Origin of the sequence: Pseudonocardia sp. 73-21 (genome assembly GCF_001899645.1) — a bacterium.
GTDB lineage: Bacteria > Actinomycetota > Actinomycetes > Mycobacteriales > Pseudonocardiaceae > Pseudonocardia.
The window spans coordinates 1-57,042 of the sequence record NZ_MKVV01000029.1 but is presented as its reverse complement, the minus strand read 5'-3'; the positions used below and the strand labels follow the sequence as shown (position 1 = coordinate 57,042).

Below are 57,042 nucleotides of genomic sequence, written 5' to 3'. Positions count from 1 at the left end.
TCCAGAGCGGGATCCGGCTGCCGCTGGTGCCGCTCGACGAGGCCTACCACGAGGACGTCCGGGCGTCGCTGCGCTCAGCGGGCCTGCTCTGATCGCGGCTGCGCCACCCGTGCGCGGATATCAGTGCTGTAGCACCGATATCCGCGCACGACCGGCCGTCAGGCCGGCGCCGTCGTCCGGGCGGCCGTCCGGCTGATCGCGTCGATGAGCTGCGGCCACACCCATCGCGGCAGGTCGTGGCCCATCCCCGGCACCTCCACCAGCTCCGCGCCCGGGATCGCCGCGGCCGTGGCCCGGCCACCCGAGGGCTGGATGACGCGGTCGCGCAGGCCGTGGAAGGCCAGCGCCGGCACCGTGAGCCGGCCCAGGTCGGCCGTGCGGTCCCGTTCCCCGACGCAGGCGGCGAGCTGACGGGCGCCGCCGTTGCCGTCCCCGACGATCTCCCGGCGCGCCGACCGGCGCATCGTCACGCGCACGTCGTCGTCGTCCTCGGCGGTGCGGCGCTCGGAGCCGATCCGGTGGAAGCTGCGCACCATGCCCTCGACCGGATCGGCCGACGGCGGCCGGAGGAACTCCGGGACCATCCGCAGGGCGACCTTGCCGGTGCGGCCGTCCCCGGGCCGCCCCATGACGGAGACGAGCGAGCGGGTGCGGGCGGGGTGCCGGATGGCCACCTCCTGGGCCACCATCGATCCCAGCGACGCCCCGGCGACGTGTGCGCCGTCGGGGGCCACGTGCGCGATGAGTCCGGCGGCGTCGTCGGCCATGTCGCCGAGCGTGTAGACGGGCTTCGCGCGGCGGCGGACGAACTGCAGCCCCGAGATGCCCGGGCCGGACAGGTGGGTGGAGCGTCCGACGTCGCGGTTGTCGAACCGCACGACGTGGAAGCCGCGGGCGGCGAGATCGGCGCAGAAGCCGTCGCGCCACCAGTCCAGCGACAGGCCCAGGCCCATGATCAGCAGGACGGTGGGCCGCCGTGGGTCGCCGATCGACTCGTAGCACAGCTCGACGGGGCCGACGCGGCAGAAGGACTCGTTCATCGCTGCGACGTTCGGTCGTCGCGGGTGCCCGGTTCGGTCGCATCCCCGGGTGGGCAGGCCGGCCCCCCGGGCCGGGGCTACCCTGGATCGTCGTGACAGCCTCCGTGTTCCCCGCTCTGGAAGCCCTGCTCCCGCGCGTCTCCAAGCCGGTGCAGTACGTCGGCGGCGAGCTGAACGCGCAGACCAAGGACTGGGACGCCGCCGACGTCCGCTGGGCGCTGATGTACCCCGACGCGTACGAGGTCGGCCTGCCCAACCAGGGCGTCCAGATCCTCTACGAGGTCCTCAACGAGCGCGCCGACGCGCTGGCCGAGCGCTGCTACGCCGTGTGGCCCGACCTCGAGGCCCTGATGCGCGAGCACGGGGTGCCCGCGTTCACCGTCGACACCCACCGCCCGCTCGGCGCGTTCGACGTGCTGGGCGTCAGCTTCTCCACGGAGCTCGGCTACACGAACCTGCTCACGGCGCTCGACCTCGCGGGCATCCCGCTGCACGCCGTGGACCGCACGCAGGACCATCCGGTGGTCGTCGCCGGTGGGCACGCCGCGTTCAACCCGGAGCCCATCGCGCGTTTCGTCGACGTCGCGGCGATCGGCGACGGCGAGGAGGTGGTCGGCGACATCACCGACGTCGTGCGCGGGTGGAAGGCGGAGGGCCGCCCCGGAGGGCGCCACGAGCTGCTGCTGCGCCTCGCCGCCACGGACGGCTGCTACGTGCCCGCGCTCTACACCGTCACCTACGCCGACGACGGCCACATCGCGTCGGTGACGCCGTCCGAGGACCGCGTGCCGCGCACCGTCACCAAGCGCACCACCACCGAGCTCGACGAGTGGCCCTACCCGAAGGCGCCGCTCGTGCCGCTGGCCGAGACCGTGCACGAGCGGGCGTCGGTGGAGATCTTCCGCGGCTGCACCCGCGGCTGCCGCTTCTGCCAGGCCGGCATGATCACCCGTCCGGTCCGGGAGCGGTCGCTGGAGGGCATCGGCAAGATGGTGGACGCGAGCGTGCGCGCCACCGGGTTCGACGAGGTGGGGCTGCTGTCGCTGAGCTCCGCCGATCACTCGGAGATCGCCGAGATCACCAAGGGCCTGGCCGACCGGTACGAGGGCACCAACACCTCCCTGTCGCTGCCATCCACCCGCGTCGACGCGTTCAACATCGACCTCGCCAACGAGATCAGCCGCAACGGTCGCCGCTCCGGGCTGACCTTCGCCCCCGAGGGCGGCTCCGAGCGCATCCGTCGCGTGATCAACAAGATGGTGTCGGAGGAGGACCTCATCCGCACCGTCTCGGAGGCGTTCGCGCAGGGCTGGCGGCAGGTGAAGCTGTACTTCATGTGCGGGCTGCCCACCGAGGAGGACGAGGACGTCCTGGAGATCGCGGGCATGGCCCACCGCGTGATCAAGGCGGGCCGCATCGCGTCGGGCCGCAACGACGTGCGCTGCACCATCTCCATCGGCGGGTTCGTGCCCAAGCCGCACACCCCGTTCCAGTGGGCGGCGCAGTGCCACCCCGACGTCGTCGACGACCGGCTGCGCAAGTTGCGCGCCGCCGTCAACACCGACCGCAAGCTGGGGCGCAACATCGGCATGCGCTACCACGACGGGCAGCCGTCGCTGATCGAGGGACTGCTGGCCCGCGGCGACCGCCGCGTCGGAGCCGTCATCGAGCGAGTGTGGCGCGAGGGCGGCCGCTTCGATGGCTGGAGCGAGCACTTCTCCTACGAGCGCTGGACGTCGGCGGCCGCGGCGGAGCTGGAGCCGCTGGGCGTCTCGTTGGCGTGGTTCACCACCCGCGAGCGCGGTCAGGACGAGATCCTGCCCTGGGACCACCTCGACTCCGGCCTGGAGCGCGACTGGCTCTGGGACGACTGGCAGGACGCCCTGGCGGGCCGCGAGCAGGACGACTGCCGCTGGACGCCGTGCTTCGACTGCGGCGTGTGCCCGTCCACCGGCACCGACATCGAGGTGGGGCCCAGCGGGACCACGCTGCTGCCCCTGACCGTGGTGAACCCGCTCACCGGTGGCTGACAGCGACTTCACGATCCGGGTGGCGGACGAGCGCGACATGGCCGCGCTCGCCGCGCTGCGCCGGTCCTGGCTGGAGGAGCGCAGCGGCCGGTCGGTCGACGATCCGGGGTTCGAGGCCGCGTTCGGGCAGTGGTGGCGGATGGAGCTGCCTCGGCGCACGTTCTGGCTGGCCGAGGTGGGCACCCCGCGGCAGGGGTTCACCGCGATCGGCTCGATCAACGTGGTCGAGATCGTCCACATGCCGCGGCCCGGTTCGCGCGGAGGTCGGATCGGGCACGTCGGCAACGCGTTCGTGCTCGCGTCGTTCGCCGACCGCGGCGTGCCCGGCGCGCTGCTGAACGCAGCGGTCGAGCACGCCCGCGAGCGTCGCTACCGGCGCCTGCTGCTCGCCCCGACGGCCGGCAGCGCCGCGTTCTACCGCCGCGCCGGGTTCGTCTCGGCGGGGGAGTCGCTGCTGTCGCTGGACCCGTCGGCCTCCTGAGCCACCCAGAAGTGGCTTTCCCGGCGAAAGCGGACGAAACTGGCGCCATGCCCGAAGTGGACGAGGACGTCGCGCTGCCGGTCCGGGTGCTGGGCCGGTTCGGGCTCGTCGCGTACGGCGTGGTGCACGTGCTGATCGCGGCGCTCGTCGTGCAGATCGCCTTCGGCGACCGGGAGCGCGCGGACAAGAAGGGCGCGCTGGCCGAGATCGGGTCCACGGCGGCCGGGGTGGTGCTGCTCTGGGTGATCACGGTGGGCCTCGCCGCGCTGGTCGTGTGGCAGCTCGGGGAGGCGGTGCTCGGTCACCGCGGCGTCCCGCCGGGGCAGCGGGCGCTGCGCATCGCGATCAACCTGGGCGAGGCCGTGATCTTCGGGGTGCTCGCGTACTCGGCGGCCTCGGTGGCGGCAGCCGGGGGAGAGGCCACCCCGAAGCCGTCGTTCGCGCAGGTGGTGCTGGCGCTGCCCGGCGGATCCTGGCTCGTCGGGCTGGCCGGTGCCGGGCTGGTCGTCGGCGGCGGGTACGCCGTGTGGCGCGGCGTCACCCACGGGTTCCTGCGCGAGCTCGACCTGCGCGGCGTGGGCCTCAACCGGTCGCGGCTGGTGACCCGGGTCGGGCAGGTGGGCTGGGTCGCCCTCGGTGCGGTCTACGGCATCCCGGGCGTGCTGCTGGTGGTGGCGGCCGTGCAGCACGACCCGGCCCAGCCCGTGGGTCTGGACTCCGGACTCAAGGCGCTGGCCGGACAACCGGTCGGGCCGTTCCTGCTGCTGGTCCTCGCGGCGGGGCTGGTGGCCTTCGGCGTGCACTGCCTCTTCGACGCGCGCTACCGCCGCGGCTAGTCACCGCCGCGCATCACCCGGGACAGCCGCACGCCCTACTGGGAGGGCGAACGACTCGACCCCGACCCGATCCTCGACCGTCTCCTGCCCCGCTTCCGGTCGGCCGCGGCCTGAGGAAGGATCGCGTTCCGCGGAACGCGGTCGCCGGCTAGCGAATCGGGCGCGGCGGACGATACCCACTCAGACGAAGGCTCCCAGGAGGTCTGCAGTGCTCGTGCGCGAGATCATGACGCCCTATCCGGCATACATCAGGATGGGGGCCGACATCCGCCGGGCCGCCGAGATCATCAGCGTCTCCGAGGTCAGCCACCTCATGGTGCTCGACCACGACGACACGTTCGTCGGTGCGCTGTCGGAGGACGACCTGGTGCGCGCGATGCTGCCGCGGTTCGACGACGTCATGGGCGGCGGGGGCACGATGGGCGACGCGTTCCGGATCTTCCTGGAGAAGGGCCGCGAGATGGCCGGCCGCTCCATCGACACCCTGGTGGAGCGGGACGCGATCACCGTCGCGTCCAGCGAGCAGGTCGCGCGGGCGGCCGTCGTGATGACGGAGCAGCGGCTGCGCCGCCTGCCGGTCGTCGACGCCGGGAAGCTGGCCGGCACGCTCTCGCGCTCCGACATCTGCCGGGCGGTGATCTACCATTCGTGACCAGCCGATCCGCCTCGTCGTCACCGTCCGCGACACGGGTGAGCGCACCGAGCACCTCTGCCCGTTGCCGGTCGTGCTGGGCCGGGCGGCCGAACCCGACATGGTCGTGCTGGCCGACCGCGCCGTCTCCCGCCGGCACGCGCGGCTGGAGCGGGCCGGCGGCCACCTGGTCGTCACCGACCTGGGCAGCGCCAACGGCAGCTACGTCGACGGGGAGCCGGTCACCACCCGTCCCCTCGCGATCCGCGACGTGCTGCGGATCGGCCCCTACGACATCACCTGGTCCTTCCACGTCGTCGACCCCGACGCGACGAACCTCGTGCCGCCGTCGGAGATGCGCGCGCTGCGCCGGTCGACCGACACCCCCGCGGCCCCGGCCCGCAAGGTCGTGCTGGCGGCCGAGGCCCACAACCGCTCGGCCGGTCACGAGCTCGACGGCTTCCTGTCGATCGAGCACGGGTTCCTGCCCGTCGAGCCCCCCTTGCGGGCGCTGCCGGCGTCGCACCGGGCGTGGGACGAGATGGTCGGGCACCTGCCGGAGCTGTTCCGGCGCACCACGTTGCGCTCCGCGTTCGACCGGCTCCCCGTGCTGGACGCCGGGGCCGGGGCGCTGCCCGACCGCTACCTGCTGCGCGCATCGGCGATGCTCGGGGCGTTCGCGCACGCCTACCAGTACGTCACCACCGCGCCGCCCGCGGCACTGCCCGAGGCGGTGCTGCGCCCGTGGACCGAGGTGTCGCGGCGGCTCGGCAAGCCCGTTCCCGCGGTGTCCTACACCGACCTGTTCCTCTACAACTGGCGGCTGCGCGACCCGTCGGGGCCGCGGCGTCTCGACAACATGGACCTGCTCGTCCCGGCCTGGGACAACGCGGCCGAGCGCGTGTTCTACCTGGTCACCACCGAGTTCGCGATGGCCCTGACCCCGGTGCTGGAGGCGATGCTGCGTGCCCAGGAGGCGGTGCTGGCCGACGACCCCGCCGCGTGCGAGTCGGCGCTGCTGGACATCCACGACCAGCTGAACCACGCCACCCAGGTGATCTACCCGCAGATCGACCCCAACCCGCGCGGTGCGAACTTCCTCGACCAGGTGCTCTGGGCGAAGACGGTCGGCACGGCCGGCGTCCCGATCTTCGACGGCGCCCCGAGCCCGGCCGGCACCGCGCAGCCCCAGATCCACGCCATCGACGCGTTCCTGGAGCGGCGGTCCTACCGCTCGCTCGTGGGGCAGCAGAGCGGGCTGATGGCGGGGCACTTCCCGCGGCACTGGGTGGAGCTGGTGGCGGCGCTGCGCGAGGTGTCGGTACGGCAGTACGTGACCGACAGCGGCCGGCCCGCGCTGCGCGGCGTCTACAACGCGGTGCTCGACGCCTACGCCGGCGACCGGGGCTGGATGGGCCTGCACCGGATCAAGGCCTACGGATTCCTGGAGGTGGCGTTCAAGGTCGGCCGCGAGGTCACGACCGGGGCGAAGTTCACCGGCCTGTTCAAGGACCGCACCTGGGACCACATCGACGACGAGCTCGCCGTGGTCCGCGACGAACGGCGGCCCTCGGTCGGCCCGCCCGTGGCGTTCGGCCGCCCGCGCAGCGGCCGCGTCGTCGAGACCCGTGACGGCTGGACGTGCCACGTCGATCTCGACGTCGCCGGGCAGGGCGTGCACCACCAGCCGGGCGACCGGGTCGGCGTGCTGGCGGAGAACGACGACGACCTGGTCCGCCGCACGCTGCGGGCGCTGCAGGCCACGGGGGACGAGATCGTCGCGCTGACCCCGAACTGGCAGAGCGCGGTCCGCCTGCGCGCCGGCTACACCCACGACACCGAGGTGCTGCCGCTGCGCACCGTGCTGACGTTCGCCCGCATACGCCCGGTCACCCGCGAGGTCGCGAAGCGCCTGCTCGCGCTGTCGCCCACCGGGTCGCTCAAGCGGATCGTCGACTCCCGCATGGAGGACCAGTGGGAGCTCTGGGACGTACTCAACCTGCTGCACTCCGCGGGCTACGACGTCACCCGCCTGTGGAAGGCCGACGCGGGTGAGCCGGAGGCGCTGTGCGCCGTCGTGCCGCCCGAGGACTTCCGGCTGTACTCCATCGCCTCGGCCACGGACGAGGGTGCGCCCGCCGAGACGCTGCGGCTGGTGGTCGGCGGGCTGCGCTACACCTCGGCGCGCACCCCGTACTCGTACGCGCGGGAGCGGCTCGGCAGCGCGTCGAACTTCCTGCGCCGCATGGCCACCGAGCCCCGCCACCGCGACCGGCAGCTCTCGTTGAAGATCGTGCCGACGCCCCGGTTCCGGCTGCCCGTCGACCCGTCCGCGCCCGTCGTGATGTTCGCGGCCGGATCGGGCATCGCGCCGTTCCACGGCTTCGTGCGCGCCCGCGCCGGCGCTCCCGGGGAGAACCTGCTGTTCTACGGCGCCCGCACCGCGGGGGAGTTCACCCACCACGACGACCTCGCCGACGCCGCCGCGGGGGGCCGGCTGGAGGTGCACACCGCGTTCTCCCGGGAGGACGTGGTCACCCGGTTCGACGCGGCGACGGGCCGGTTCGTGACCGAGCCCGGGGCCCGGCGCCGGCTCGCCGCCCTGATCACCGGGGACGAGCACGCCGAGCGGCTCTGGGCGCTGCTGCGCGACGGCTCCGACGGAGGGCGCGGGGCGCACGTCTACATCTGCGGCAGCGCCGGGTTCGCCGTCTCGGTGCTCGACGCGCTGCTGGCCGTGGTGCGCCGCCACGTCGCGTCGGAGGAGGAAGCCCGGGACGTCGTGCGGGAGCTGGCGGCGCGCGGCCGGCTCAGCCAGGACGTCTTCACCACCTACAGCGGCCACGCACAGCTCGGCACGACCTACGACGTGTCGGACCTGGTGCTCCACAACTCGCCCGGCGAGGGCCTGTGGATGGCGGTCAGCGGCGGCGTCTACGACGTCACCGAGTTCGCCCACCTGCACGTCGGCGGCGCGCACATCGTCCGCAACCACACCGGTCTCGACGCCACCGCCGCCTACCGCAAGGTGCTGCACCACGTGCACTCCGAGGTGGACGCGCTGCTGGGCATGTACGCGATCGGGTCGATGCGGCGGCTGCGGTTCGGCAGCCGGTGGGGCGTCGTGCTGACCCCGGACGGGCTGCGCCACATGGCCCTGGAGCAGCTCTGGACGGCCTGGGTCCGCTACCTCTACCTCGTCGTCGCCATGGAGAACGCGCTGGCGGGCGACCACGGGTTCGTGCACTCCACCGCCACCCGCGGCGAGGACCCGCGCGAGCTCACCCCGTTCAAGGCGCAGTACGTCGTCGAGGGCCACCGGCGGTTCCTCGTCAGTTTCCTCGACGGCCTCGTCGACGACGACCTGCACGAGGTCTGGACGGCCACCGTCGGGTTCTGCGCCGACGACGTCGACCTCCGGACGCTGGGCGCGGCCGTCGCGGCGCTGCGGGCGCGGCCGGAGTACCTGCTGGTCCGCAACTCCGTGGCCCACGTCCGCGGCCTCGTGCTCGCGGCCGACCCGCGGACCGACGGGCTGTGCCGCGTCTACGCCCGGGAGGACGCGCGGGTGCTGCGGGAGATGAAGCTCGCGCTGGGCGAGGGCGTTCTCGCGTTCGAGGAGCACGAGTCGGACGTCGTCGCGCGCGGCGGTGACCGGCTGCTGGCGTCCCTGCAGAAGGTGCTCGAGACGGTCGGTGACTACTACCGGAGGGTGGCGGCGGGCACGGCGGCGCTGGGGATCACGGCCGACCTGTTGCCGGCGGAGGTCGTCGACGAACCGGTCCCCGACGACCCCGGGCTACCCGGGCACGGCAGCCGGATCTAGGCTTTCTGTCTACCGTGCGCCCCATTCCAAGGGCGACGTGTGGTCGGACCGCGGGGCTGGACATGCCGGCTGTCTACCGTGCGCCCCATTCCGAGGGCGAGGTGTACTGAACAATATTGAACAGCCGCTTCTGCACCGTCGCGATCTCGCGCACCGACTGGGCCACCAGGCTGCGGTCCAGCGGCGCGAGCCGCCGCATCCACACCATGTCGGTCACCGGTTCGCCGCGCTCGAACTGCGCCAGCTGCTGGCGCAGCCGCACCCGCTGCAACACCTCGAACACCTCGATCAGGGTCTTCGCCTGTTCGGCGGGCAGCAGCATCGAACCGGACGCGGCCGCCAGCCGGGCCCGGGTCGACAGCTCCGACGAGCGCACCGACAACGCGGCCCAGCGGGCGATCTCGACGATCGGGCGCAGGGCGTGGCCCTTGAGGTCGAACGTGCCGCCGCGGCCGACCAGCACGTCGCGGACCGACCGGACCTGGGCGCGGTGCGACAACGACTCCCGCACCAGCAGCTTCATCGTGCCGGGGTGGTCCCGGACGTCGGCGAACACCTCGTTGACCACCGGCTGGGCCGGGTCGCCCTGGATCGGCCGCCCGTCGAGCAGCAGCGACGCCATGAGCATGCCCTGGTTGTCGAGCGGGCTGTCGAGCCACAGGTGGGCGGCGGCGCGCCACTGCGACCGGGTGCGGGAGAACGTGGGCGAGCTCGGGGTGGCGCCGTGGCTGTCGACGCGCAGCCCGGCGCGGCGCAGCACGTCGGCGACCTCGGCGAACGCCGCGCGGTAGGCGGTGGCGCGGGCGGGGCTGTCCACCGACTCGGCGAACACCACGGCGGAGTCGATGTCGGAGCCCAGTGTCGGCTCGCGGCGGGCGTTGCTGCCCAGCAGCATCCAGGTGACCTCGGCCTCGTCGAGCGCCGCGCGCCCGGCCAGCACGAGCGACAGCACGCGCCGCTGCACCGCGTCCACCACCGTCGAGTACACCGCCGTGGTCTCCGACGCCTCGCGCCGCTGCCGGACGAGGTCGCCCAGCAGCACGGGCAGCTGCCGCCCCAGCGCCACGACCTGGTCGATCGACTCCGCCCGCCGGACGTTCTCGCGCAGCATCATCCCGGCGCCCGACGGCGAGGTCAGGAAGTCGGCGGGGTCGACGGCCCCGCGCAGCGCGCCCGACACGTCGACCACCAACAACTGGTCGAGGCGGTCCTCGGCGAACCGGTGCAGCACGTCGGCGGTGGGCGTACCGGTGCGGGCGGTGGCCGCGCGCGGGATCATGACGTCCTGCACCGGGGTGTCGGCCGACCGGCCGGCGGCCAGCACGTGCTCGCGCAGCACTCCGTCGGTGACCAGGCCGAACTCGCCGTTCCCGCGGGGGACGGCCAGGTAGCGGCTGGACCGCTCGGTCATCACGCGCGCCGCGTCGGCGACGGTCATGCCGGCGTGCCCGAGCACCGGCGCGGAGACCACCAGGTCGTCGACGGTGCGGAACCGGGCGGGGGCCGCCGCGCGGACGCGGTCCTCGGCGAGGTCCTGGGCCAGGAAGCGGACGCCCTCGGGCGAGGAGAACGCCGCCGCCACGGCCGCGCGGGGGATCTCGACGAGCCGCACCGGCCCGAGGGCCACCGCGCGCGGGCCGATGGGGGCACCCGTCAGCGCGGTGGTGTGCCCGAAGACGCAGCCCCGGCCGACGATCTCGTCGGCGGGCTCGTCGGCGCCGCCGTCGGTGGTCCAGAGCTCGACCTGCCCGGCCATGACGACGAACAGGTCGTCGCCGGCCGAGGCGAAGGCGTCGACGATGAGCGCGCCGGCCGGGTGGTCCACCACCCGGGCCGCCGCGGTCACCTTCTCGAGATCGGGGTCGGCCAGTGAGCAGAACGGCGGGTTCGACCCCAGGAACCTCGCCAGACCGTCCACTCAGCCGACCCCCTCGTTCCGTATCAGGCCTTCGGCGCCCTGGGTCAGGCCTTCGGCTCCGACGGGTACGTCGGGCCGGTGTCCGACCACACCGCCCCGATCCTGCCACCCGTGTTGGCGACGACCTTGTCCCTGACGAGGAACCACCCGCCCGTCAGCAGCGCCGCGATGATCGGGATCCCGAAGACGACCACGAGGAAGTTGGTCTTGTGCCAGAACTCGTCGGAGCTCTGCCAGCCGGAGATGCCCATGCCGACGATGATCAGGGCCAGGAACGCCAGCCCGACGTAGCTGGTCCACGGCGAGCCCGGCATCTGGAACGTGCTGGCCGGCACGACCCCCTTGCCGACCAGCTGCCGCAACCGGATCTGGCACAGGAAGATCGACGACCAGGTGAACACGACCCCGATGGAGGCGGCCTCCAGCGCGGTCTCGAACGCGTCGGGGTCGATGGCGTTGAGGATCGCGCCGAACACGTAGATGACCGAGGTCAGGACGATACCGGCCCACGGCACGCCCTGGGGGCTCATCCTGAGGGTGAACTGCGGCGCCTCCTTGCTCATCCCGAGGCTGCGCAGCACGCGCCCGGTGGTGTAGAGCCCGGAGTTGAGGCTGGACATGGCCGCGACGATGAGGATCGCCTGGATCACGTCGCCCATCCAGCCCAGACCCAGCCGGCCGAACACGGTGACGAACGGGCTGGTGCCGCTGGTGTACTCCGAGGTGGGCAGCATGCAGACGAGCAGCAGGATCGGGCCGCAGTAGAAGACACCGATCCGGAAGATCACGGCGTTGACGGCCTTGGGCACCTCGGTCTTGGCGTCGGCCATCTCGCCCGCCGCGACGCCGACCATCTCGATGGCGGCGTAGGCGAACACGACGCCCGACATCACGAGGATGGGGCCGTACCACGCGAAGTCGCCGGATGCGGGCCAGAAGCCGCCCGGGTTCTCGTAGAGGTTCTGCACGCCGGCCTGGTGGCCGCCGATGTCGAACTGCCCGATCACCACGACGAGGCCGATGACGAGGAAGACCACGATCGCGCCGACCTTGAGCACCGAGGCCCAGAACTCGAACTCGCCGAACGCCTTCGCCGAGAGCAGGTTGACCACCAGCACCACCGCGAGCGCGATGAGCACCGTGGCCCAGCTCGGCATGTCCGGTAGCCAGTGCTTGACGTAGACGGCGACGGCCGAGAGTTCGGCGATGCCGGTCAGGGCCCAGTTGAGCCAGTACATCCAGCCGGTGACGAACGCGGCCTTCTCCCCGAAGAACTCGCGCATCCACGACACGAACGCGCCGGAGGTGGCGCGGTGCAGCACCAGCTCGCCGAGGGCCCGCATGAGCAGGTAGGCGATGACGCCGACGAACGCGTAGCTGAGCACCAGCGCCGGGCCGGTGCTGTGCAGCCGGGACGCGGAGCCGAGGAACAGGCCGGTGCCGATCGCCCCGCCGATGGCGATCATCTGGACCTGGCGCCGGCCCAGGGACTGCTTGTACCCCTCCTGTTCCGCATTGAGGCTGTCGCTGTGGCTACTGCTGACGGTTTCCGTCATCCGTGTCCCCGATCACCCGCTGTGATGTGCGCGACGTCTGCTGCGCGGCGTGAGGGGAGGTTAGGCGGCGGCAAGGCCGCAGGCCCGCCGGATGGGGAAGACTTGAGGTTGAGCGCTTTGCCGAGACCGATATGTCCGAAATAACCTGTCCCCGGGAAAGGTAGGGGTTCCGGTGGGTAATGAATCCCTCACATACTCGTGGCATGCGCTCGATGCGGAGGTCGCGGTTCGTCGTGCTGGTGGCCGCGAGCCTGGTGACCACCGCCTGCGCCACCACGCCCGATCCGGCGGTGGACCCGTCGTCGTGCCGCGGTGACTCCGGCCCGCTCACCATCGCCACCGGCAACGCCACCGGCGTGTACGCGGCGCTCGGCAGCGCGCTCGCCAAGGCCGTCTCCGCGGGCAGCCCGATCCAGGCCACCGCCGTGGAGACCGGCTCCACCCTGCGCAACGTGCAGCAGCTCAGCACCGGCGAGTACGACATCGCCTTCGCCCAGGCCGACAGCGCCGCCGACGCCGTCCGCGGGCAGGGCGTGTTCGCCGAGCCGCAGAAGATCCAGGCCCTGGCGCGCATCTACTCCGACTACACCCAGGTCGTCGTCTCCACGGGCTCCGGTATCACCACGATGGCCGACTTCAAGGGCCGGCGGATCTCCACCGGCTCCCCGGCGTCGGGCACGGAGCTGATCGCGGACCGGCTGCTGGTGGCGGCGGGGTTGGACCCGAAGAAGGACGTGCAGCCCCAGAGCCTGGACCTCGCCGCCTCGGTGGCGGCGATCAAGAGTGGTTCGATCGACGGATTCGTGTGGCCGGGCGGGCTGCCGACGCAGGGCATCGGCGATCTGTTCGCCTCCGACGGGTCGACGGTGAAGCTCCTCGACGTCAGCGGCCTGCTCCCGGCGATGCGGAAGTCCGACGACGTCTACGCGGCCGGCACCATCCCCGCCGCCACCTACAAGACCTCCGGCGACGTCGCGACGATCTCGCTGCCGAACCTGCTGGTCGTGCGCGACGACTTCTCGCAGGCCGACGCGTGCGCCGTCACCCGGATCCTGTTCCAGCAGAAGGCGGCGCTCGCGGCCGCCGTCCCCGCGGCGTCGGGGCTCGACCCGAAGACCGCCACCGACACCGGCCCGATCCAGCTCAACGCGGGGGCCCGCGCGGCGCTCGCGCAGCTCACCGGCTGAGCTGCCCCGCCCATCAGAAGTGGGCATCAGAAGTACGTCCGGACCAGGTCGACGACCACCGGATCGGGCGACGACCAGTCGGCCACCATCGGGATCCACCGCCACTTGTCGAAGGCGGTGCACGGATGCGACAGGCCCAGCCGCACCACCTCGCCCACCCGCAAGGGCGCGGTGGTCCGCAGGAACGCGTGCTGGTCGTTGACGGCGGTGATCTCGCCCGCGAGCGGACGGGTCGGGCCGCCGAGGTGGTCGGCCACGAGCTGCGGTTCGGGCAGCCCGTCGTCGTAGGGGACGTCGCGCTTGCCCGCGTCGAGCAGGGCCAGGCCCGGCTCGGGCTGCGACACCACGCGGCACCAGGCGTGCATGGCCGACCGGAACGGGGCCCCGCCGTCGCGGGCGAAGGGGGAGATGCCGCGGTAGAAGCCGTCGTCGTGGACGAGGTAGGCGCCCGAGCGCAGCAGGACGTGGCCCGAGGTGCCCGCCCGGAGGATGTCGACGACGTCGTCGAAGTAGGCGCTCCCGCCCGCGGTGACGACCGACCCGCTCCCGAGGCCGAGATCCCGGTGCAACCCGGCGAGGTCGCGCAGGTAGCCGCGCACCGCGTCGAGCGCGGCGGGGAAGGCGTCATGGGCCAGCGCGCCCTCGTACCCGGCGACCCCGCCCAGCTGCACGTACGGGCTCGCCCGCACCGCCTCCCCGACCGCGACGGCGGTGCGCCGGTCACGGGCGCCGGTGCGCCGGCCCGGGGCGCCCAGCTCCACCAGCACCGTGAGCGCACGGCGCGGCGCGAGCGAGTCGAGCACCGCGTTCATCACGGTGACCGTGGACGGGGAGTCCGCCCAGCTCAGCACCTCCAGGTCGGGGTCGGCGTCGAGCGCCCGGCTGACGTCGGCGATCCCGACGGGGTCGACGAGCGCGTTCGCCAGCTGGATCCGCCGCACCCCCGCGGCCAGGGCCACCCGGAGCTGGCCCGGTGTGGCCACCGTGATGCCCCAGGCTCCCGCGCGCAGCTGCCGGTCCCACAGGGACGGCGCCATCGTGGTCTTGCCGTGCGGTGCGAGCCCGACGCCGCGCTCGGCGCACCACGCGGCCATCCGGGCGATGTTCGCGTCGAGGGTCGCCGAGGCCAGCACGAGCAGGGGGGTGGCGAACGACGACAGGCGCGGACGGGTCGCCAGGAACGCGGCGGCGGTCAGGCCGTCGGCCGCGGCGGGCAGCGACTTGTCCAGTGCGCTGAGTGGAGCGTCGGTGAGCATCGGGATCCTCCTGTGAGCCTCGTTCCCGGCACCACCGTGCGCCGGCCGCGCTCACCGTGCCCGCTGCGGGGCGGGCCCGGCGTGAACACCGACCGGCCGGTGCCGGCCTACGTCCCGGGTGAGCACTTCCCGTTCCGGGACGCCTAGGCTGCGCCCATGGCCCGACCTCGTCCCGGCGAAGCCGCGAACCCCGCTCCACCCACGGTGCAGCGCGTGCGGCTGCGGTTCGCCAAGCGGGGGCGGCTTCGGTTCCTGTCCCACCGGGACGTGGCACGCAGCTTCGAACGTGCCGTGCGCCGCGCCGGCGTGCCGGTGTCGCACTCCCACGGGTTCAGCCCCCACCCGCGCCTGTCCTGGGTGGGGGCCGCCCCCACCGGATCGGCCAGCGAGGCCGAGTACCTGGAGATGGGTCTGACGCGCGAGGTCGACCTCGCGGAGCTGGTCACGGCCCTCGACGCCGCCCTGCCCGCCGGCATCGACATCGTCGACGCCGCGATCGCCGACGGCGCGTCCCTGCCCGACCGGATCGACGCCAGCCGCTGGACCATCGAGCTGCCCGGCGTCACCCCCGACGCCCTGCGTGCCGCCCTCGAGGTGCTGCTCGCGCGGGAGTCGGTGGTGGTCGAGCGGGTCACGCCGTCGGGCCGCCGGCAGATCGACGTGCGGGCCGCGATCGCCTCGGCCGTGGTCGAGGCGAGCCCCCCCGACTCCGACGCGCCGTCGGCCTCCTCACGTCCGAGGGACGCCGGGTCGGGCGAAGTCTGTGCGATAATGACGGCGGTCGTGCGGCAGACGACACCCGCCGTTCGACCCGATGACGTGTTGGGTGCACTCGACGTTGTCGCAGGCCTCACGCTTCCGGCGCCCCCCAAGGCCACCCGGACGGCCCAGGGCCTGCTCGACCACCGAGGCGACCTGGCCGACCCACTCGGATCCGCACGGGTCACCACCCGGGCGTGATCCGGAGGTCGGTTCTCACACGGCTGGAGCGGGACAAGGATTGCTCGCCGCGTACCGCGCGGTGAGAGAACTGCACGTGCCCCTGCGCGGCCGCCTTCCTCGAGGGCGCCCGGGGGCGGAGGAGCTGGATGTCGAATATGGAAACGCCCGCCGGCAATCCCGGCGGGCCGGTCACCGTACCTGCCCTGGACGAGCTGCCCGAGAAGATGCGGGTGCACGCGCTGGCCAAGCTGCTGGGCCTGACGAGTCGCGAGGTCCTCGCGGCGCTCGGCGGTCTCGGCATCGAGGTCAAGGGGGCCCAGTCGAGCATCGACCGCAAGATGGCCGAGCAGGTCGTCACCGCGCTCGTGCCCGGCGGGGACGCCTCCGCTCCGGAGGCGCCACCCGAGTCCGAGGTCCTGCACTTCGATCCCGATCCCGTCGTCGACGCGCCGAAGGTCGCCGCCGCGCTCGCCCCGGTGTTCGCGCCCCCCGCACCGCTGTTCCAGGCCCCCACCCGGCCCAGCCGCAGCCGGCGCGCCGAGGCCGAGCCGGTGTCCGAGGAGCCCGAGGCCACCGCCGACGAGCCGGAGGAGAAGGCCGCGCCCACGCGGCGCACGCGCTCGCGCCGGTCGGCCGAGCCCGTCGCCGAGGACTCCGCCGAGGAGACCGCCACCGAGGAGGCGGAGGGGTCCGCCGCCGACGATGACACCGACGACACCGACGACACCGACGACACCGACGACACCGACGACACCGACGAGGACGGCGCCCGCCGCCGCCGTCGCCGGGGACGCCGGGGCCGTGGTCGCGGCCGCGGTACCGACGACGAGGGCAACGAGGAGACCGACGACTCCGGCGCGTCCGACGACGCGTCGTCCGAGTCGTCCGAGTCCTCGGAGTCGTCCGACTCCGAGGACAACGAGGAGGGCGACGACACCGACGACGAGGGTGCCGCCTCCGGCACCTCGCGTCGCCGTCGCCGGCGCCGCCGTCGCGGGTCGGGCGAGGACGCCGCCTCCGACGACGACCCTCCCGGCACCGTCACCCGGGTCCGCCAGCCCCGCGAGCGCAGCGCCGCCACCAGCGAGGACGGCGACGGCGTGCAGAGCGTCCGCGGGTCCACGCGCCTGGAGGCCAAGCGCCAGCGCCGCCGCGACGGCCGCGACGCCGGTCGTCGCCGCGTGCCGATCCTGTCCGAGGCCGAGTTCCTGGCCCGCCGCGAGTCCGTCGACCGCACGATGGTCGTGCGCGAGCGCGGCGACCGCATGGAGATCGCCGTCCTCGAGGACGAGATCCTCGTCGAGCACTTCGTCGCGGATCGAGGCTCGGCCGGGTCGTCCATGGTCGGCAACATCTACCTGGGCCGCGTCCAGAACGTGCTGCCCAGCATGGAGGCCGCCTTCGTCGACATCGGGCGCGGCCGCAACGCCGTGCTCTACGCCGGCGAGGTCGACTGGGACGCCGCCGGGCTCGGCGGCAAGGCCCGGCGCATCGAGCAGGCCCTCTCCAGCGGCGATCCCATCCTCGTGCAGGTCACGAAGGACCCGGTCGGCCACAAGGGTGCCCGGCTCACCACGCAGATCAGCCTGGCCGGCCGCTTCCTCGTCTACGTGCCCTCGGGCGGCGCCGCGGGCATCAGCCGCAAGCTGCCCGACGTCGAGCGCAAGCGCCTCAAGGACATGCTCCGCGAGATCGTCCCCAGTGAGGCCGGGGTGATCATCCGCACCGCCTCCGAGGGCGTGAGCCACGAGGCGCTGGAGCGCGACGTCCGCCGCCTGCAGGCGCAGTGGGAGGTCGTCAAGGAGAAGTCCGAGAAGACCGGCCCGAACAAGCCCAAGGCCCCGGTGCTGCTCTACGAGGAGCCCGACCTGCTGGTCAAGGTCGTGCGCGACCAGTTCAACGAGGACTTCTCACGGCTCGTCGTCCAGGGCGACGACGCGTGGGACACGCTCAACAACTACCTCGGGCACGTCGCCCCGGAGCTCGCCGAGCGCATCCACCGCCACGTCGGCACCACCGACGTGTTCGCGGAGCACCGCATCGACGAGCAGCTGCTCAAGGCGCTGGACCGCAAGGTCTGGCTGCCCTCGGGCGGCACGCTGGTGATCGACCGCACCGAGGCCATGACGGTCATCGACGTCAACACCGGCAAGTACACCGGTTCCGGGGGCAACCTCGAGGAGACCGTCACCCGCAACAACCTGGAGTCGGCCGAGGAGATCGTCCGCCAGCTGCGGCTGCGCGACATCGGCGGCATCATCGTCATCGACTTCATCGACATGGTGCTGGAGGCCAACCGCGATCTCGTGCTGCGGCGCCTCACCGAGTGCCTGGCGCGCGACCGCACCCGCCACCAGGTCGCCGAGGTCACCTCGCTCGGCCTGGTGCAGATGACGCGCAAGCGCGTCGGCGGCGGGCTCCTGGAGCACTTCTCCACGCCGTGCGAGCACTGCCGCGGTCGCGGTGTGCTGGTCAGCGCCGAGCCGGTCACGCCGAAGGCCGACGTCTCGTCCGAGCAGCGGTCCCCGGCGCCCGAGGGCAACGGGCGCCGGTCCCGTGGCGGACGCGGCGTGCGTCGCGGCGAGGGTGACGTGCGCCGGGTCGAGGCTCCCGCGGGCGGGGTCCGCAACGGTCTGGCCGACGTCGTGGCGGCCACGCTCGACGCGGGCGCGCCCGCGGTGGAACCGGCCCCCGCGTCCGGGATCCCCGCGTCCGGGATCGAGGTGTCGCCCGCCGGATCGTCGGTGGACGTCGCCGCCGAGGCCGCCGAGGCCGTCGAGGAGGTCGTCGCGGAGAAGGCGGTCGCCGTCGAGCCGCTGGTGCCCGTCGACGCCCCCCGCACGCAGGAGGAGGTGGCCGACGCCGAGCCGCCCAACGGGCGTCCGGCGCGCCGCCGCGGGCGGGTCACCCGCACCGCGGGGGCCCCGGCCGCCACGGACGGCGACGCCCCGGCGGTCACGGTCGTCACGGTGGCCAAGCCGGCCGAGGACTCCGCAGCTCCCGAGGCCCCGCAGCCGGAGCCGGTCGCGGTCGTCTCCACCCCCCGCCGGGCCCGTCGCACGGCAACGCGACCTGCGGGTCCGCCCGTGGCCGAGGCAGGTGGCGACCCGGTTTGACCCTCCCCATCGGCGTTGTCGTACCCTAGGAACCCTGCGCCGCGCTCTGTAGTCCTGAGCCGCGGCCCGCGTGGGACCACCACCAACGAGGCGATCCCACGCTTCGTCCCTCGAGCTTTGGAGCAGTGCGTCGATGTACGCAGTCGTCAAGACCGGCGGTAAGCAGTACAAGGTGGCCGTCGACGACGTGCTCACCGTTGAGAAGATCAAGGGTGAGCCGGGCGCCAGCATCACGCTGCCCGCGCTGATGCTGGTCGACGGCGACAACGTCGTCACCGACGCCGCGGCGCTGGCCGGCGCGTCCGTCACCGCCACGGTCGTCGAGCACACCAAGGGCCCGAAGATCCGCATTCACAAGTTCAAGAACAAGACCGGGTACCACAAGCGTCAGGGGCACCGTCAGCCGCTGACGAAGGTCCAGGTCACCGGCATCGCGAAGTAAGAGGAGACGCAGCCATGGCACACAAGAAGGGTGCGTCCAGCTCCCGCAACGGTCGCGACTCCAACGCCCAGCGCCTCGGCGTCAAGCGCTTCGGTGGTCAGGTCGTCAACGCCGGTGAGATCATCATCCGCCAGCGCGGCACCAAGTTCCACCCCGGCGTCAACGTCGGCCGTGGTGGCGACGACACGCTGTTCGCCCTCGCGCCCGGCGCGGTGGAGTTCGGCTACTCGCGCGGTCGCAAGGTCATCAACATCGTTCCGGTCGAGGTTCCTGCGGAGCCGGTCTCCGTCTGAACGACGCTTTCCCGGACGGCGGGCCGCCCCTCGTGGGTGGTCCGCCGTTCGTCATGTAACCCAGGAGTAGTTGATGTCGAAGTTCGTGGACCGCGTGGTGGTGCACGCCACAGCGGGGGCGGGCGGCAACGGCTGCGCCTCGATCCATCGTGAGAAGTTCAAGCCCCTCGGTGGCCCCGACGGCGGCAACGGCGGCAAGGGCGGCAGCGTCGTCTTCGTCGTCGACGCCGGCGTGCACACGCTGCTGGACTTCCACCACCGCCCGCACGCCCTCGGGCGCAACGGCAAGCAGGGCCAGGGCGGCTGGAAGATGGGCGCCAACGCCGAGGACATCGAGATGCTCGTCCCCGACGGCACCGTGGTGTTCTCCACCGACGGCGAGATCATCGCCGACCTGACCGGCCCGGGCACCCGCTTCGTCGCCGCCGAGGGCGGCCGGGGCGGGCTGGGCAACGCGTCGCTCGCGTCCCAGTCGCGCAAGGCGCCCGGGTTCGCGCTGCTCGGCGAGCCGGGGGAGAGCCGCGACCTCGTGCTGGAGCTGCGCTCCATGGCCGACGTCGGGCTCGTCGGGTTCCCGTCGGCGGGCAAGTCCTCGCTGGTCGCGGCGCTGTCCGCGGCCCGACCGAAGATCGCCGACTACCCGTTCACCACGCTCGTCCCGCAGCTCGGCGTGGTCACCGCGGGCGCCGACGTCTTCACCGTCGCCGACGTGCCCGGGCTGATCCCCGGCGCGTCCGAGGGCCGTGGCCTGGGCCTGGACTTCCTGCGCCACATCGAGCGCTGCTCGGTGCTCGTGCACGTCGTCGACTGCGCGACGTTCGAGCCGGGCCGCGATCCGGTCGCCGACATCGTCGCCCTGGAGGACGAGCTCGCCCGCTACACCCCGGCGCTCGGCGGCGAGCTGTCCGAGCGGCCCCGCATCGTCGCGCTCAACAAGATCGACGTGCCCGACGCGCGCGACATGGCCGAGCTCGTGGCCGCCGACGTGAAGGAGCGCTTCGGCTGGCCCGTGTTCGCGATCTCCACCGCCAGCCACGCCGGCCTGCGCGAGCTGACGTTCGCGATGGCGCAGGAGGTGCGCGAGTACCGCGCCGCCCAACCCGTCGTCGAGGCCACGCGCGTCGTGCTGCGGCCCACCGCCGTCGACGACGAGGGCTTCACCGTCGAGGCCGACCCGGAGCTCGACGGCGGCTTCATCGTCCGCGGTGCGCGCCCCGAGCGCTGGATCCGCCAGACGGCCTTCGACAACGACGAGGCCGTCGGCTACCTGGGCGACCGGCTCGCCCGCGCCGGCGTCGAGGACGCGCTGGCCAAGGCCGGGGCCCGCCCGCACTGCCCGGTCACGATCGGCGACGTCACGTTCGAGTGGGAGCCCAGCACCCCCGCCGGCATCGCCGCGATGATGACCGGCCGCGGCACCGACATCCGGCTGGAGCAGAGCGACCGCGTGCCCGCCCACGAGCGCAAGGCCGCCCGCAACGCCCGCCGGATCCCGCGCACCGACGCCGAGCTCGCCATCGCGCAGATGCAGGCGTCGGAGTCCCCTTGGGCTGAGCCGTTCGCTGAGCCGTTCGCTGAGCCGTTCTCGGATGGGACAGAGGAGGGCTAGACACACGTGGACGCCCGGCTCCAGCTCGCCGCGGCCCGGCGCGTCGTCGTCAAGGTCGGGTCGTCGTCGCTCACCAGCCTCGACGGTGGGCTCGACCCCGTCCGCCTCGACGCGCTGGTCGACGCGCTGGCCAAGCGGCGGGCGGCCGGCAGCCAGGTGGTGCTCGTCTCGTCGGGGGCGATCGCGGCCGGGCTGGCCCCGTTGGGGCTCACCAAACGCCCCCGCGACCTCGCCACCCAGCAGGCCGCGGCATCGGTCGGGCAGCTGCAGCTCGCCCAGGCCTACGGCGCGTCGTTCGGCCGCCACGGCCAGGCCATCGGCCAGGTCCTGCTCACCGCCGACGACATGATCCGCCGCGCTCACTACCGCAACGCCCAGCGCACCCTGGAACGGCTGCTCGGCCTCGGGGTGCTGCCGGTGGTCAACGAGAACGACACGGTGGCCACCGACGAGATCCGGGTCGGCGACAACGACCGCCTCGCCGCGCTGGTGGCCCACATCGTCGGTGCCGACGGGCTCGTGCTGCTCTCCGACGTCGACGGCCTCTACGACGGCGACCCCCGCAAGCCCGGCTCCCGGTTGCTCCGCGACGTCGACGCACCCTCCGACCTCGACGCCGTGCAGATCGCGCGTCCGGGCCAGGGCAGCCTCGGGACCGGCGGCATGGCCACCAAGATCACCGCGGCGGCGATGGCCACCGCCGCTGGCATCCCGGTGCTGCTCGCGGCGGCGGCCGACATCGACGGCGCCCTCGACACCTCCGCCGACGGCCCGGCGGTGGGCACCGCGTTCCGCACGTCGGGGCGGCGGATGTCGGCGCGCAGGTTCTGGCTCCGGCACGCCGCTGACGTCCGCGGCCGCCTCGACCTGGACGCCGGTGCGGTGGCGGCGGTGATCGAACGCCGCCGCTCCCTGCTGGCCGCCGGCATCCACGGCATCTCCGGCGAGTTCGTGGCCGGTGACGTGGTGGACCTGGTCGGCCCGCACGGTGTGGTCGTCGCCCGCGGCGTGGTGGGCTTCGACGCCGCGGAGCTCCCGGGCCTGATCGGCCGGAGAAGCCGGGACCTGCCGACGGAGCACCGCCGCGAGGTGGTCCACGCCGACGACCTGGTCGCTCTCTGAACCGACGAACGGCACTCTCGTCGGAACCGGCAGGCGGCGCGCCGGTGACGACGATGGTCGGGGAACGTGGCTCTGATGTTGTCGGGCACCCCGGTCGCGGCCACACTCAGGCCGATGACCAGCGCCCATCTCCTCCGATCCGGGATGGTCGACGCCCTGGTCACCGGCGGTCGGGTGCTCAGCCCGGCCGTCGAGGACGCGTTACGGGCCGTGCCGCGGCACCTGTTCCTGCCCGGCGTCGACGTCGCGGACGCCTACGCCGACGGGGCCGTGCCCGTCCAGCACGTGGACGGGGCGGCCACCAGCTCGGCGTCGCAGCCGTCGATGGTGGCGATCATGCTGGAGCAGCTCGCGCTGCGGCCGGGCCTGCGCGTCCTGGAGATCGGGGCCGGCACCGGCTGGAACGCCGCGCTCATGGCGCGGATGGTGGGACCGGCCGGCCACGTCACGTCGGTGGACATCGACCCCGGCCTGGTCGCCTCCGCCGCCGTCCACCTGGCCGCGGCCGGTACCGGGGACGTCGAGCTGGTGTGCGCGGACGGCGCGCTCGGGCATCCGCCGGGGGCGCCCTACGACCGGATCGTGCTCACGGTCGGCAGCGCCGACGTCCGCCCGGAGTGGGTGGCGCAGCTCGCGCCCGCCGGCCGGCTGCTGGTGCCGCTCGGGGTGCGGGGGAGCCAGCTGTCGATCGCGTTCGACCTCGGTCCCGACGGCGTCCTGCGCAGCGACTCCGTGCGCGGCTGCTCCTTCATCCGGCTGCGCGGGATCGGGGCCGAGCGCGACGCGGTGGTGCCGCTGCCGGGCGGCGGGGCGGTGCAGGTGCCTGCCGACGGCCCGGGGGTCGACGCCGAGGCCGTGGCGACGGTCCTGCTCGATCCCCGCGACCCGCTCACGGCCGGCGCGGCACTCGGCTATCTGACGCTGGGCCCGCAGGACGTGTGGGACGGCTTCGGGCTGTGGCTGGCCCTCACCGACCTCGCCGCGGCGCGGCTGCTCCCCACCGGATCCGGACCGGTCGCCGGGTTGGACCTCCCGGTATCGGCCCTGGTCAGCCCGCCCGGAGCGGAGCCGGGGCTGGCGGCGGCCGTGCTCGCGGAGCCGCGGGATTCCGGTGTCCGGACCGCGCTGGCCGTTCGCCCCTTCGGGCCGGCGGGGCACCCGCTGGCCGTCCGGCTCCTCGGCGCGCTGCGGGCCTGGTGGGCGGCCGGCTGCCCCGGGGCCCCGGCCTGGCGGATCACCGTGTGGCCGGAGGACGGCTCCCCTCCGGCGCCGGGGGTGGTCACCGTGCGCACGTCGGCGCACCGGCTGCTCCTGGACCTGCCTCCGGTGGCCGCTGCTCCCGAGCTCAGGCCACCGGGTCCAGGATGACCAGGGGGATCTCGCGCTCGGTCTTGCGCTGGTAGCCGGCGTAGTTCGTGAACCGCTCGGTGATCTGCGGCCAGAGCCGGGCCCGCTCCTCCGGCGTGGCGATCCGGGCGGTCATCGGCTGCTTCGGGCCGCCCTTGAGCGCGACCTCCACCTTCGGGTTGTCGCGCAGGTTGAGGAACCAGGCCGGGTGCGCGTCGTCACCGCCCCGGGACGCGACGACCACCCGGCTGCCGTTCTCGGCGACGGGCGAGGTGAGCATGACCGAGCGCGGCTGGCCGCTCCTGCGCCCGATCGTGGTGAGCTCCAGCACGGGCATGCCCATGGCGTCCCAGCCGAGCTTGCCGCCGGTGGCCTTGAGGACGAGCCGGTGGACGCCGTTCATGGCCTTCATCGCGATGTCGGATGGCATGGCCGAAGGCTATCCCGCCTGGCCCAGCGCGAACGGCAGGACCGCGGAGGCCCCGGCCCGGCGCAGCAGCCGCGCGGCCACCGTCATGGTCCAGCCGGTGTCGATCAGGTCGTCGACGAGCAGGACCGGGCCCGCCGGCACCGGGAACGCCGGCTCGTCGAACGCGTTCCAGACCGCGGCCAGGCGCTGCGCGGAGTTGGCGTGCGCACCGGGCCGCGCCCCCGCGGACACCAGCGTGCCGAGCAGCGGCAGCCGGCCGATCTCGGAGATCCGCCGCGCGAGGTGGTCGAGCTGGTGCGGACGGGTGCGCGACCCGATCCCGACCACGCCCACCGGCCGCTCCTCCCAGCCCCACCCGGCGAGGACCCGCACCACGGCGTCGAGGACGTCCTTCGGCACGGGCAGGTCGGTGGCCGACACCGGCTCGCCGGTCTCCGGGTCGATGTCGGGTCCGAGCTCGTCGTCGGGGGCGGGCGCGGGATCGAGCAGCTCGCGCAGCCGCGGTCCCCATCCGATGTCGGACAGCCTTCCGATCACCCGCCCCGGCTCCGCCAGCTCACCCGCCGGGATCTTCCCCGACGCCGGCACGTCGAGCTCCTTCATCCCCGACGGCCACTGCTTGCGCGGCGCCACCTCGACCCCGGGCCGCTGGATGCGCTCCGCGGCCGCGGCCGACGCCGCGCCGTCGACGTCGGTGCTCCACGCCGCGCCCGCGCAGTTGTCGCACCGGCCGCACTTCTCGGCTCCGGCGTCGTCGAGCTGGTTGCGCAGGAACACCAGCCGGCACTCGCGGGTGTCGATGTAGTCGAGCATGGCCTGCTGCTCGGCCTTGCGCGCCGTGGCGATGCGCCGGTGGCGTTCCTCGTCGTAGAACCAGTCCTGCCCGGTGGCCACCCACCCGCCCTTGACGCGCTTGGCGGCGCCGTCGGAGTCGAGCACCTTGAGCAGCATCTCCAGCCGGGTTCGCGAGAGGTCGACGCGCGTCTCGATGGCCGCGGTGGACAGCGTCTCGTCACCCAGCACCCGCAACGTCTGGCGTACCACCGGCTCCGACGGGAACGCGAGCGAGGCGAAGTAGCGCCAGATGTCCTGGTCCTCGTGGCCGGGCAGCAGGATCACCTCGGCGCGCTCGACGGCGCGCCCGGCGCGTCCGATCTGCTGGTAGTAGGCCACCGGTGACGCGGGTGCCCCCAGATGGACGACGAACCCCAGGTCGGGCTTGTCGAAGCCCATGCCCAGCGCGCTCGTGGCGACCAGCGCCTTCACCCGGTTGGCCAGCAGGTCGCCCTCCGCCGCGAGGCGCTCCGCCGGGTCGGTCTTGCCCGTGTAGGACGCCACGGGGTAGCCGCGCTCGCGCAGGAAGTCGGCCACCTCCTCGGCCGCGGCGATGGTGAGCGTGTAGATGATGCCGGCGCCCGGCAGCGCGTCCATCTGGGCGGCGAGCCAGCCCAGCCGGTCGGCGGCCGTGCGCAGCTTCACCACCGACAGCCGCAGGCTCTCGCGGTCGAGCGAGCCGCGCAGCACCAGCGGCCGGCCGGCCTGCAGACCTAGCTGCTCGGTGACGTCGACGACCACGCGGTCGTTGGCCGTGGCCGTGGTGGCGAGCACCGGGATGCCGTCGGGCAGCTCGGCGATGAGCGAGCGCAGGCGGCGGTAGTCGGGCCGGAAGTCGTGGCCCCAGTCGGACACGCAGTGGGCCTCGTCGACGACGAGCATGCCGGCGCTCGCGGTGAGCCGGGGGAGCACGCGGTCGCGGAAATCGGGGTTGTTGAGCCGCTCGGGGCTGACCAGCAGCACGTCGACCTCACCGGCGTCGACCGCGTCGTAGGTGCGCTCCCAGTCGCCCGTGTTGGCCGAGTTGACCGTGACCGCCCGGATACCCGCGCGCTCGGCGGCGTCGATCTGGTTGCGCATCAGCGCGAGCAGCGGCGAGACGATGACCGTGGGGCCCGCGCCGGCCTCCCGCAGCAGAGCGGTGGCCACGAAGTAGACGGCCGACTTGCCCCACCCCGTGCGCTGGACGACCAGCGCCCGCTTGCGCAGGGCGACCAGCGCGTGGATGGCCGTCCACTGGTCCTCCCGCAGCCGGGCGTCGGGGCCGGCGAGGGTGGCCAGCACCTCCTCGGCGCGGGAGCGGAGGTCCTGCTCGGTGGTGGTCATGCCCCCATGGTGGACGAGGGCACCGACAGTTCCGCGCGGGGGCGGTCCCGCGCCCCCGACGGCCACACCCCGTCCTTCACCCGGTTCCCGGGATGACGGCACACGCGCCGTGGGGACCGCGGCGTCAGGACGCCGGTGCAGCCGCGAGGATGGCGGTGCGGTGGGGTGGGGTGGGTGGATGTGCTCGATCGGCCACGAAGCCGCGGGTCCGCACGGCGATCACGGACGGCGCCCACCTCCGGTCGCCCGACCCGCGCCTGCGGAGGCGCGAGGCCAGGCACGCGCTCCTCGTGGCGGCGGCCGTCCCCCGGGTGGCGCCCGATTCGGTGATCAGCCACGTCCCGGCGGCGGTGCAGCACGGCCTCCCGATCTGGAACATCCCGCTCGACCGCGTCCACACCAGCCGACCACGACGATCCGGGGGGCTGCGCACGGGGCGGCTGCACGTCCACACCGCACCGCTCGGGGAGGTGGATTTCGCCTGGCCGGAGCTCGGCAAGGTGGGGGAGTCCGGTGGACGGCACCCCGGTCAGAACGTCCGTGCGGTCACCACGACGCTTGTGTGATCTACCGCTCGGGCAGAACCGGTGCGCGTCATGCAGGATGACCAGCGTGAGTGAACTCCAGTCGCCCCTCTTCGGCTCCGTCTCCGACGTGGCCGAGCGGCTCGCCGGCGTGGGGTACCTCGCCTCCACCGCCGTCGCCACCACGGTCTTCCTCGCCGACCGGCTGGGCAAGCCGTTGCTGGTCGAGGGGCCCGCGGGAGTCGGCAAGACCGAGCTGGCCAAGGCGGTCGCCGAGTGCACGGGGTCGGGGCTGGTGCGCCTGCAGTGCTACGAGGGCATCGACGAGGCCCGCGCGCTCTACGAGTGGAACCACGCCAAGCAGCTGCTGCGCATCACCGCCGGCCGCAACGACGAGTCGTGGGACGAGACGCGCGACGACGTGTTCTCCGAGGAGTTCCTGCTGCCGCGCCCGCTGCTCACCGCGATCCGGCGCAGCGACCCCACCGTGCTGCTCGTCGACGAGATGGACAAGGCCGACGTCGAGGTCGAGGGGCTGCTGCTGGAGGTCCTGTCGGACTTCCAGGTCACCGTTCCGGAGATGGGCACGATCACCGCCACGCGCCGCCCGTTCGCGCTGCTGACGTCGAACTCCACGCGCGAGCTGTCGGAGGCGCTCAAGCGCCGCTGCCTGTTCCTGCACCTGGACTTCCCCGACGCCGACCTGGAGCGGCGCATCGTCGCGAGCCGGGTGCCCGAGCTGGCCCAGAACCTCGTGGACGCCCTGGTCCGCACGGTGCGGGTGCTGCGCGGGCTGGAGCTGCGCAAGTCGCCGTCGGTGGCCGAGACCATCGACTGGGGACGCACGCTGCTCGCCCTGGGCCTCGACACCCTCGACGACGACGCCGTGCGCGCCACGCTGGGCGTCGTGCTGAAGCACCAGTCCGACGCGGTGAAGGCAGCCGCCGAGCTGCGGCTCAACTGACGCGGCGGATCCGGTCGGGCAGCCGCGGCGCTCCGCGCCGCACGCCGTCGGCCATCCGCGCCAGCACGTTCTCCTGCCGGTCGGTCCAGCGCAGGCCCAGCAGCTCGCGCAGCGCCGGGTCGAGCGTGCCGACCGCGAGGAAGTGGGCCACCTCCCCGAACGGCCGTCCCACCGCCGGCCACGCCCACCGCAGGCCCGATGGCCAGCGGGGCAGCGGCACCGGGCTGGTGCGCAGGACGTGCAGGAACGCGTGGACGGTCGGGTGGTTCTCCAGCACGTCCGCCGTCATGTGCTTCAGGTGGGGCCACACGGCGGGCTCGTCGGCGGGCAGGTGGTGGCGGCGGATGCCCAGCGCGTCACCCAGCTCGAGGAACTCGGCGTAGAGCCGCGCCTGGTCCACCGGCGGGCCGAACAGGCGCGACATCGTCACCAGCCGTTCGTAGAGCGTCAGGTGCACCCACGCGTACGCCTCGGGATGCAGTGCGCTGTAGCGGTGGCCGCGGTCGTCGACGCCGCGGATCTCCCGGTGCACCGCGCGGAGCCGCGCCCCCTCGGCGGCGGCCCCGGGACCGCCCCGGGCGAGCGTGAGCATCGAGTCCAGCGAGTGGAACAGCCGCCCCCACGGGTCGGCCCTGAACACCGAGTGCGCACCCACGCCCGCCCCGACGACGGGGTGCGCCACCTGCATCACCATCGACCCGGGCAGCACCATGATCAGTCGTCGGTCGCCCGCGAGCTCCCAGAGGAGGCCATCCTGCACGTCCCGATCGTCGCAGCCGCGAGGTCCGCCCGCGCCCCGGCCCGGCTCAGGTTCGTGCTGCGCCAGCCGCCCTCCTCGACCGGGCCCAACCGGGCCGCGATCGGGGCCAGCGCGCAGGACCGCAGCGGTTCGGGCAGCCGTTGCAGCGCCGGCACCGCGTCGGCCGAGAGCCCCGACAGGTACTCGACGTCGATGCGTCCGGTCGCGGCGTAGCGGTCGACGTTGTGCTCGGCGACGAACCGCTCGGGGTCGAGCACGGCCAGGGCCAGCAGCGCGCCGATCCCCGCGGCCAACATCCCGCGCGCGTACCGCACCGGTCGCAGCCGCAACACCGACACCAGCATCATGACGAACCCGGCGCCCAGCCACAGCTCGCAGGTGAGCACCAGCAGCCGGAGCACGGTGAAGCCGTAGACCTGCTGGTAGAGCCACATCCGGGTCAGCGCCGACGCGACGATGACGAGGGTGAGCCCGGCCAGCGCACCGAGCAGCCCGCGCGTCCACAGGGGAGCAGCCGGCGGGGCCCAGCGCGACCCCAGCACGATCACCAGCAACGACAGCACGGTCACCGTGAGCAGCTGCCAGAAGCCGCTGCGGGCGTACTCGGCGTAGGTCAGCCCGCTGGTGTCGCGCACGTGGGCGTCGAGCCCGAACAGGCTGGGCAGCGTCGTGGCGACGTAGAGCGCGAACAGCCCGGCGAGCAGCCCCACCGGCAGGCCCCACTCCACCGTGCGCAACCGGGAGACGCGCTCCGGTGGTGGAGGCGCCGTCGGTGGCGCGGCCAGCAGGAACCCGGCCCCGACCACCCCGGCCGCGCCCAGCCCGAACCGGACGACCCAGCCGGGCACCGCGCCCCCGTCGAGGGTCGGGACGAGGCCGGCCAGCACCTCGCCGAACGCCGGGTCGGCCGAGGCCAGCAGCGGCCCGAACACCGCGAGCAGACCCAGCCCGACCAGCAGCGACGCGACGAGCCGCAGCCCCCCGGTGGTCCGGCGCATCGCGCGAAGACCGCGACCCACCCAGAGCGGGCTGCGCAGCGCCCCGAGCGGGACGGCGACCGCGCCCCGGACGACCGAGCGGAACGACCGACCCGCCACGGCCAGCGACCCGGCGGCGCACGCGGCCAGCATGCAGAACCCGACGAGCCAGCCCGCGTCGCGCACCGCGGCGACCCCGGACAGCGCGACGGCCACGGGCATCCACGCGGTCTCGACGACCGCGACCCGGTGCGGCAGCAGCTCACCCGGCGGGCGCAGCGGACGCCAGCCGATCGCCAGGACGGCTCCCACCAGGAGCAGGCCCGTCACGAGCCAGCCGACGCCGTCGCGTCCGTCCGGGATCGCGACGGCCGCGCCCACCCCCGTCGCGGCTGCCACCCCCAGGAGCCGCCGGGACGGGGGCAGCAGCGGCCCCGGCCAGTGCTTCCCGAACACCGACACGGGCGGCGGGACGGGCTCGTGAACCATGCCCAGCTCGGCTGATCTCACCGGGGCGCTCACGGGAGCGTCACCCGGATCCGGCAGCCCGGCCCGCCGGTCTCGACGACGCCGATCCGGCCGCCGTGCAGGTCCACCACCCAGCGCGCGATCGCCAGCCCCAGTCCCGTACCGCCCCCGGCGGCCCGCTCCCCGCGGGTGAAGCGGTGGAACACCCGCTCGCGGTCGGCCCGCGCGATCCCCGGTCCCTCGTCGGACACGTCGATGACCAGCCCCTCTTCCCGGTGTCGGGCGTCGATGCGCACGGCGGAACCCGGTGGGCCGTGCCGTGCGGCGTTGTCGAGCAGGTTGACCACCACCTGGTGCAGGCGGTCGCGGTCGGCGTGCACCACCGCGTCGGGCGGGGTGACGTCCACCTGGAACCCGACGCCCCGGTCGGTGAGCGACACCTCCGCGACCGCGTCGGCCAGCAACGGGGCCAGCGCGAAGGGCTCGCGCTCGATCGCCAGCACCCCGGCCTCCATGCGGGAGAGGTCGAGCAGCTCGGCGACCAGCGTGCCGAGCCGCTCGGTCTGGGCCAGCGCGGTGCGCAACGTCGTCGGATCCGGTTCGGCGACCCCGTCCACGACGTTCTCCAGCACGGCCCGCAGCGCCGTGATCGGCGTGCGCAGCTCGTGGGAGACGTTCGCGATGAGCTCGCGACGGTGCTGGTCGGCGGCCTCCAGATCGGCGGCCATCCGGTTGAACGCCGCCGCGAGCGCGCCCACCTCGTCGCGGGAGGTGGCCCGGACCCGGCGCGTGTAGTCGCCCTGGGCCATCGCCCGCGCGGCCGCCGTCATCTCCCGCAGCGGGCGCGTCATGCCGTGGGCCAGGACCTGGCCGGTGACCAGCACGATCGCCACCGCGACCAGCGTGACCGTCAGCGGTGGCACCCAGCGGTAGGTGTACCAGAGGTAGGCCAGCCCGGCCGCGGCCGAGACCGCGTAGAGCACCGTGATCTTGAGCTTGATCCAGGGGATGCGGTCGAGCGGGCGAGGCAGGAGCTCCACGACGGTCATCCCCGCACCTCCAGCGCGTAGCCGACGCCGTGCACCGTCCGGATCAGGTCCGCCCCGAGCTTGCGACGCAACGCCTTGACGTGGCTGTCCACCGTGCGCGTCGTCGTGCCGGCGGCCCAGCCCCACACCTGCTCCAGCAGCACCTCCCGGGCGTGGACGTCACGCGGCCGTGCCGCCAGGTGGGAGAGCAGGTCGAACTCGATCGGCGTCAGGTGGGCGGGCTCGCCCGCGCGGGACACGCGGCGCTGCGCCGGGTCGATCTCCAGGTCGCCGAGCCGGACGGGCGTGCCGGTCGCGCCGGGCTCGGTCATCCGGTCGATCCGCCGGAACAGCGCATGCACCCGGGCGGCGAGCTCCCGGGGCGAGAACGGCTTGGTCATGTAGTCGTCGGCGCCCACGCCCAGCCCCACCAGGAGGTCGGTCTCGGCGTCGCGTGCGGTGAGCATCAGCACCGGGACCGGACGGTCGGCCTGGATGCGCCGGCACACCTCCAGCCCGTCGTAGCCGGGCAGCATGACGTCGAGGACCACGAGGTCGGGCGGGTCGGCCCGGACGCTCTCCACGGCGGACGGGCCGTCGTGGGCGATGTCGACGCCGAACCCCTCGGCGCGCAGCCGGGCGGCCACGGACGCCGCGATGGTGGGCTCGTCGTCGACGACCAGTACCCGTCGCTGTCTCCCGCTCATGGGGCGAGCGTAGGGGCGAGTTGTGCAGGTGGCCGGTGGTCGCTGTGGAGGTTCTGTGAAGATCGGATCCCGGCCGTCATGGAGATCGGCGGGCCCCCCGGGGCATCATGGGGACATGGCGACGGTGGAGCGGATCGGGTCGGAGCACGGGTTGTCGGGCCACCTGGTGGATTTCGTCTCCGCGCTGCGCACCCACGGTGTGGCCGTCGGCCCGGGCGAGACCATCGACGCCGCGCGCGTGCTCGGCGCGCTCGACATCATCCACCGCGAGCACCTGCGCGAGGGTCTGGCTGCGGCGCTGCTGCGCCGCTCCGGCCAGCGCGCCCAGTTCGACACGCTGTTCGACCTCTTCTTCCCGGCCGCCCTCGGCGCCGGCAGCTCCGAGGTGGAGGTGCCCCGCGTCGGTGACGAGAACGGGGACGCCGCCGACGGCCCCGTCGACGTCGACGCGCTGCGCGACATCCTCGCCGACCTGCTCCGCGACGGCGACGACAAGGCGCTCCAGGAGCTGGCCCGCGCCGTCGTCGACGCGCTGGGCACCTCCGGCGGGGCGGGCCAGGGCATCCGCGGGGCGGGCGGGCAGCCGAGCTGGTCGGCCTACCAGGCGCTGCGCATGCTGTCCCCGGAAACGCTGCTCGCCCGGATCATGGACGACCTGAAGGTCGCGAACCCGGACGAGGCCGGCGACTTCTCCGACGAGATGCGCCGACGCGAGATTCGCGACCGCATCGCCGCCTTCCGGAAGATGGTCACCGACGAGGTGCGCCGCCGTACCGCGGAGATGCGCGGCCGGGAGCAGGTGGCCAAGACCGCCGTGCCCAAGCAGGCCGAGCAGGTCGAGTTCCTCTCCGCCTACGCCGAGCAGCTCACCGCCCTGCGCCGCACCGTCCACCCGCTGGCCCGCCGGCTGGCCGCGCGCCTGGCGGTGCGCCGCAAGCGGGCGAACCGCGGCACGCTCGACATGCGGCGCACGCTGCGCCGCTCGATGTCCACCGGCGGCGTGCCGATGCGGCCCGCGTACAGGACGAAGCGGCCCGGCCGTCCGGAGCTGGTGATCCTCTGCGACGTCTCCGGCTCGGTGGCCGGGTTCAGCCACTTCACGTTGCTGCTGGTCCAGGCGCTGCGCGAGCAGTTCTCCAAGGTGCGCGTGTTCGCGTTCGTGGAGCGCGCCGACGAGGTGACCCACCTGTTCGAGCCGGGGGCCGAGCTGTCGGGCGTCATGCAGCGGGTGCTGCGCGAGGCCGATCTCACCGCGTTCGACGGCCACAGCGACTACGGCGGCTCGTTCGGCTCGTTCGCCGAGTTCTGGGCCGAGGCCATCACGTCCAAGACCTCGCTGCTGATCCTCGGCGACGCCCGCAACAACTACCGCGACCCCAACCTCACGGTGCTGCGCCGGCTGGTGGGCGCGGCCCGCCACGCACACTGGCTCAACCCGGAGCCGCGCAGGCAGTGGGGCACCGGCGACTCCGCCGCCCTGCGCTACGCCGACGTCCTGCCGATGCACGAGTGCCGCACGGCCGCCCAGCTGGCGGACGTGGTGGAGGCCCTGCTCCCGGTATGACCGATGTGGTTCTCCGGGTGCTCGGCCCGCTGCGCGCGGACGTCGACGGCCACCCGGCCGATCTCGGGGGTCGTACGCGGCGGGCCGTGCTGGCCCGGCTCGCCGTCGCGGGCGGCGAGGTGGTGTCCACCGACGCGATCGTCGACGACCTGTGGCCCGGTGAGGCCCCGCCACGGGCGCTGAGCGCGCTGCAGGTGCACGTCTCGCACCTGCGCCGCGCCCTCGAACCGCACCGGCCGCCCCGCGCCCCGGCCACCGTGCTGCTCAGCGTCCCGCCCGGCTACGCGCTGGCCCCGGGCTCGCTGGACAGCCTCCGGTTCACCGCGCTGCTCGACGCTGCGGCCTCTTCGGAGCCGCTCGTGGCCGTCCGGCACCTGCGTGACGCGTTGGCCTGCTGGTCCGGTGCGGCGTTCGCGGAGTTCGCCGCCGAGCCGTGGGTGGTGCCCGAGGCGGCCCGGCTGGAGGAGCTGCGGCTCGTCGCGGTCGAGCGGTCGGCGCAGGTGCGGCTGGCCCTGGACGACCCCGCCGCCGCCGTCCCCGACCTGGAGCGGCTGCTGCACGACCATCCGCTGCGGGAGGGTGCGGTGCGGCTGCTCGCGCTGGCGCTCTACCGCACGGGTCGGCAGGGCGACGCGCTCGCGGTGCTCGCCCGCGCCCGCCGGACGCTGGCCGACGAGCTCGGCGTCGATCCCGGCCCGGAGCTGCGCGCGGTGGAACGCGACGTGCTGGGACACGTCGACCACGTCCTGCCCCGGGCGGTGGCCGCGCCGGTCGTCCCGGCCGCGCCGGTGCCGGCCCCGTCGGACCTGGTCGGGCGCGCGTCCGAGCTGGCCCGGCTGCGCGCCGCCGCCGACCTGGCAACCGCCGGGGCGCAGGTCGTCCTCGTCGCCGCCGACGCCGGCGGCGGCAAGTCCGCGCTCGTGGCCGCGTTCCGGGCCGAGCGTGCCGGCGCCGGGTGGGGCACCGCGGTCGGCCGCTGCCCCGAGGTCGACGGGGCGCCGCCGGCCTGGGCGTGGCGCGAGCTGGTGGAGGAGATCCTCGCCGCGCATCCCGCCGCCACCGACCCCGACGGACGGCTCGCCGCGTTGCGCGCCGGGCCGACGTCCGCCCAGGAGACGTTCTGGATCGCCCGCGCCGTCGTCGACCTGCTGCGCGGGGCCGCCCGCTCCGGCCCGCTGCTGCTCGTGCTCGACGACCTGCACCGCGCGGAGGGGGAGACGCTGCAGCTCCTGCGTTCGGTGGTGGAGGGGTTGGCCGGGTCACCGGTGCTGGTCGTCGCCACGGTGCGGCCCGCGGAGGTCGGACCCGACGTCGAGGCCGCGCTCGCCGCGCTGGCCGACCCGACCGCCGACCGCATCGAGGTGGGCGGACTCGGTCCCGACGAGGTCCGTGCGCTGCTCGCCCGCCACGGCGTCGCCGACGCGGAGCCCGCCGTCGTCGCCCTCGTCGCGGACCGCACCGGGGGCAACCCGCTGTTCGTGCGGGAGCTGGCGCGGCTGATCGCCGCGGAGGGCATCGCCGCCGCCGGGCACGCCGTGCCGGCCGGGGTCCGCGACGTGCTGCGGCGCCGGCTGGCCCGCCTCCCGGGGCCGGCACAGACGGTGCTGCGCCAGGCGTCGGTGCTGGGCCGCGACATCGACGTCGACGTCCTGGCACAGCTCACCGCCGACGAGGACGCCACGCTCGACGCCCTGGAGCTGGGCGTCCTGAGTGGACTGCTGGCGGAGCCCGCGCCCGGGCGCGTCCGCTTCACGCACGCACTGGTCTGCGACACGTTGTACGCCGACGTCCCACGGTTGCGCCGCACCCGGCTGCACGCGGCGACGCTGGACGTCCTCGCGACGGCCAGGCCCGACGACCACGCCGCGCTGGCCCATCACGCGCTCGCGGCGGGGCCGTCCGTGCCGGCTGGGCGGGCGGCGGAGTACGCCGTCGCCGCGGCGGAGGCCGCCGACCGTTTCGGGGCCCGTCGCGAGGCCGCCCGCCTGTGGGGTGCGGCCGTGGAGCTCGCCGTCGGCGCCGGGGTGGGCGTCGAGCGGGAGGTGGCGTTGCGGTGCTCGCACGTCTCGGCCCTGGCCAACGCGGGTGAGAGCATCGCCGCGGTGCGGGCCCGGCGGGTGGCCGTCGACCGGGCCCGGGACCGGCCTTCGCTGCTCGTCCGGGCGCTCACCAGCTACGACGCCCCGGTGTCCTGGACGATCCGGCCCGACATGGGGGTGGACGACGAGCTGGTGGCGCTGATGGAGACCGCGCTGGTGGCCACCCGTGACCCCGCGACGCGCTGCCGCCTGCTGGCCGCGATGGTGTTCGAGCTGGAGAGCCACGACGACGAGCGGGTGCGCACGGCGAGCGCGGAGGCGATGGAGCTCTCGGCCGGTCTCGATGACCCGTTCCTGCGCTGCACGGCGCTCAACGCGCGGTTCTTCGCCGCTCTCAGCCCGGACCTGTGGCACGAGATGGAACCGGTCGGCACGGAGCTCGTGACCACGGCCCGCACGGCCGGGCTCGCCGGCTACGGGTCACAGGGCCACCACCTGCTGTTCATGGCCAGCATCTCGCGCCACGACCTCGCCGGCGCGCAACGCCACGCCGACGCCGCGATCGCGTCGGCCACCGGCGGCCAGCTCGGCCTGACGCTGGGCTGGGCCGCCATCTTCACGGCGCTGCAGGCACTCGTGCGCGGCGACCTCGACCGGGCCGAGGCCATGTACGCGGCGCTGAGCGCGCGGCTCGTCGCGGCCGGCGCGGTCAACGGCGACCTCATGGGCGTGGCCGGCCGGTTCGCCGTGCGCTACGCCCAGGGCCGCACCGCCGAGCTCGCCCCCGAACTGCTGGAACTGATGCCGCGGCTGCCCGTGACGATGGTCGACTACGTGGTGGTGGCCCTGATCGCGGCCGGGCGCACCGACGAGGCGAGAGCGCTCTGGCGCCCGGACGTCCCGCTGCCCCGCAACTACTACTGGCTGCTGTGGACGGTGCTGCGGGCGGAGATCGCCGTCGCCTTCGCCGACCGCGTCCAGGGCGCCCGCCTCCACGCCGACCTGCTGCCGTGGGCGGGCTCGTTCGCCGGGCTGTCGAGCGGGTCGATCACGCTCGGCCCCGTCGACCTCGCCCTGGCCGATCTCGCGACGCTGCTGGGCCGGCCGGCCGCCGAGCGGGAGGCGCACCTGCACACCGCCGCCCGGATCGCGCGCGAGATCGGCGCCATCCACTGGGAACGCCGGGCGCTGGACGCCCTACGCACCTGACAGCGCTGGGCCCGTGACAGCACCGCGGTCGTGACGCCGATCAGCCGAACACGAGCCGCTCGCGGCGCCGGTGGCCCGGGCGCATCAGCCGGGCCAGCACCGCGGGCACCGGCCCGGCCACGGCCCGCATGTGCGCCCACTCGTCCGGGCTCGCGACGTCGGCCATGCGGGGCAGCACGAACTGCGCGCCCGGCCCCTTGCGGCGCACCTGCTCCTCGATGCGCGTCCACTCGGCCGCCGGGACGTAGCGCTCGATCACCGGGAACAGGCCGGACTCCTCCGCGTCGAGGTGCTCGTCGATCTCGTCGCGGACCCGGGCCAGCCGCTGCGCCAGTTCTCCCGCGGCCGGGCCCCGGGAGCCGGTGGGGGCCGTGGTCAGGCCCCGCACGGCGGAGCGCACCTCGTCGAGCAGCGGGTCGAGGGCGTGGTGGTCGTCGGTGAGGACGGCGAGGTCGACGGAGCCCGCGGCGTACCGGGCGATCACCGGCCAGGCGATCTCGTCCTCGGAGGTGTGGTGGTGGTGGATCTCGTCGCACAGCGTGTTGATCCAGGTGGCGATGGCGGCGGCCCGGCGGTCGGTGCAGCCGCTTGCGCCGGCGGCGATGCGCCCGGCGACGTCGGTCAGGCGGTGCAGGTCGGTGCGCATCATGCGGTGCGCGAGGGTGATGCCGAGCAGGTCGGGGCCGTCGGTGCGGGTGGTGGTCACAGTGGGTTCCTCTCGTCGGGAGCACCACCGTCGCCGAACCCGCTTTCCGCCGACTTGCTCCCCACTTCCTCAGCTGTTGTCGTTGCGTCCGCCGAACCGCCCCAGCACTCCGAGGTCGCCGGTGACCGGCAGGTCGGCCGCCAGGCGCCGGCCGTGGAGGGCGAGCAGAAGCCACCGGTGAGGTACTCCTCGATGCCGTCGGTGGCCACCACGGGGTCCAGCGCGTGCTCGCGCCCGGCCGCCCGTTCAGCGTCGCCACGGTGCACGCGCGCGGACCGGCTCGCAGGTCGGCGGTGAGCTGCCCGTCGGCCGGACGTCCGGTGCGCACCTCTCCGTCGGGATCCTGCAGGCGTCCACTCGGACATGTCGGCACCCGCGCGGCGGGGTTGCCCTCCGCGGCTTCGGCGAGCGCCACGCTCCCGGCCGCGGTACGGGCGAACGGGTCGTGGTCGGCGATCAGCCGTAGTCGGTCGTGGTGCCGACGGTAGCGGCGGCCACCGACAGAACCCTCTTGACCGGCCGGTCAGTCAAGGAGTAGAACGGGGGTGTCTTCAGAAAGAGGGAGGTGGTCTCCGTGACCAGCAAGGCATGGACCCGCTGGCAGGACTGGGCGGCTCTCGTGATCGGCGTGCTCGCGGCGCTGTCCCCGCTCGTGGTGGCGACGTCGGCCGCGGCCGCGTGGGCGCTCGTGGTGCTCGGCGTGCTCATCGCGGCGGCGGCGCTGTGGTCGCTGGCGGCACCGGGATCGGTGGCGAGTGAGTACGCGCACGTCGTGTTCGGTGTGCTGCTGTTCGTCTCGCCGTGGGTGTTCACCTACAGCGACCTGAGCGGGGCCGCGTGGACATCGTGGGTCGCCGGTGTGCTCGCCGTGATCGTCGGTGGAACGGCCGTCCCGGCCGCCTCGGCCCGGCACCGGAGCATCGCCGGTCAGAACTGATCCGTCCCGAACCGTGGCCGCGACGCTCCTGCGCCGCGGCCACTCTGCGTCCGCTGGAGTGAGCATGACCGAGGAACCCGCCCGCGAGCGCATCCTGACCGCGGCCGAGGAGCTGTTCGCCGAGGCCGGCTTCGACGCCACGCCCACGTCGCGCATCGCCGAGCGCGCGGGCGTGCCGAAGGGGCTCGTGCACTACTACTTCACGCGCAAGCCCGACCTGCTCGAGGCGCTGGTGGAGCGCCTGCCGGAGGAGTGCATCCCCACCGAGCAGGTGGTGGTCGCCGGTGACGTGGGGGAGAGCCTGCACCGGCTCGTGGACGTGCTGGACCGCACGCTGGAGCGTTCCGCCACGCTCTCGCACCTGCTCTGGCGCGAGGCCGACACCCACCCCGCCGTGCTCGACGCCCTGCAGGCCCGTTTCGGCCGCATCGTCGGCCAGATCCGCGCGGTGATCGCCGCGGCGCTGCCCGCCGGCGGCCACCCCGACATCGAGAGCGCGGCCCACCTCCTCGCCCTGGCCGTCAGCTACCGCCACTCCACCGCCCGGCACGCGGAGAGCGCCGGGCTGCGCCGCGAGCTGGACTTCATCGCCGCCGCCCTGACGTGATCGTCACCGAACCCCTTGACGCCGATCGGCGCCATCGCCACTGTCAGCCGGTAGAAGTTCGAACGCCTGTTCGGTACTGTCGGCGGGATGACCGATCTCGCCTGGCAGCCGCCCGACGTCCTGGAGCTGGATCTCGGCGGTCCCCGTCGCCGGCATCTGGCCGGGGGAGCGTGGGTGGACGTCCAGCCGGGCTGGTGCCACGACGCCGACGGTCTGTTCGCCCGGTTGCTCGCCGGCACGCCGTGGGGCCCGCAGCGCACGGTGCGGATGTACGACCGGACCGTGCCCGAGCCGCGTCTCACCCACCGGTGGTCGCTCGACGACGCCCCGTCCGAGCTGGCCGCGATGGCGCGGGAGCTGTCCGGCCGCTACGGCGTGGCGTTCACGCAGGTCGGCGCCAACCTCTACCGCGACGGCGCCGACAGCGTCGCCTGGCACGGCGACCGCGTGGCCCGCGAGCTGCCCGAGGCCGTGGTGGCGCTGGTGTCGCTGGGTGCGGTGCGCCCGTTCCGGCTGCGCCCCACCGGAGGTGGGGAGAGCGTGTCCCTGCTGCCCGGTCCCGGCGACCTGCTCGTGATGGGTGGGTCGTGCCAGCGCACGTGGCAGCACGCGGTGCCGAAGTGTCATCGGGTGTCCGGCCCGCGCATCAGCGTGCAGTTCCGGCACGCCTACGGGCACTGAGTACTCTCCGCTGGTGCATCGCAAGATCGGCGTGATGGGCGGGACGTTCGACCCGATCCACCACGGCCACCTGGTGGCCGCCAGTGAGGTCGCGGACCGGTTCGGCCTCGACGAGGTGATCTTCGTGCCCACGGGGCGCCCGTGGCAGAAGGTCGACCGCGTCGTGAGCGAGGCCGAGGACCGCTACCTGATGACGGTGGTGGCCACGGCGTCCAACCCGCGGTTCACGGTCAGCCGTGTGGACATCGACCGCCACGGCCCCACCTACACCGCCGACACCCTCGCCGACCTGCACCGCCAGCTCCCCGACGCCGACCTGTTCTTCATCACCGGCGCCGACGCACTGGCGCAGATCCTCTCGTGGCACAAGATCGAGGAGCTGTTCGAGCTCGCGCACTTCGTGGGCGTCACCCGGCCCGGCTACGAGCTCACCGAGGAGCACCTGCCCGACGGCGCCGTCTCGCTGGTGGAGGTGCCGGCCATGGCGATCTCGTCCACCGACTGCCGGTGGCGCGTGCTGGAGGGGCACCCGGTCTGGTACCTCGTGCCGGACGGGGTGGTCCAGTACATCTCCAAACGCAACCTCTACCGCCCCCGAGCGGAGTAGGCCTCCGGCTGCTGCGAGCCCGCCGACCGATGAGTTCGGGTCGTGGCCGGGGTCCGCACCCCATGACGACCCACACGCTCGCGACCCCCGAGGTCGACCTCGCCTACGACGTGCACGGCCCCCTGCCCACCGCCGACGGGCGCCCGCCGCTGTTCATGATCGGCCAGCCCATGGACGCGTCCGGCTTCACCGCACTGACGTCGCAGCTCCCGGACCGCACCGTGATCACCTACGACCCACGTGGCATCGGGCGCAGCACGCGCAAGGACGGGCGGGTCGACGCCGTGCCGGAGGTCCAGGCCGGCGACGTGCACGCCGTGATCGAGGCGCTCGGCGCGGGTCCGGTCGAGATGTTCGCGAGCAGCGGTGGTGCGGTCACCGCGCTCGCGCTGGTGGTCGCCCACCCCGGCGACGTGACCACGCTGGTGGCCCACGAGCCGCCGCTGATCCCGGTGGTGCCCGACGCCCCCGCCGCCGAACGCGCCCAGGCCGGCTACATGGACGCCTACGAGGCCAAGGGCTTCGGCGCCGGCATGGCGGCCTTCATCGCGATGACGTCGTGGCAGGGCGAGTTCACCGAGGAGTTCTTCGCCCAGCCGGTCCCGGACCCCGCCGCGTTCGGCATGCCCACCGAGGACGACGGCAAGCGCGACGACCCGTTGCTCACCGGGCGGGCGCTGGCCATCACCCACTACCGGCCCGACGCCCGGGCCCTGGCCGCGGCGCCGACGCGGATCGTCATCGCCGTCGGGGAGGAGTCCGCCGGCACGTTCACCGCCCGCGCGGCCGAGGCCACGGCGGCACTGCTCGGGCAGGAGGCGACGGTGTTCCCGAGCCACCACGGTGGCTTCCTGGGCGGCGAGTCCGGCTATGCCGGCCAGCCGGAGGCCTTCGCGCGCACGCTGCGGACGGTGCTCGGGTAGCCGGTCGTGAACTCGGGTGCGCCCGGGTGGTGATCGCGCTGCTGGTCGGCTCCGCGTTCTCATGATCCTCAACGAGACGATCATGAGCGTCGCACGGCCCGCGCTGATGGTCGACTGCCGATCGGATGGTGGGCCCGAGTGTTGATGTCGGCATCTTGCGGTGCAGTAAATCTCCAGCTATCATTGCAGATATCCGAGAGTTGCGACCAGATATCTGGTCGACCCCCGGAGCATCGCCGCCTTGTCGTTGATCATGAGAGGAGTGGCCCGCGATGCTGATGCGAACCGACCCCTTCCGTGAGCTGGACCGCCTGACCCAGCAGGCGTTCGGAACCGGCCCCGGCACGTGGTCGCGCCCCACGGCCATGCCGATGGACGCGTACCGGTCGGGTGAGCAGTTCGTCGTCTCGTTCGACCTGCCCGGGGTGGATCCGGACGCGATCGAGATCGATGTGGAGCGCAACGTGCTCACGGTGAAGGCCGAGCGCAGGCCGGTGTCCGCAGGCGAGCACGTGGAGATGCAGGTGGCCGAGCGCCCGCTCGGCGTGTTCTCCCGCCAGCTGTTCCTGGGCGACACCCTCGACATGGAGCACATCGCCGCGAGCTACGAGTCGGGCGTCCTGACGCTGCGGATCCCGATCGCGGAGAAGGCCAAGCCCCGCAAGATCGCCATCACGTCGGCCGGTGACGATCGGAAGACGATCGACGCCTGATCACTGCTCGTCCGGCGCCGCGTCGGGCCCGCCAGCCGGGCCCGACGCGGCGTTTCCGTGTTCGAGCTGGTCGATGCGGCGGTGTGCGGTGCGGAGCTGGTCCTCCAGGCCGACGATCCGCGCGGCCGCGTCGAGGGTGAGCCCCTCGTCGAACAGGGCACGCAGTCTCGCGGCGAGGGTCAGCTGTCGGCGCGAGTAGCGGCGGTGTCCGCCCTCGGAGCGGTGCGGGGCGAGCACGCCGGCCGCGTCGAGGCTGCGCAGGAAGGCCGGCTGCACCCCGAGGAGCTCCGCGGCCTGTCCCATCGTCACCGAGGGGTAGTCCTCGTCGTCGAGTCGATCGACACCCATCGGCGCCCTCCCGCAGGACGTGATGCGGGGCCCGACCTGATCGGCCGGGCCCCGCTGCGAAGGATTATTGATGATCCAGATGTTCGGGGGCTGTCCTGATGTTCACCCTCCGTAGTCTCGACCGGTCGCCATCCCTGTGGCGTTCTGCACTTCGTTCTGCAGTCACCTTACATCGGTGACTACAGGTTTTGTCAAGCGCCGGCTTCGCGTGCGGCGGCCTTCTCGGTGGTCGCGCCCGCCGAGCCGAGCGACCCGTCGGAGCTCTCCAGGTGGGCCCGCACGAACCACTGGTACTGCTCGAGCTCGCTGGACTGCGCGATGAGCATGTCCTGCGTCACCGGGTCGGCGTCCTCGGTCGCCTGGATGGCCTTGCGGTGGTCGCCGACGACCCCGGTGTAGACGAGGTTGAGGGCCCCGAGGTGGGCGATGGCGTCACCGCGGCCGACCGAGTAGTCGTCCCACGTGCGCTCCTTCACCAGCGCGCCCGGCGTGCCCACGGGCGACCCGCCGAGGGTGGCGATGCGCTCCGCGACGTCGTCGACCATGACGCGCACGCCGTCGACCTGCGGGTCGAGCATCGTGTGGACGGCGATGAAGTTCGGCCCCACCACGTTCCAGTGCACGTGCTTGAGGGTGAGGGCCAGATCGTTGAGGGCGTGGAGACGCTCCTGCAGGAGCTCGATGACGACGTCGGCGTCCTTCTCCTCCATGCCCGGAACGGTGTAGTGGATGGATCCCTGCTCGGTGTTCATGGTGGAGGCGTACCCAGCTCGCACAAGGTTTGAACAAGTCGCTGGTGAGACGCGTACCTATGGGCCCGGTGCTGCTTCGCTCAGGTAGCTGTGGCCGGTGGGGGTGGTGGTGCGCACGGTGTGTGGTAGCTGGCCGAGCCCGTCGTCGATCACCTCGACGTGCCAGCCGGGCACCTCCCGGACGTAGTTGCCACGGGCGCAGGTGCCGCGGCCGTTGGCGAAACCCGTGGGGCCGCCTGCTCGGCGGCGGTCGATGTGGTCGAGGTGTCGGATCGGGGCGTCGCAGAACGGGTCGCGGCAGCGGCCACCGTCGCGGATGGTGATCAGGTGGGCGAGGACGCCGTCGAACCGGCGCCGGCGCGGGTCGCAGCCGACCAGTGGTCCGCCCGCGGGGGCGGTGAACAGCCGCCGCCACCACAGCTTGCCCTCGGTGGAGGCCAACAGATCCCGGGCGATCCCGGCCGGGATCGGACCGTGCCCGACGATCTCCGCACTGCCGCCGTCGTCGGGGTCGAGCAGCGATTCGAGGGGCATCACGATGCCGATCTCGACGTTCACATCCGCCGCGGTGGCCTGCCCGGTGACCCGTTCGATCAGGGTGTCGGCCATGACCTGGTCCCGGGTCCGCTCATCCCCGGCCGCCAGGACCGCATCGGCGTGGGCCCGCAAGGCCGCGAGACACGCGACCCCCTGCTCGACGGGCAGGAACCCCGACAGCACGCTCATCGTGTCCGGGGCCGGCCGCAGCCCGACCCGGCGGTCCCTGCGCGCAGTGCGGCCGCGGGCGACGTATCCGGCGCGGTCGGCGTCGTAGGCGCATTGCTTGATCAGGTTCTCGGCCCGCCGCAGCGACAGGTTCTCCAGCCCGCCTGCGGCGAGCTGCTTGTCCACCCGTTGCCGCTTCTCGGGATCGAGGTGGGAGGTCTGCGATACGACGATCTCGGCGATCTGTTCACTCATCTGCCCTGCGGCGAGCAGCGCACCGGCACACGGCAGGTCGCTGTCGAGGGCTCGGGCGATCCCGAGTCGGCGTGATCCGCGGAAGGGCGAGACCTTGCAGGCGAGGGCGATCTGGTCGGCGATCCCCCGCCCGAGCGCCACCGGGTCGAGTCGGCCGGTCTCGACGAGGGCGATCTGTTCCTCGACCTGCTGGCGTCCGAAGGCGACCATCTCGGCGTGCTGGGCGGCGGCAAGCGCAGCCCGGAGCTGTTCGAGGACGGCGATGCGGTCGATCCGTGCGGCGCTGGTCGCGGGGCCGGGATCGGTGGCGTGCGCGGTCATCTGGGCGAGCGTGCACAGCAGCGCGGCGGTGCGGTCGTCGACCGGTTCACCTGCTCGCACCTTACTCGCTCGCATGTTCGAAAGTATACCGGTGAGCACCGACAATACCGGGCCGTTTCGCTCAACCTGGCTGCGCGTCCGACGTCGAGCGCACCCGGTGCAGACCCGCGACATCCACCTCGTAGTAGGTCATGACCGTGAGCGGAGGGGAGTAGGCGTGCACGCTCACCGCGGGCGCCGCCGAGACGTTGACGACGTCGTGCACGTGCCCGAGCCGGAACCCCTGGCTGCACCCCGACCGCAACGGCCGGCTGCGGATCCCGCCTCGGTGCGGGGCCCAGCGCTGCTCGGACAGGACCCCGGACACCACGGTCATCGCGCCGAGCGACCTGCCGTGGTCGTGCAGCTCCGTCGCCTGGCCGGTGGCCCAGCCGATGAGCCAGACGTCCACATCGCCGTCGTCGCGCAGCTGCCGGTACCAGCGGCGGTCGGGATCGATCGGCACCTCGTGCCACCCCGCCCGGACCTCGGCCGCGACCAGCCGCGTGAGTGCCGTGAGCGGTCCGAGGCCGAGCCCCGCGACCGTGGACGTGCTGACCCCTGGCACAGCTGCGCCGCCTTCGTCGAAGAGGTGAGCGGCGAGGGAGCACGAGGTCCGGATGGGCCCAGGCGCGCTGGAAGACCCATTCTCGCACGTGATCATGGAGGAGTGGCCCGATGGCGCACACGTCGCGGCGCTCGCCCTCGACCCCCGCTACCCCGGCTCGTCGTCACCGAGTCGCGCCGCCACCCCGAACTACCGGGGCAGGAGTTCGTCGGCGGCCACCCGTTAGCGGCCGGTCGTCCCGTCGATCTGCTCGCGCAGGATGTCGGCGTGCCCGGCGTGCCGGGCCGTCTCGCTCGTCATGTGCGCCAGGACCCACCTGAGGCTGAGCCGGTCCTCGTCGGACCCGACGGCCACGGCCTCCGGATCGCCCACGGCCGCGATGGCCTCGTCGCTCTCCCGCGCGGCGGCCGCGTAGTCGTCCACGACCTCACGGGTGCTCCGCCCCGTCGGAACCTCCGTGCCGAAGTCCCACGGGGTGCCCTCGTGCGTGCCGACGAGGAAGTGGCCGAACCAGTACCGCTCCGAGACGGCCAGGTGGTGCACGAGCCCCAGCAGCGACGTTCCCGAGGGCACCAGTACGCGGCGGACCTGTTCGTCGTCCAGCCCGTCGGTCTTCTTGACGACGCACTGCCGGGCGAACCGGAGGAAGGCGAGGGCGGTGTCGAGCTCGCCGGAGTCGTTCAGCGGGACGTGCTGGCGCTGGGTCTCGGCCACGGCCGCGACCGTAGTCAGACCCGCCTGAGCGGGCCCCGTCACCCGGCTGGGACACTGACGCCCAGGTAATGGGCCAGCCCGCCGGGCAGGCCGGGAGAGGTTCGTGATGTTGAGGTTCGCGCAGTGACGGCCACCGATCAGGCCCTCGCGATGGCCCAGGTGGCGGTGGCCGCGGCGGCCGACAAGCTGGCACAGGACATCGTCGTACTCGACGTGTCCGAGCAGCTGGTGATCACCGACTGCTTCGTCATCGCGTCGGCGCCCAACGAGCGCCAGGTGCAGGCGATCGTCGACGAGGTCGAGGAGAAGCTGCGGCTGCACGGCGCCAAGCCGACCCGCCGCGAGGGCACGCGCGAGGGGCGCTGGGTGCTGCTCGACTTCGTCGACGTCGTCGTGCACGTGCAGCACACCGAGGAGCGCGGGTTCTACGGCCTGGACCGGTTGTGGAAGGACTGCCCGCACATCGACTTCCCCGAGATGCACCAGCCGGTGCACCCCGACGAGGACGGCGCCGGGTGACGCTGCGGCGGCTGGCCCTGCTGCGCCACGGCCAGACCGACTACAACGTGACGGGCCGGATGCAGGGCCACATCGACTCGGTGCTCACCGAGGCCGGGCAGGCGCAGGCCGTCGCGGTGGCGCCCGAGGTCGCGCGGCTGGGTCCCGACCGTCTGATCAGCTCGGATCTGCAACGGGCCGTCGACACCGCCGAGGCGGTGGCCGCCGCCACCAGCCTGCCGGTCAAGCTCGACAGCCGGCTGCGCGAGACGCACCTCGGCGAGTGGCAGGGCCTCACCGTCGCGCAGATCGAGGAGCAGTGGCCCGGCGCCATCGCGGCCTGGCGGTCGGACCCCGCGTACACCCCGCCCGGCGGCGAGTCGCGCATCGAGGTGGTGCGTCGCTCCCGGCCCGTCGTCGACGAGTTGGACGAGGAGTACGCCGACAACCCCCGGGGCATCGTGGTGATGGTCGCCCACGGCGGCATGATCGCCGGGCTGGTCTGCGGACTGCTGGGCCTGCCGACGTCCACGTGGCCGTCGATCGGGGGGATGGGTAACGCGCGCTGGGCGCAGCTCGCGCGGCGTGATGACCATCCGCGGTGGCGGTTGGCCGGCTACAACGTCGGGCTATGACATCGGACCATGGGACGCCGACGGTCCTGTTCCTCGCGGACTCCCTGGCCTTTCACGGGCCCGAACGCGGCGAGCCCGCCGACGACCCGAGGCTGTGGCCCAACATCGCCGCCGCGGCGCTCGGCGGCCGTGCCGAGCTCGTCGCCGGCATCGGCTGGACGGCCCGGCACGCCTGGTACGCCCTGTGCCACGATCCGCGGGTGTGGGCGGTGATGCCGCGCGTCGACGCGCTGGTGCTGGGCGTCGGCGGGATGGACACGTTGCCGTCGCCGCTGCCCACGGCGTTGCGCGAGCTGATCCCGGCGCTGCGGCCCGACCGGCTGCGTCGGGCCGTGCGGTCGGGCTACCTGCGCGCGCAGCCGAAGCTCGCCAGGGGGTTCGCGCTGGTGCTGCCCGGCGGCGGACCCGTCGCGATGCCGCCGCACCTCACCGTGCGGCACCTGGAGCTGTGCCGCTCGGCCGTGCTGGCGATCCGGCCCGGTATCCCCGTCGTCGCGATCCTGCCGCCGCTGCACCGGGCCGCCGACTTCGGTGCTGTCCACAGTGGACGGCCAGCCGCGGAGCGCGCCACCCGGGCGTGGGCGGCCGAGCGGGGCGTCGCACTGCTCGACCTGCCGCCGCTCGTCGGCGAGCACGTGCTCTCGGGGCAGGGCAACCCCGACGGCATGCACTGGGGTTGGGCCGGTCACGCCGCGGTCGGCGAGACGTGCGCCGACGTGCTGCGACCGCTGCTGCGCACGTAGGGTCCGCGATCGTGCCCGTTGCTGTCGTGACCGACTCCACCTCGTACCTCCCGTTCGGTGTCGCCGAGGACCGCGGGATCAGGATCGTGCCGCTCGAGGTGCGGCTGGGGGAGCGCGTCGGGCGGGAGGGCGTCGACGTCGACGCGGCCGCGCTGCGCGTCGCGCTGGCCGACCGGCGCCTCGACGTGCAGACCTCCCGGCCCACCCCCGCGGAGTTCGCCGCCTGTTACCGCACGGCGCTCGACGCCGGTGCGGACGGCGTGGTGTCGGTGCACCTGTCGCGCGAGCTGTCGGGCACGTGGGACGCGGCGCGGGTGGCGGCGGAGGAGGTGGGTGCCGACCGGGTTCGGGTCGTCGACTCGCGGGCCGCCGGGATGGGGCTCGGCTACGCCGTGCTCGCTGCTGCGGACGCCGCCGTCGCCGGGTCCGACGGGGCCGCCGTCGAGGCCGCTGCCGCGGACGTGGCCGCCCGCTGCCGCATGTTCTTCTCCGTCGACACGCTCGACCGGCTGCGCCGCGGCGGGCGCATCGGCACCGCCGCCGCCCTGTTCGGTACCGCGCTCGCGGTGAAACCGCTGCTGCACGTGGCGCAGGGGAAGATCGTGCCGCTGGAGAAGGTGCGCACCACCGCCCGCGCGGCCCAGCGGCTCGTGGAGCTGGCGGTGAAGGCGGCCGGTGACGGGCCGGTCGACCTCGCGGTGCATCACCTCGGCGCCGCCGGCCGTGCGGAGGACGTGGCGGCCCGGTTGCGGGAGCGGCTGGACGTGGCGCGGTTGCTGGTGTCGGAGGTGGGGGCGGTGATCGGCGCGCACGTGGGCACCGGCCTGCTCGCCGTCGTGGTGGTGCCGAAGGGGTGAGGGGGTCGGGCGCCGCCCCCCGGTGACCAGTATGGCGCGGGGGACCGACGGTGTCGGCGATCGAGGGGCCGACGGGGGAGAGTTGTCCCCATCGTGGGTCGGCCATCCACAGATCCGCAGCTCGTCGCGGCGGAGGCCGTGATCCGTCCTAGCGTCGGGATGTGGCCCGATCCGACCCCTCACCGCCGCCCGGACGGCTGACGACTCTGCTCGGGCCTCCCGCGTTCGGGCAGCCGCCGGTGCCGTGGACGCCGCCGGGGCGGGTGCGGGAGGTGGAGGATCCGCCCACGCAGCCGCTGCCGGTGGTGCCCGTGCGCCGGCGGTCGCCGGCGCGGTTGCTGCCGGAGTCCTGGCGTGCGGCCCGGATCGATCCCGGGCGGCCGGGTGCCACGGCGCTGGCTCTCGTGGCCGCTCTGGCGGCGGTCGTCGCCGCCGTGGGGGTGTGGAGCGAGCGGCCGCGGGCCGAGCCGGTGCCGGCGCTGCCCGCGGTCACCGTGGGCGACACCGCTGCGCCTGCCGCGAGCGCGGCGCCGGCCGGTCCGCTCGTCGTCAGTGTGTCGGGAAAGGTCCGCAGGCCGGGGCTGGTGGAGGTGCCCGACGGCTCCCGCGTCGCCGACGTCGTGAAGGCCGCCGGTGGGGCGCTGCCCGGCGCCGATCTCACCGGGCTCAACCTCGCCCGGAAGGTCACCGACGGCGAGCAGATCGCGGTCGGGGTCCCGGCCGCGCCCGACGCCCCCTCGGGCGGTGCGGCGGCCGCGCCGGCCCCGGGCGGGCCGGCACCAGGAGGGAAGATCGATCTCAACTCCGCCACGGCCGCCCAGCTCGACACCCTGCCCGGCATGGGCCCGGTCACCGTACAGAAGATCCTCGACTGGCGCACGAAGAACGGGCGGTTCGCCCGCGTCGACCAGCTCCGCGAGATCGACGGCATCGGCGAGCGCCGCTTCGCCCAGCTGCGGGAGCTGGTGACGGTCGGATGAGGGCGCCGCCGGACGACCTCTCGCACCCACCCGACCTGCGGCTCGTCCCCGCGGCGCTCGCGGTGTGGGCGGTGGTGCTGCTCGGCCTGGGCCTCGGGCCCTGGGCCGGGGCCGCCGTGGCGGTGGCCGGGACGGTGGCCGCCCTCCTCGCCCGGCGCCGCGCCGGGCTGCTGGCGGTGGCCGGCTGCGCGGCCGCCGCCGGTGTCGTGATCGCTGCCCACACCGTGCTCGTGGCCACCCATCCGCTGCACGAGCAGGCCCAGCGCGGTGCCGCGGCCACGCTGCGGGTGGTGCTCGGCGACGATCCGCGCCCGCTTCGCGGATCGGCCTACGGCTCGCAGCCGGGCGGCGCCACGCAGGTGCTCGTCGCCGCCACGCTGGAGGACGCCACCGCCGGTTCCGGCCGGTGGACGGGCGGCGGGCGGGTGCTGCTGCTGGCCCCGGTCGAGGGATGGGCCGGGCTGCTGCCGGGCCAGGCCGTCACCGCCGAGGGTCTGCTGGCGCCGCCCACCCGCTCCGACCTGGTCGTCGCGGTGCTGCGGGTCCGTGGCCCGCCGTCGGACGTCACGCCACCACCGTGGTGGCAGACCGCCGCGGGCGGGCTGCGCTCCGGCCTGCGCGAGGCCGCCACGGCCGCGCTGCCGCAGGCGGAGGCGGGCCTGCTGCCCGGTCTCACGGTCGGTGACACGGCTGGGCTCACCACCGAGTCCGAGGATGACTTCCGCGCCGCCGGGCTCACCCACCTGCTGGCCGTGAGCGGGGCGAACCTCGCCGTCGTCAGCGGCGTGCTCATCGCGGTGCTGCGCCGCTTCCGGGCCGATCCGCGGCTGGTCGCGGCGCTGGCCGGCGCCGCGGTGGTGGGGTTCGTGGTGCTCGCCCGGCCGTCGCCGAGCGTCGTGCGCGCGGGCGTCATGGGCGCCGTGGTGCTGCTGGCCATGGCGTCGGGCCGGGCCCGGTCGGCGTTGCCCGCGCTGGCCACCGCCGTGCTCGTGCTGCTGCCGCTCGACCCGGCGCTGGCGCTCGATCCCGGGTTCGCGCTGTCGGTGATGGCCACCGCCGCGCTGGTCCTGCTCGCGCCGGGGCTGGCCCGGGCCCTGCGCAGACGCCGGGTACCGGGATGGGCGGCGGAGGCGCTCGCGGTGTCCACGGCGGCGTTCGTGGTCACCGCGCCGATCGTGGCCGGGCTCAGCGGCCAGGTCGGGCCGGTCTCGGTGCTGGCCAACCTCCTGGCCGCCCCCGCCGTCGCGCCGGCCACGGTCCTCGGGGTGCTCGCCGCGCTGGTGTCACCCGTGGCCGCCCCGGTGGCGCAGGCGCTCGCCTGGACGGCGGGCCCGTTCGTGGGCTGGCTGGTGCTCGTGGCCGACCGCAGTGCCGGGATCTCCCGTGCGGCGATCCCGTGGCCGACGGGCGTCGGCGGGGCGTTGCTGCTGCTCGCCGTGCTGGTGGGGTTGGTCCTGTTCGGACGCTCGCCGCGGCGGCGGGCGCTGCTGTTCGCGGTGCTGCTCGGGCTGGCGCTGGTGCTGGTGCCCACCCGGCTGGTGCCACCGGGCTGGCCGCCCGCGGGGTGGGCGGTGGTGGCGTGCGACGTCGGGCAGGGCGACGCGCTGGTGCTGGCCACCGGCCGTCCGGGCTGGGTGGTGCTCGTCGACGCCGGCCCCGACGACGGCCTGGTCGACGCCTGCCTGCGCCGGCTCGGGGTGGAGGGCATCGCGCTCGTGGTGGTCAGCCACCTGCACGCCGACCACGTCGGCGGCCTGGCCGGGGCCCTGCGCGGGCGGCCGGTGAGCGCGGTGGCCGTGGGCCCGGTCCGGGTGCCGCAGTGGGCGCTGCGGGAGGTCGCGCAGCTCGCGGCCGAGGCCGGTACCCGGGTCGTGGCGCTCGAGCGTGGGCACCGGCTCAGCTGGCCCGCACTCGCCCTCGACGTCCTCGGGCCGCCGCGCCCGTCCGCGACGGTCGACCCGGACGACGGCACGCAGGTCAACGACGGCTCGGTGGTGCTGCGCGCCACCACCCCGGCCGGCACGGTCCTGCTCCCCGGCGATGCGGAGCTGGCCGAGCAGGCCGACCTGATGGGCAGCGGCGCCGACCTGCGCGCCGACATCCTCAAGATGCCCCACCACGGCAGCCGCTACAGCAGCACCGCGTTCCTCTCCGCGGTCGCGCCACGGGCGGTGCTCGTCAGCGTCGGGGCCGGCAACGGCTACGGCCACCCCAACACCGCGCTGCTCGACGAGCTCGCGGGAGCCGGCGCGGTCGTACGCCGCACCGACACCGGCGGCGACGTCGCGGTGGTGCCGCAACCCGACGCCGACGGCGACGGCCGTCCGGACCTGAGCGTGGTCACCCGGGGCGACCCGCTCCCGGCCCGGCGGCGTCGTCTGCTGCCTCCGCGGGAAAGCGCACGTCGGAGGTGCCGATCGCTCAGCGGTTCCCCAGCGCCTCCCGCACGGCCCTGCTCGTCGACGGCACGGTGGCGGTGGGGCCGACGTGTCCGGCCACGGCGTCGAGGGTCTTGAGGCCGTCGCCGGTGATCAGGATGACGGTCTCGGCGTCGGGGTCGATCCTGCCCTCGGCGATGAGCTTCTTCGTGGTGGCCACCGTGACACCGCCCGCGGTCTCGGCGAACACGCCCTCGGTGCGGGCCAGCAGCCGGATGCCCTCCACGACCTCCTCGTCGGACACGTGGCCCACCGCGCCGCCGGTCCGGCGCACCGCGTCGAGGACGTAGGGGCCGTCGGCGGGGTTGCCGATCGCCAGCGAGCGGGCGATGGTGTCGGGCCGCACCGGGCGGATCACGTCGTGGCCCTCGGAGAACGCCTGCGCCACGGGCGAGCAGCCGGTGGCCTGGGCGCCGAAGATCTTGTAGGGGGTGGCCTCGACGAGACCGAGCTTGCCGAACTCGGTGAAGCCCTTGTCCACCTTGGTCAGCTGCGAGCCCGACGCCACGGGGATCACGATCTGCTCGGGCAACCGCCAGCCCAGCTGCTCGGCCACCTCGTAGCCGAGCGTCTTGGAGCCCTCGGCGTAGTACGGCCGGACGTTGACGTTCACGAACGCCCAGTCCTCGTGCTCCGCGGCGAGCTCGGTGGCCAGCCGGTTGACGTCGTCGTAGTTGCCGTCCACGGCCAGCAGCGTGCCGCCGTACACGGCGGTGGTGAGCACCTTGGCCTGCTCGAGCGACTTGGGGATCAGCACCACGGAGTCCCAGCCCGCGCGGGCGGCCGCGGCGGCCACCGCGTTGGCCAGGTTGCCGGTGGACGGGCAGCACAGCACGGAGAACCCCAGCTCGCGGGCCGCGGCGAGCGCGACGGCCACCACCCGGTCCTTGAAGGAGTGCGTGGGGTTGCCGGTGTCGTCCTTGATCCACAGGTTGCGCAGGCCCAGCTCGGCGCCCAGGCGGTCGGCCTTGATCAGGCGGGTGAGGCCGGGCTCGGTGTTGGGGATGTCCTGCACCCCGCGCGGCACCGGCAGCAGGTCGCGGTAGCGCCAGATCGACGTGGGGCCGGCCTCGATCGACTCACGGGTGATGTCGCTGAAGTCGTAGGCGATCTCGAGCGGGCCGAAGCACTCGGCACAGGCGAACTCCGCGGCGAGCGGCGTCTCGTGGCCGCACTCGCGACACGAGAGTGCGCGGGCGGGGCCCAGATCGAGAGCAGTCGACGTACCGAGAGGGGTCGACAGAGCGTCAGAGAGCAGCGTCATGTTGAAGATCTCCTCATCTTCCCCGCGCCGTGCGGGTCGGAATTGGCACCGTGATCAGCGCACGCAGAACAGATCTGCGCAGTGTGCGTCTGCCGGTTGCCGGGGCTTCAACGGGCCGTTCCCTCTGCCCCTCTGGATGAGCCATCTGAAGTTGTGTAGCGGCCACGGTACGACACGACCGCTGTCCTGCCCAACCCTGATCCACCATCTGGGAGCCGGGTCACGGACTGTCGGTGCCGTGCGTCAGCATGGTGGGCATGAACCCAGCCCCGGTCCAGCTCGTCCTCGGGGAGGAGGAGCTGCTGGTGGAGCGCGCCGTCGAGGACGTGCTGGGGCAGGTCCGTGCGGACGATCCCGCGGCCGAGCTCCGTCGCTACCGCGCCTCCGAGCTCACGCCGGTGGAGCTGGCCGACGCCCTGTCGCCGTCCCTGTTCGCCGAGGCCCGGGTGATCGTCATCCAGTCCGCGCACGAGGTGGGCAAGGACCTGGCCGAGGCGATCGTGGCGCAGTCCGCCGATCCGGCCGAGGGCATCGTGCTGGTCGTGCTGCACGCGGGTGGGGCGCGCAACAAGGGGCTCGCCGACGCGCTGCGCAAGGGTGGGGCCGCGGTCACCACCTGCGAGAAGGTCACCCGCCACGAGCAGCGCAGCGATTTCGTCAAGGCCGAGGTCCGCCGTGTCGGCGGCCGGATCGCGCCGGCCGCCATCGGCGCGCTCATCGAGGCCGTCGGTTCCGATCTGCGGGAGCTCTCGGCCGCCACCAGCCAGCTCGTCTCCGACACCGGCGGCACCGTCGACGAGGCCGCGGTGCGCCGCTACCACCGCGGGCGCGCGGAGTCGTCGGGGTTCGCGGTGGCCGACCAGGTGGTGCTGGGCGACCGCGCGGGGGCGCTGGAGGCGCTGCGCTGGGCCCAGGTGCTGGGGGTGCCGTCGGTGCTCATCGCCGACGCGCTCGCCGATGCCGTGCGCACGCTGGCCAAGGTGGGTGCGGCGGGCCGGGGCGACCCCAACCAGCTGGCCCAGCGGCTGGGCATGCCGCCGTGGAAGATCCGCAAGGCCCAGCAGCAGGTGCGTAACTGGCACCCCGACGGGCTGGCGGAGGCGTTCGCCGCGGCCGCCCAGGTCAACGCCGACGTCAAGGGCGCCGCGGCCGACGCCGACTACGCGCTGGAGCACGCGGTGCTGCGCATCGTCGCCGCCCGCGGCCGTCGCTAGACACACGAACGGCGCCGGCCCCGGAGGGACGGCGCCGCTGTGGAGTGGATCAGGCGGAGGGGGTGAGCCGCTTCGCGATCGCCGACTTGCGGTTGGCGGCCTGGTTCTTGTGGATGACGCCCTTGCTGGCGGCCTTGTCGAGCGCCCTGGACGCCGCGCGCTGCAGCTCCACGGCCTTCTCGGTGTCGCCGGCCTCGACGGCCTCACGGAAACGGCGCACGGCGGTGCGCACGGACGAGCGGACCGACTTGTTGCGCTGACGCGCCTTCTCGTTGGTCTTGACCCGCTTGATCTGGGACTTGATGTTGGCCACGCGAATGCCTCGAGTTCCTCTTGCCGCTGGGTGTCCTGCTGAATCTCAGTCCTGCTGTTCAGGCTCCGGCGGCGGTGGATCGTGCGAGCACGCCGGGCGCTCGGCTGTCCATGCTACAGCGCCCTGCGTCGCACCCGGACATCCCCCCGTGGTGCGCAACCCCGTAACACGCCCGTAGCGCGTCCGACTGGTCCCCGACCGGGGCGTTGGGTGAGTATGACCCCGAGTTCGGCGGCCCCGCCGCACCCGGCCGACGAGGAGGCTCTGTGGTTCGAGCGGTGCAGGACCAGGTGGACGCGGAGGTGGGCGCTGACGCGGCCACGGAGGAGGCCTCCGCCGGATCCGCGCTGTTCGACGGCTACCTGGAACCCGACCGTCCGCACGCGGGCGCCTACGACGAGATGTTCGCCCCCGACGGCACGGTGCGCACGCCGTACCGGGCGCTGCACGACGCGATCGCGCCGACGGCGGTGGCCGACCTGACGGTGCGCTCCGAGGCGCTCGACCGCGCCTACGTCGACCAGGGCATCACGTTCTCCCTGTCGGGCCAGGAGCGCCCGTTCCCGCTGGACATCGTGCCGCGGGTGATCTCGTCGGGGGAGTGGGGCCGGCTGCAGAAGGGGATCGTGCAGCGGGTCAAGGCGCTGGAGGCCTTCCTCGCCGACGTCTACGGCGACGCGGAGATCATCCGCGACGGGGTGCTGCCGCGCCGGCTGATCACCAGCTGCGAGCACTTCCACCGGGAGGCCGCCGGCCTCGTTCCGCCCAACGGGGTGCGCATCCACGTGGCCGGCATCGACCTCGTGCGCGACGAGCAGGGCACCTTCCGGGTGCTGGAGGACAACCTGCGCAACCCGTCGGGCGTGTCGTACGTGATGGAGAACCGCCGCACGATGGCGCGGGTGTTCCCCGACCTGTTCACCCGCCAGCGGGTGCGCGCGGTCGGCGACTACTCCACCCACCTGCTGCGCGCCCTGCGCTCGGCGGCGTCGGTGAACGAGGCCGACCCGAACGTCGTGGTGCTCACCCCCGGCGTCTACAACTCCGCCTACTTCGAGCACTCGCTGCTCGCCCGGCAGATGGGCGTGGAGCTCGTCGAGGGCCGTGACCTGTTCTGCCGCGACAACATGGTCTACATGCGCACCACCGAGGGTGAGCAGCAGGTGGACGTGATCTACCGGCGCATCGACGACGAGTTCCTCGACCCCTTGCAGTTCAACCCCAGGTCGGTGCTCGGCATCGCCGGGGTGATCAACGCGGCGCGCGCGGGCAACGTCGTGATCGCCAACGCCGTGGGCAACGGGGTGGGCGACGACAAGCTCGTCTACACCTACGTGCCCAAGATGATCGACTACTACCTGGGCGAGAAGCCGTTGCTGCCCAACGTCGACACGTTCCGGTGCTGGCTCGACGACGAGAAGTCCCACGTGCTCGAGCACCTCGACGAGCTCGTGCTCAAGCCCGTGGAGGGCTCCGGCGGCTACGGCATCCTCTTCGGACCGAACGCCACCGCGAAGCAGCTCGCGTCGGCGCGCAAGGACATCAGGGACGACCCGCGCGGTTGGATCGCCCAGCCCGTCGTGCAGCTCTCCACGGTGCCGACCAAGGTCGACGACCGGCTCGTGCCGCGGCACGTCGACCTGCGCCCCTTCGCGGTGAACGACGGCGAGAGCGTGTTCGTGCTGCCCGGCGGGCTCACCCGCGTCGCGTTGCCGAAGGGCAGCCTGGTGGTCAACTCCAGCCAGGGCGGTGGCAGCAAGGACACCTGGGTGCTCGCCCCGAACCGGGCCCCCGACGTGGAACGCGAGCTGGGGGAGAAGGGCCTGGCGCTGGCCGCCCCCGCCGGGTCGCCCGCGGCCGAGCACGGACCGGAGCTGACGATGAGCCAACAGCAGCAACAACAGCAACAGCAGCAGCAGGCGGGGGACGCGTAATGCTCGCCCGCAACGCCGAGGCGCTCTACTGGATCGGCCGCTACGTCGAGCGCGCCGACGACACCGCCCGGATCCTCGACGTCTCGGTGCACCAGCTGCTCGAGGACGCCACGGTGGACGCCGACCTGGCCGCGCGCACGCTGCTCGGGGTGCTCGGTGTCGAACCGCCCGACGACGGGGTGCTCGACGCCTGGTCGCTCACCGAGCTCGTCGGCTACTCCGAGGAGACGTCGGCGTCGATCGTGTCGTCGGTGGCCAGCGCCCGCGAGAACGCCCGCGGGGCACGGGAGGTGGTCTCCGCCGAGATGTGGGAGTGCCTCAACGTCACCTGGAACGGCCTGCCCGAGCGGCAGCGCTACGCCCGCTGGGTGGGCCCGCACGCGTTCTTCGCCTACGTCGAGGACCGCGCCGCGATGCTCAACGGTCTCGCCGCGTCCACGATGAGCCGCGACGACACCTGGCGGTTCTACCTGCTCGGACGCTCCGTGGAGCGCGTCGACATGATCGTGCGGCTGCTGCTGTCGCGGGTGTCGGACCGGATGAACTCGCCGGGCTGGCTCACGGTGCTGCGCAGCGCGGGTGCCGCCGACACCTACCTGCGCACCTACCGCGGCGCGCTCGACGCCGCGCGCGTCGTGCAGTTCCTGCTGATGGACAAGCTCTTCCCGCGCTCGGTGTTCCACGCGCTGCGCCAGGCCGAGACGTGCCTGGTGGACCTGGACCTGCGCCCCACCGCCCGCATCGGCGCGAAGGCCGAGGCGCTGCGGCTGCTGGGCCGGGCACGTTCGGAGCTGGAGTTCCTGCGGCCCGACGAGCTGCTCGACGACC

At 73.7% G+C, this 57,042-nt stretch carries 52 protein-coding genes and 1 riboswitch (1 of these 53 only partly in view); of the genes, 34 read left to right on the top strand and 18 right to left on the bottom strand.

What is annotated here, in order from left to right; translation table 11 throughout:
* Positions 1 to 92, top strand: partial view of a 4-hydroxy-tetrahydrodipicolinate synthase gene (gene dapA, locus BGP03_RS08375; protein WP_296370888.1) — the end only. 784 nt of this gene lie to the left of the window's left edge; only the last 92 of its 876 coding nucleotides appear in the window; the start codon falls outside the window, past its left edge; its stop codon occupies positions 90 to 92.
* Between the two features lie 66 nt (positions 93 to 158).
* Here dapA and BGP03_RS08370 read toward each other — a convergent pair whose 3' ends face one another.
* On the bottom strand, positions 159 to 1,040 hold the full coding sequence (locus BGP03_RS08370) for an alpha/beta hydrolase (RefSeq protein ID WP_296370887.1): 882 nt from the start codon (positions 1,038 to 1,040) through the stop codon (positions 159 to 161).
* 92 nt (positions 1,041 to 1,132) lie between these two features.
* Here BGP03_RS08370 and BGP03_RS08365 point away from each other — a divergent pair, with 92 nt between their 5' ends.
* The 5 genes from BGP03_RS08365 to BGP03_RS08345 all read left to right on the top strand — a co-directional run bounded on the left by BGP03_RS08365 (position 1,133) and on the right by BGP03_RS08345 (position 8,844).
* Positions 1,133 to 3,070 (top strand): TIGR03960 family B12-binding radical SAM protein, encoded by a 1,938-nt coding sequence (locus BGP03_RS08365; protein ID WP_296370886.1) that lies wholly within the window; start codon positions 1,133 to 1,135, stop codon positions 3,068 to 3,070.
* Positions 3,063 to 3,551, top strand: coding sequence for a GNAT family N-acetyltransferase (locus tag BGP03_RS08360; RefSeq protein WP_296370885.1), 489 nt, complete (start codon positions 3,063 to 3,065; stop codon positions 3,549 to 3,551). The genes BGP03_RS08365 and BGP03_RS08360 overlap by 8 nt, the downstream gene beginning before the upstream one ends.
* Before the next feature lie 47 nt (positions 3,552 to 3,598).
* A complete protein-coding gene (locus tag BGP03_RS08355) occupies positions 3,599 to 4,387 on the top strand; it encodes a DUF1206 domain-containing protein (RefSeq protein ID WP_298798569.1) in 789 nt (262 codons plus the stop codon).
* A 208-nt stretch (positions 4,388 to 4,595) separates the two neighbouring features.
* Positions 4,596 to 5,039, top strand: a complete 444-nt coding sequence (locus tag BGP03_RS08350; protein WP_296370883.1) for a CBS domain-containing protein — start codon at positions 4,596 to 4,598, stop codon at positions 5,037 to 5,039.
* Between the two features lie 64 nt (positions 5,040 to 5,103).
* Positions 5,104 to 8,844 carry an FHA domain-containing protein gene (locus tag BGP03_RS08345; protein ID WP_298798571.1) on the top strand — a complete coding sequence of 1,247 codons (3,741 nt, stop codon included), beginning with the start codon at positions 5,104 to 5,106 and terminating at the stop codon, positions 8,842 to 8,844.
* A gap of 73 nt (positions 8,845 to 8,917) precedes the next feature.
* Here the strand turns inward: BGP03_RS08345 and BGP03_RS08340 are convergent, their stop codons facing one another.
* Both BGP03_RS08340 and BGP03_RS08335 read right to left on the bottom strand, forming a co-directional pair.
* Entirely contained in the window at positions 8,918 to 10,762 is a 1,845-nt protein-coding gene (locus BGP03_RS08340) for a putative nucleotidyltransferase substrate binding domain-containing protein (protein ID WP_298798573.1), read from the bottom strand.
* 44 nt (positions 10,763 to 10,806) lie between these two features.
* Positions 10,807 to 12,318, bottom strand: coding sequence for an amino acid permease (locus tag BGP03_RS08335; RefSeq protein WP_298798575.1), 1,512 nt, complete (start codon positions 12,316 to 12,318; stop codon positions 10,807 to 10,809).
* 203 nt (positions 12,319 to 12,521) lie between these two features.
* Between BGP03_RS08335 and BGP03_RS08330 the strand changes: the two genes are divergently transcribed.
* Positions 12,522 to 13,505 carry a TAXI family TRAP transporter solute-binding subunit gene (locus BGP03_RS08330; RefSeq protein WP_298798577.1) on the top strand — a complete coding sequence of 328 codons (984 nt, stop codon included), beginning with the start codon at positions 12,522 to 12,524 and terminating at the stop codon, positions 13,503 to 13,505.
* Positions 13,506 to 13,531: 26 nt separating this feature from the next.
* Here the strand turns inward: BGP03_RS08330 and BGP03_RS08325 are convergent, their stop codons facing one another.
* Positions 13,532 to 14,761 carry an amino acid deaminase gene (locus BGP03_RS08325; RefSeq protein WP_296370878.1) on the bottom strand — a complete coding sequence of 410 codons (1,230 nt, stop codon included), beginning with the start codon at positions 14,759 to 14,761 and terminating at the stop codon, positions 13,532 to 13,534.
* Positions 14,762 to 14,773: 12 nt separating this feature from the next.
* Between BGP03_RS08325 and BGP03_RS08320 the strand changes: the two genes are divergently transcribed.
* The 8 genes from BGP03_RS08320 to BGP03_RS08285 all read left to right on the top strand — a co-directional run bounded on the left by BGP03_RS08320 (position 14,774) and on the right by BGP03_RS08285 (position 23,653).
* Positions 14,774 to 14,908 (top strand): hypothetical protein, encoded by a 135-nt coding sequence (locus BGP03_RS08320; protein ID WP_296370877.1) that lies wholly within the window; start codon positions 14,774 to 14,776, stop codon positions 14,906 to 14,908.
* A 9-nt stretch (positions 14,909 to 14,917) separates the two neighbouring features.
* On the top strand, positions 14,918 to 15,721 hold the full coding sequence (locus BGP03_RS08315; RefSeq protein ID WP_296370876.1) for a TIGR03936 family radical SAM-associated protein: 804 nt from the start codon (positions 14,918 to 14,920) through the stop codon (positions 15,719 to 15,721).
* 128 nt (positions 15,722 to 15,849) lie between these two features.
* Positions 15,850 to 18,819 carry a translation initiation factor IF-2 N-terminal domain-containing protein gene (locus BGP03_RS08310; protein WP_298798580.1) on the top strand — a complete coding sequence of 990 codons (2,970 nt, stop codon included), beginning with the start codon at positions 15,850 to 15,852 and terminating at the stop codon, positions 18,817 to 18,819.
* Between the two features lie 133 nt (positions 18,820 to 18,952).
* Positions 18,953 to 19,261 (top strand): 50S ribosomal protein L21, encoded by a 309-nt coding sequence (rplU, locus tag BGP03_RS08305; RefSeq protein ID WP_296370874.1) that lies wholly within the window; start codon positions 18,953 to 18,955, stop codon positions 19,259 to 19,261.
* Positions 19,262 to 19,275: 14 nt separating this feature from the next.
* The gene (gene rpmA, locus BGP03_RS08300; RefSeq protein WP_296370873.1) at positions 19,276 to 19,554 is read left to right on the top strand and encodes a 50S ribosomal protein L27; all 279 of its coding nucleotides are present in this window, start codon (positions 19,276 to 19,278) and stop codon (positions 19,552 to 19,554) included.
* A 73-nt stretch (positions 19,555 to 19,627) separates the two neighbouring features.
* Positions 19,628 to 21,163 carry a GTPase ObgE gene (gene obgE / locus BGP03_RS08295; protein ID WP_296370872.1) on the top strand — a complete coding sequence of 512 codons (1,536 nt, stop codon included), beginning with the start codon at positions 19,628 to 19,630 and terminating at the stop codon, positions 21,161 to 21,163.
* A 6-nt stretch (positions 21,164 to 21,169) separates the two neighbouring features.
* Positions 21,170 to 22,285, top strand: a complete 1,116-nt coding sequence (gene proB, locus BGP03_RS08290) for a glutamate 5-kinase (RefSeq protein ID WP_298798582.1) — start codon at positions 21,170 to 21,172, stop codon at positions 22,283 to 22,285.
* A 114-nt stretch (positions 22,286 to 22,399) separates the two neighbouring features.
* A complete protein-coding gene (locus tag BGP03_RS08285) occupies positions 22,400 to 23,653 on the top strand; it encodes a methyltransferase domain-containing protein (protein WP_296370870.1) in 1,254 nt (417 codons plus the stop codon).
* Here the strand turns inward: BGP03_RS08285 and BGP03_RS08280 are convergent.
* On the bottom strand, positions 23,631 to 24,062 hold the full coding sequence (locus tag BGP03_RS08280; protein ID WP_296370869.1) for a nitroreductase/quinone reductase family protein: 432 nt from the start codon (positions 24,060 to 24,062) through the stop codon (positions 23,631 to 23,633). The two genes, BGP03_RS08285 and BGP03_RS08280, sit on opposite strands and share 23 nt — an antisense overlap.
* A 9-nt stretch (positions 24,063 to 24,071) precedes the next feature.
* The gene (locus BGP03_RS08275; protein WP_298798584.1) at positions 24,072 to 26,222 is read right to left on the bottom strand and encodes a RecQ family ATP-dependent DNA helicase; all 2,151 of its coding nucleotides are present in this window, start codon (positions 26,220 to 26,222) and stop codon (positions 24,072 to 24,074) included.
* A 311-nt stretch (positions 26,223 to 26,533) separates the two neighbouring features.
* Here BGP03_RS08275 and BGP03_RS08270 point away from each other — a divergent pair, with 311 nt between their 5' ends.
* Complete coding sequence (locus BGP03_RS08270) at positions 26,534 to 26,788, top strand: hypothetical protein (RefSeq protein WP_296370867.1); 255 nt, start codon at positions 26,534 to 26,536, stop codon at positions 26,786 to 26,788.
* Between the two features lie 37 nt (positions 26,789 to 26,825).
* Positions 26,826 to 27,710 carry a MoxR family ATPase gene (locus BGP03_RS08265; RefSeq protein WP_296370866.1) on the top strand — a complete coding sequence of 295 codons (885 nt, stop codon included), beginning with the start codon at positions 26,826 to 26,828 and terminating at the stop codon, positions 27,708 to 27,710.
* Here BGP03_RS08265 and BGP03_RS08260 read toward each other — a convergent pair.
* From BGP03_RS08260 to BGP03_RS08245, 4 genes are read right to left on the bottom strand one after another with little or no spacing between them, the layout of a single operon-like run.
* Entirely contained in the window at positions 27,703 to 28,470 is a 768-nt protein-coding gene (locus BGP03_RS08260; RefSeq protein WP_298798586.1) for an oxygenase MpaB family protein, read from the bottom strand. The two genes, BGP03_RS08265 and BGP03_RS08260, sit on opposite strands and share 8 nt — an antisense overlap.
* Entirely contained in the window at positions 28,425 to 29,969 is a 1,545-nt protein-coding gene (locus BGP03_RS08255) for a DUF4173 domain-containing protein (RefSeq protein WP_298798588.1), read from the bottom strand. Before BGP03_RS08255 ends, BGP03_RS08260 begins: the two co-directional genes overlap by 46 nt.
* Positions 29,966 to 30,964 carry an ATP-binding protein gene (locus BGP03_RS08250; RefSeq protein ID WP_298798590.1) on the bottom strand — a complete coding sequence of 333 codons (999 nt, stop codon included), beginning with the start codon at positions 30,962 to 30,964 and terminating at the stop codon, positions 29,966 to 29,968. The genes BGP03_RS08255 and BGP03_RS08250 overlap by 4 nt, the downstream gene beginning before the upstream one ends.
* A complete protein-coding gene (locus BGP03_RS08245; RefSeq protein WP_296370862.1) occupies positions 30,961 to 31,650 on the bottom strand; it encodes a response regulator transcription factor in 690 nt (229 codons plus the stop codon). Before BGP03_RS08245 ends, BGP03_RS08250 begins: the two co-directional genes overlap by 4 nt.
* Positions 31,651 to 31,765: 115 nt before the next feature.
* Here BGP03_RS08245 and BGP03_RS08240 point away from each other — a divergent pair, with 115 nt between their 5' ends.
* Together BGP03_RS08240 and BGP03_RS08235 are read left to right on the top strand one after the other, a co-directional pair.
* Complete coding sequence (locus BGP03_RS08240; RefSeq protein WP_296370861.1) at positions 31,766 to 33,214, top strand: VWA domain-containing protein; 1,449 nt, start codon at positions 31,766 to 31,768, stop codon at positions 33,212 to 33,214.
* Entirely contained in the window at positions 33,211 to 36,462 is a 3,252-nt protein-coding gene (locus tag BGP03_RS08235; RefSeq protein WP_298798594.1) for a BTAD domain-containing putative transcriptional regulator, read from the top strand. The genes BGP03_RS08240 and BGP03_RS08235 overlap by 4 nt, the downstream gene beginning before the upstream one ends.
* 40 nt (positions 36,463 to 36,502) lie before the next feature.
* Here the strand turns inward: BGP03_RS08235 and BGP03_RS08230 are convergent, their stop codons facing one another.
* The gene (locus tag BGP03_RS08230; RefSeq protein ID WP_298798596.1) at positions 36,503 to 37,168 is read right to left on the bottom strand and encodes a hemerythrin domain-containing protein; all 666 of its coding nucleotides are present in this window, start codon (positions 37,166 to 37,168) and stop codon (positions 36,503 to 36,505) included.
* Between the two features lie 565 nt (positions 37,169 to 37,733).
* On the opposite strand from BGP03_RS08230, the gene BGP03_RS08225 reads away from it, so the two are divergent.
* The 6 genes from BGP03_RS08225 (at position 37,734) to BGP03_RS08200 (ending at position 41,636) form a co-directional block, all read left to right on the top strand.
* Complete coding sequence (locus tag BGP03_RS08225; protein WP_296370857.1) at positions 37,734 to 38,105, top strand: SPW repeat protein; 372 nt, start codon at positions 37,734 to 37,736, stop codon at positions 38,103 to 38,105.
* 64 nt (positions 38,106 to 38,169) lie between these two features.
* Positions 38,170 to 38,712, top strand: coding sequence for a TetR/AcrR family transcriptional regulator (locus BGP03_RS08220; RefSeq protein WP_296370856.1), 543 nt, complete (start codon positions 38,170 to 38,172; stop codon positions 38,710 to 38,712).
* Positions 38,713 to 38,799: 87 nt separating this feature from the next.
* Entirely contained in the window at positions 38,800 to 39,393 is a 594-nt protein-coding gene (locus BGP03_RS08215; RefSeq protein WP_296370855.1) for an alpha-ketoglutarate-dependent dioxygenase AlkB, read from the top strand.
* 10 nt (positions 39,394 to 39,403) lie between these two features.
* Positions 39,404 to 40,000 carry a nicotinate-nucleotide adenylyltransferase gene (gene nadD / locus BGP03_RS08210; RefSeq protein WP_296370959.1) on the top strand — a complete coding sequence of 199 codons (597 nt, stop codon included), beginning with the start codon at positions 39,404 to 39,406 and terminating at the stop codon, positions 39,998 to 40,000.
* A 62-nt stretch (positions 40,001 to 40,062) separates the two neighbouring features.
* The gene (locus BGP03_RS08205; RefSeq protein ID WP_296370854.1) at positions 40,063 to 40,923 is read left to right on the top strand and encodes an alpha/beta hydrolase; all 861 of its coding nucleotides are present in this window, start codon (positions 40,063 to 40,065) and stop codon (positions 40,921 to 40,923) included.
* A 272-nt stretch (positions 40,924 to 41,195) separates the two neighbouring features.
* Positions 41,196 to 41,636 (top strand): Hsp20/alpha crystallin family protein, encoded by a 441-nt coding sequence (locus BGP03_RS08200; RefSeq protein WP_296370853.1) that lies wholly within the window; start codon positions 41,196 to 41,198, stop codon positions 41,634 to 41,636.
* Here BGP03_RS08200 and BGP03_RS08195 read toward each other — a convergent pair whose 3' ends face one another.
* The 5 genes from BGP03_RS08195 to BGP03_RS08175 form a co-directional block, all read right to left on the bottom strand.
* Positions 41,637 to 41,984 carry a helix-turn-helix domain-containing protein gene (locus tag BGP03_RS08195; protein WP_296370852.1) on the bottom strand — a complete coding sequence of 116 codons (348 nt, stop codon included), beginning with the start codon at positions 41,982 to 41,984 and terminating at the stop codon, positions 41,637 to 41,639. It abuts the gene before it with no gap.
* A 191-nt stretch (positions 41,985 to 42,175) separates the two neighbouring features.
* Positions 42,176 to 42,736 carry a DNA starvation/stationary phase protection protein gene (locus BGP03_RS08190; protein ID WP_296370851.1) on the bottom strand — a complete coding sequence of 187 codons (561 nt, stop codon included), beginning with the start codon at positions 42,734 to 42,736 and terminating at the stop codon, positions 42,176 to 42,178.
* Positions 42,737 to 42,793: 57 nt separating this feature from the next.
* Positions 42,794 to 44,116 (bottom strand): DUF222 domain-containing protein, encoded by a 1,323-nt coding sequence (locus tag BGP03_RS08185; protein WP_298798613.1) that lies wholly within the window; start codon positions 44,114 to 44,116, stop codon positions 42,794 to 42,796.
* Between the two features lie 22 nt (positions 44,117 to 44,138).
* Positions 44,139 to 44,624 (bottom strand): cysteine dioxygenase family protein, encoded by a 486-nt coding sequence (locus tag BGP03_RS08180; RefSeq protein WP_296370850.1) that lies wholly within the window; start codon positions 44,622 to 44,624, stop codon positions 44,139 to 44,141.
* Positions 44,625 to 44,846: 222 nt separating this feature from the next.
* Positions 44,847 to 45,338, bottom strand: coding sequence for a DinB family protein (locus BGP03_RS08175; RefSeq protein WP_296370849.1), 492 nt, complete (start codon positions 45,336 to 45,338; stop codon positions 44,847 to 44,849).
* 123 nt (positions 45,339 to 45,461) lie between these two features.
* Between BGP03_RS08175 and rsfS the strand changes: the two genes are divergently transcribed.
* The 6 genes from rsfS to BGP03_RS08145 all read left to right on the top strand — a co-directional run bounded on the left by rsfS (position 45,462) and on the right by BGP03_RS08145 (position 51,567).
* Positions 45,462 to 45,857: a ribosome silencing factor gene (rsfS, locus tag BGP03_RS08170; RefSeq protein ID WP_296370848.1), complete on the top strand. Its 396-nt coding sequence runs from the start codon at positions 45,462 to 45,464 to the stop codon at positions 45,855 to 45,857.
* Entirely contained in the window at positions 45,854 to 46,471 is a 618-nt protein-coding gene (locus BGP03_RS08165) for a histidine phosphatase family protein (protein WP_298798600.1), read from the top strand. The genes rsfS and BGP03_RS08165 overlap by 4 nt, the downstream gene beginning before the upstream one ends.
* Entirely contained in the window at positions 46,468 to 47,214 is a 747-nt protein-coding gene (gene octT / locus BGP03_RS08160) for a diglucosylglycerate octanoyltransferase (protein WP_298798601.1), read from the top strand. Before BGP03_RS08165 ends, octT begins: the two co-directional genes overlap by 4 nt.
* Before the next feature lie 11 nt (positions 47,215 to 47,225).
* Positions 47,226 to 48,071: a DegV family protein gene (locus BGP03_RS08155; RefSeq protein WP_298798602.1), complete on the top strand. Its 846-nt coding sequence runs from the start codon at positions 47,226 to 47,228 to the stop codon at positions 48,069 to 48,071.
* A 161-nt stretch (positions 48,072 to 48,232) separates the two neighbouring features.
* Positions 48,233 to 49,051 (top strand): ComEA family DNA-binding protein, encoded by an 819-nt coding sequence (locus BGP03_RS08150; protein ID WP_296370844.1) that lies wholly within the window; start codon positions 48,233 to 48,235, stop codon positions 49,049 to 49,051.
* Positions 49,048 to 51,567, top strand: a complete 2,520-nt coding sequence (locus BGP03_RS08145; RefSeq protein WP_298798603.1) for a ComEC/Rec2 family competence protein — start codon at positions 49,048 to 49,050, stop codon at positions 51,565 to 51,567. Before BGP03_RS08150 ends, BGP03_RS08145 begins: the two co-directional genes overlap by 4 nt.
* On the opposite strand, the gene thrC is transcribed toward BGP03_RS08145, so the two are convergent.
* Positions 51,473 to 52,753: a threonine synthase gene (gene thrC, locus BGP03_RS08140; RefSeq protein ID WP_298798605.1), complete on the bottom strand. Its 1,281-nt coding sequence runs from the start codon at positions 52,751 to 52,753 to the stop codon at positions 51,473 to 51,475. The genes BGP03_RS08145 and thrC overlap by 95 nt on opposite strands.
* Positions 52,754 to 52,763: 10 nt before the next feature.
* Positions 52,764 to 52,896, bottom strand: a riboswitch (SAM riboswitch).
* A 114-nt stretch (positions 52,897 to 53,010) separates the two neighbouring features.
* Here thrC and holA point away from each other — a divergent pair.
* On the top strand, positions 53,011 to 53,967 hold the full coding sequence (holA, locus tag BGP03_RS08135) for a DNA polymerase III subunit delta (RefSeq protein WP_296370842.1): 957 nt from the start codon (positions 53,011 to 53,013) through the stop codon (positions 53,965 to 53,967).
* A 49-nt stretch (positions 53,968 to 54,016) separates the two neighbouring features.
* On the opposite strand, the gene rpsT is transcribed toward holA, so the two are convergent.
* Positions 54,017 to 54,280 (bottom strand): 30S ribosomal protein S20, encoded by a 264-nt coding sequence (gene rpsT, locus BGP03_RS08130; RefSeq protein ID WP_296370841.1) that lies wholly within the window; start codon positions 54,278 to 54,280, stop codon positions 54,017 to 54,019.
* Positions 54,281 to 54,570: 290 nt separating this feature from the next.
* On the opposite strand from rpsT, the gene BGP03_RS08125 reads away from it, so the two are divergent.
* Entirely contained in the window at positions 54,571 to 56,214 is a 1,644-nt protein-coding gene (locus BGP03_RS08125) for a circularly permuted type 2 ATP-grasp protein (RefSeq protein WP_298798615.1), read from the top strand.
* Positions 56,214 to 57,042: alpha-E domain-containing protein (locus tag BGP03_RS08120; RefSeq protein WP_299736004.1), on the top strand; the 829-nt coding region annotated here is incomplete at its 3' end. The genes BGP03_RS08125 and BGP03_RS08120, both read left to right, overlap by 1 nt.

Coding starts and splice junctions, on each gene's coding strand:
- BGP03_RS08370 (WP_296370887.1), bottom strand. CDS start 1,040: ATGAACGAGTCCTTCTGCCGCGTCGGCCCCGTCGAGCTGTGCTACGAG.
- BGP03_RS08355 (WP_298798569.1), top strand. CDS start 3,599: ATGCCCGAAGTGGACGAGGACGTCGCGCTGCCGGTCCGGGTGCTGGGC.
- BGP03_RS08335 (WP_298798575.1), bottom strand. CDS start 12,318: ATGACGGAAACCGTCAGCAGTAGCCACAGCGACAGCCTCAATGCGGAA.
- BGP03_RS08330 (WP_298798577.1), top strand. CDS start 12,522: ATGCGCTCGATGCGGAGGTCGCGGTTCGTCGTGCTGGTGGCCGCGAGC.
- BGP03_RS08325 (WP_296370878.1), bottom strand. CDS start 14,761: ATGCTCACCGACGCTCCACTCAGCGCACTGGACAAGTCGCTGCCCGCC.
- BGP03_RS08315 (WP_296370876.1), top strand. CDS start 14,918: ATGGCCCGACCTCGTCCCGGCGAAGCCGCGAACCCCGCTCCACCCACG.
- BGP03_RS08310 (WP_298798580.1), top strand. CDS start 15,850: ATGTCGAATATGGAAACGCCCGCCGGCAATCCCGGCGGGCCGGTCACC.
- rplU (WP_296370874.1), top strand. CDS start 18,953: ATGTACGCAGTCGTCAAGACCGGCGGTAAGCAGTACAAGGTGGCCGTC.
- rpmA (WP_296370873.1), top strand. CDS start 19,276: ATGGCACACAAGAAGGGTGCGTCCAGCTCCCGCAACGGTCGCGACTCC.
- obgE (WP_296370872.1), top strand. CDS start 19,628: ATGTCGAAGTTCGTGGACCGCGTGGTGGTGCACGCCACAGCGGGGGCG.
- BGP03_RS08285 (WP_296370870.1), top strand. CDS start 22,400: ATGACCAGCGCCCATCTCCTCCGATCCGGGATGGTCGACGCCCTGGTC.
- BGP03_RS08280 (WP_296370869.1), bottom strand. CDS start 24,062: ATGCCATCCGACATCGCGATGAAGGCCATGAACGGCGTCCACCGGCTC.
- BGP03_RS08275 (WP_298798584.1), bottom strand. CDS start 26,222: ATGACCACCACCGAGCAGGACCTCCGCTCCCGCGCCGAGGAGGTGCTG.
- BGP03_RS08265 (WP_296370866.1), top strand. CDS start 26,826: ATGACCAGCGTGAGTGAACTCCAGTCGCCCCTCTTCGGCTCCGTCTCC.
- BGP03_RS08250 (WP_298798590.1), bottom strand. CDS start 30,964: ATGACCGTCGTGGAGCTCCTGCCTCGCCCGCTCGACCGCATCCCCTGG.
- BGP03_RS08245 (WP_296370862.1), bottom strand. CDS start 31,650: ATGAGCGGGAGACAGCGACGGGTACTGGTCGTCGACGACGAGCCCACC.
- BGP03_RS08240 (WP_296370861.1), top strand. CDS start 31,766: ATGGCGACGGTGGAGCGGATCGGGTCGGAGCACGGGTTGTCGGGCCAC.
- BGP03_RS08235 (WP_298798594.1), top strand. CDS start 33,211: ATGACCGATGTGGTTCTCCGGGTGCTCGGCCCGCTGCGCGCGGACGTC.
- BGP03_RS08220 (WP_296370856.1), top strand. CDS start 38,170: ATGACCGAGGAACCCGCCCGCGAGCGCATCCTGACCGCGGCCGAGGAG.
- BGP03_RS08215 (WP_296370855.1), top strand. CDS start 38,800: ATGACCGATCTCGCCTGGCAGCCGCCCGACGTCCTGGAGCTGGATCTC.
- BGP03_RS08205 (WP_296370854.1), top strand. CDS start 40,063: ATGACGACCCACACGCTCGCGACCCCCGAGGTCGACCTCGCCTACGAC.
- BGP03_RS08200 (WP_296370853.1), top strand. CDS start 41,196: ATGCTGATGCGAACCGACCCCTTCCGTGAGCTGGACCGCCTGACCCAG.
- BGP03_RS08195 (WP_296370852.1), bottom strand. CDS start 41,984: ATGGGTGTCGATCGACTCGACGACGAGGACTACCCCTCGGTGACGATG.
- BGP03_RS08190 (WP_296370851.1), bottom strand. CDS start 42,736: ATGAACACCGAGCAGGGATCCATCCACTACACCGTTCCGGGCATGGAG.
- octT (WP_298798601.1), top strand. CDS start 46,468: ATGACATCGGACCATGGGACGCCGACGGTCCTGTTCCTCGCGGACTCC.
- BGP03_RS08145 (WP_298798603.1), top strand. CDS start 49,048: ATGAGGGCGCCGCCGGACGACCTCTCGCACCCACCCGACCTGCGGCTC.
- thrC (WP_298798605.1), bottom strand. CDS start 52,753: ATGACGCTGCTCTCTGACGCTCTGTCGACCCCTCTCGGTACGTCGACT.
- holA (WP_296370842.1), top strand. CDS start 53,011: ATGAACCCAGCCCCGGTCCAGCTCGTCCTCGGGGAGGAGGAGCTGCTG.